At 61.0% G+C, this 47,553-nt stretch carries 40 protein-coding genes, 1 tRNA gene and 1 pseudogene; 16 read left to right on the top strand and 26 right to left on the bottom strand.

The window, feature by feature from the left end; translation table 11 throughout:
• The 4 genes from IT540_RS01510 to IT540_RS01495 form a co-directional block, all read right to left on the bottom strand.
• Positions 1-482, bottom strand: a 482-nt coding sequence (locus tag IT540_RS01510; protein ID WP_291172273.1) for a class I SAM-dependent methyltransferase, incomplete at its 3' end; no start/stop codon positions are given.
• Between the two features lie 89 nt (positions 483-571).
• Positions 572-1,264 carry a ribulose-phosphate 3-epimerase gene (rpe, locus tag IT540_RS01505; RefSeq protein ID WP_291172270.1) on the bottom strand — a complete coding sequence of 231 codons (693 nt, stop codon included), beginning with the start codon at positions 1,262-1,264 and terminating at the stop codon, positions 572-574.
• A gap of 144 nt (positions 1,265-1,408) precedes the next feature.
• Positions 1,409-1,903: a M23 family metallopeptidase gene (locus tag IT540_RS01500; RefSeq protein WP_291172268.1), complete on the bottom strand. Its 495-nt coding sequence runs from the start codon at positions 1,901-1,903 to the stop codon at positions 1,409-1,411.
• 167 nt (positions 1,904-2,070) lie between these two features.
• On the bottom strand, positions 2,071-3,105 hold the full coding sequence (locus IT540_RS01495; protein ID WP_291172265.1) for a glutamine synthetase beta-grasp domain-containing protein: 1,035 nt from the start codon (positions 3,103-3,105) through the stop codon (positions 2,071-2,073).
• Positions 3,106-3,545: 440 nt separating this feature from the next.
• Here IT540_RS01495 and IT540_RS01490 point away from each other — a divergent pair, with 440 nt between their 5' ends.
• Entirely contained in the window at positions 3,546-3,743 is a 198-nt protein-coding gene (locus IT540_RS01490; protein WP_291172263.1) for a DUF2735 domain-containing protein, read from the top strand.
• 45 nt (positions 3,744-3,788) lie between these two features.
• Here IT540_RS01490 and IT540_RS01485 read toward each other — a convergent pair whose 3' ends face one another.
• Positions 3,789-4,718 carry a glutaminase gene (locus IT540_RS01485; RefSeq protein ID WP_291172261.1) on the bottom strand — a complete coding sequence of 310 codons (930 nt, stop codon included), beginning with the start codon at positions 4,716-4,718 and terminating at the stop codon, positions 3,789-3,791.
• A gap of 159 nt (positions 4,719-4,877) precedes the next feature.
• On the opposite strand from IT540_RS01485, the gene IT540_RS01480 reads away from it, so the two are divergent.
• The 3 genes from IT540_RS01480 to IT540_RS01470 all read left to right on the top strand — a co-directional run bounded on the left by IT540_RS01480 (position 4,878) and on the right by IT540_RS01470 (position 8,361).
• A complete protein-coding gene (locus tag IT540_RS01480; RefSeq protein ID WP_291172259.1) occupies positions 4,878-6,791 on the top strand; it encodes an ABC transporter ATP-binding protein in 1,914 nt (637 codons plus the stop codon).
• 187 nt (positions 6,792-6,978) lie between these two features.
• Entirely contained in the window at positions 6,979-7,650 is a 672-nt protein-coding gene (locus tag IT540_RS01475) for a hypothetical protein (protein WP_291172257.1), read from the top strand.
• 129 nt (positions 7,651-7,779) lie between these two features.
• Complete coding sequence (locus IT540_RS01470) at positions 7,780-8,361, top strand: class I SAM-dependent methyltransferase (RefSeq protein WP_291172255.1); 582 nt, start codon at positions 7,780-7,782, stop codon at positions 8,359-8,361.
• 63 nt (positions 8,362-8,424) lie between these two features.
• Here the strand turns inward: IT540_RS01470 and IT540_RS01465 are convergent, their stop codons facing one another.
• On the bottom strand, positions 8,425-9,303 hold the full coding sequence (locus IT540_RS01465) for a phosphoribulokinase (protein WP_291172254.1): 879 nt from the start codon (positions 9,301-9,303) through the stop codon (positions 8,425-8,427).
• 53 nt (positions 9,304-9,356) lie between these two features.
• Positions 9,357-10,397 (bottom strand): class 1 fructose-bisphosphatase, encoded by a 1,041-nt coding sequence (locus tag IT540_RS01460; protein ID WP_291172252.1) that lies wholly within the window; start codon positions 10,395-10,397, stop codon positions 9,357-9,359.
• A 312-nt stretch (positions 10,398-10,709) separates the two neighbouring features.
• On the opposite strand from IT540_RS01460, the gene IT540_RS01455 reads away from it, so the two are divergent.
• The gene (locus IT540_RS01455; protein ID WP_291172249.1) at positions 10,710-11,588 is read left to right on the top strand and encodes a hypothetical protein; all 879 of its coding nucleotides are present in this window, start codon (positions 10,710-10,712) and stop codon (positions 11,586-11,588) included.
• Here the strand turns inward: IT540_RS01455 and IT540_RS01450 are convergent.
• From IT540_RS01450 to IT540_RS01430, 5 genes are all read right to left on the bottom strand, one after another.
• Positions 11,585-12,316 (bottom strand): proteasome-type protease, encoded by a 732-nt coding sequence (locus IT540_RS01450; protein ID WP_291172246.1) that lies wholly within the window; start codon positions 12,314-12,316, stop codon positions 11,585-11,587. The two genes, IT540_RS01455 and IT540_RS01450, sit on opposite strands and share 4 nt — an antisense overlap.
• 27 nt (positions 12,317-12,343) lie before the next feature.
• A complete protein-coding gene (locus tag IT540_RS01445; RefSeq protein ID WP_291172243.1) occupies positions 12,344-13,180 on the bottom strand; it encodes a transglutaminase family protein in 837 nt (278 codons plus the stop codon).
• A gap of 7 nt (positions 13,181-13,187) precedes the next feature.
• The gene (locus IT540_RS01440; protein ID WP_291172241.1) at positions 13,188-14,135 is read right to left on the bottom strand and encodes an alpha-E domain-containing protein; all 948 of its coding nucleotides are present in this window, start codon (positions 14,133-14,135) and stop codon (positions 13,188-13,190) included.
• 60 nt (positions 14,136-14,195) lie between these two features.
• Positions 14,196-15,590, bottom strand: a complete 1,395-nt coding sequence (locus tag IT540_RS01435; RefSeq protein WP_291172277.1) for a circularly permuted type 2 ATP-grasp protein — start codon at positions 15,588-15,590, stop codon at positions 14,196-14,198.
• 291 nt (positions 15,591-15,881) lie between these two features.
• The gene (locus IT540_RS01430) at positions 15,882-16,436 is read right to left on the bottom strand and encodes a fasciclin domain-containing protein (protein WP_291172239.1); all 555 of its coding nucleotides are present in this window, start codon (positions 16,434-16,436) and stop codon (positions 15,882-15,884) included.
• Between the two features lie 243 nt (positions 16,437-16,679).
• Here IT540_RS01430 and IT540_RS01425 point away from each other — a divergent pair, with 243 nt between their 5' ends.
• On the top strand, positions 16,680-17,267 hold the full coding sequence (locus IT540_RS01425; RefSeq protein ID WP_291172236.1) for a MarR family transcriptional regulator: 588 nt from the start codon (positions 16,680-16,682) through the stop codon (positions 17,265-17,267).
• Positions 17,268-17,306: 39 nt separating this feature from the next.
• A complete protein-coding gene (locus IT540_RS01420; protein WP_291172233.1) occupies positions 17,307-17,990 on the top strand; it encodes a DUF4166 domain-containing protein in 684 nt (227 codons plus the stop codon).
• Between the two features lie 6 nt (positions 17,991-17,996).
• On the opposite strand, the gene IT540_RS01415 is transcribed toward IT540_RS01420, so the two are convergent.
• Complete coding sequence (locus IT540_RS01415) at positions 17,997-18,326, bottom strand: Kazal-type serine protease inhibitor domain-containing protein (protein ID WP_291172230.1); 330 nt, start codon at positions 18,324-18,326, stop codon at positions 17,997-17,999.
• A gap of 283 nt (positions 18,327-18,609) precedes the next feature.
• Here IT540_RS01415 and IT540_RS01410 point away from each other — a divergent pair, with 283 nt between their 5' ends.
• The 3 genes and pseudogenes from IT540_RS01410 to IT540_RS01400 form a co-directional block, all read left to right on the top strand.
• On the top strand, positions 18,610-19,080 hold the full coding sequence (locus tag IT540_RS01410) for a hypothetical protein (protein ID WP_291172228.1): 471 nt from the start codon (positions 18,610-18,612) through the stop codon (positions 19,078-19,080).
• A 170-nt stretch (positions 19,081-19,250) separates the two neighbouring features.
• Positions 19,251-19,340: transfer RNA gene (locus tag IT540_RS01405), tRNA-Ser, on the top strand.
• Between the two features lie 282 nt (positions 19,341-19,622).
• Positions 19,623-19,775: pseudogene (locus IT540_RS01400) on the top strand (alpha/beta hydrolase); the annotation flags it as partial.
• Between the two features lie 254 nt (positions 19,776-20,029).
• On the opposite strand, the gene IT540_RS01395 reads toward IT540_RS01400, so the two are convergent.
• From IT540_RS01395 to IT540_RS01350, 10 genes are all read right to left on the bottom strand, one after another.
• Positions 20,030-21,244 (bottom strand): S8 family serine peptidase, encoded by a 1,215-nt coding sequence (locus IT540_RS01395; protein ID WP_291172225.1) that lies wholly within the window; start codon positions 21,242-21,244, stop codon positions 20,030-20,032.
• On the bottom strand, positions 21,241-22,383 hold the full coding sequence (locus tag IT540_RS01390) for a trypsin-like serine protease (RefSeq protein ID WP_291172222.1): 1,143 nt from the start codon (positions 22,381-22,383) through the stop codon (positions 21,241-21,243). Before IT540_RS01390 ends, IT540_RS01395 begins: the two co-directional genes overlap by 4 nt.
• Positions 22,384-22,394: 11 nt before the next feature.
• On the bottom strand, positions 22,395-23,705 hold the full coding sequence (locus IT540_RS01385; RefSeq protein WP_291172219.1) for a hypothetical protein: 1,311 nt from the start codon (positions 23,703-23,705) through the stop codon (positions 22,395-22,397).
• Positions 23,705-25,087, bottom strand: a complete 1,383-nt coding sequence (locus IT540_RS01380; RefSeq protein ID WP_291172217.1) for a hypothetical protein — start codon at positions 25,085-25,087, stop codon at positions 23,705-23,707. The genes IT540_RS01385 and IT540_RS01380 overlap by 1 nt, the downstream gene beginning before the upstream one ends.
• Positions 25,084-26,433, bottom strand: a complete 1,350-nt coding sequence (locus tag IT540_RS01375; protein ID WP_291172214.1) for a hypothetical protein — start codon at positions 26,431-26,433, stop codon at positions 25,084-25,086. Before IT540_RS01375 ends, IT540_RS01380 begins: the two co-directional genes overlap by 4 nt.
• A gap of 313 nt (positions 26,434-26,746) precedes the next feature.
• Positions 26,747-28,711, bottom strand: a complete 1,965-nt coding sequence (locus IT540_RS01370; RefSeq protein WP_291172212.1) for a sigma-54-dependent Fis family transcriptional regulator — start codon at positions 28,709-28,711, stop codon at positions 26,747-26,749.
• 320 nt (positions 28,712-29,031) lie between these two features.
• Entirely contained in the window at positions 29,032-29,763 is a 732-nt protein-coding gene (locus tag IT540_RS01365; protein WP_291172209.1) for a TetR/AcrR family transcriptional regulator, read from the bottom strand.
• A gap of 97 nt (positions 29,764-29,860) precedes the next feature.
• A complete protein-coding gene (gene meaB, locus IT540_RS01360) occupies positions 29,861-30,841 on the bottom strand; it encodes a methylmalonyl Co-A mutase-associated GTPase MeaB (protein WP_291172207.1) in 981 nt (326 codons plus the stop codon).
• 89 nt (positions 30,842-30,930) lie between these two features.
• Positions 30,931-31,353, bottom strand: a complete 423-nt coding sequence (locus IT540_RS01355; RefSeq protein ID WP_291172205.1) for a cobalamin-dependent protein — start codon at positions 31,351-31,353, stop codon at positions 30,931-30,933.
• 12 nt (positions 31,354-31,365) lie between these two features.
• On the bottom strand, positions 31,366-32,979 hold the full coding sequence (locus tag IT540_RS01350) for a methylmalonyl-CoA mutase family protein (RefSeq protein WP_291172202.1): 1,614 nt from the start codon (positions 32,977-32,979) through the stop codon (positions 31,366-31,368).
• A gap of 460 nt (positions 32,980-33,439) precedes the next feature.
• Here IT540_RS01350 and IT540_RS01345 point away from each other — a divergent pair, with 460 nt between their 5' ends.
• From IT540_RS01345 to IT540_RS01330, 4 genes are all read left to right on the top strand, one after another.
• Positions 33,440-35,125, top strand: a complete 1,686-nt coding sequence (locus tag IT540_RS01345) for an AMP-binding protein (protein WP_291172199.1) — start codon at positions 33,440-33,442, stop codon at positions 35,123-35,125.
• A 41-nt stretch (positions 35,126-35,166) separates the two neighbouring features.
• A complete protein-coding gene (locus tag IT540_RS01340) occupies positions 35,167-36,918 on the top strand; it encodes a thiamine pyrophosphate-binding protein (protein ID WP_291172197.1) in 1,752 nt (583 codons plus the stop codon).
• Entirely contained in the window at positions 36,878-37,672 is a 795-nt protein-coding gene (locus tag IT540_RS01335) for an SDR family NAD(P)-dependent oxidoreductase (RefSeq protein WP_291172194.1), read from the top strand. The genes IT540_RS01340 and IT540_RS01335 overlap by 41 nt, the downstream gene beginning before the upstream one ends.
• 79 nt (positions 37,673-37,751) lie before the next feature.
• On the top strand, positions 37,752-38,942 hold the full coding sequence (locus IT540_RS01330) for an acetyl-CoA C-acyltransferase (RefSeq protein WP_291172275.1): 1,191 nt from the start codon (positions 37,752-37,754) through the stop codon (positions 38,940-38,942).
• A 132-nt stretch (positions 38,943-39,074) separates the two neighbouring features.
• On the opposite strand, the gene IT540_RS01325 is transcribed toward IT540_RS01330, so the two are convergent.
• The 3 genes from IT540_RS01325 to IT540_RS01315 are packed head-to-tail and all read right to left on the bottom strand — an operon-like array spanning position 39,075 to position 44,410.
• Complete coding sequence (locus IT540_RS01325; protein WP_291172191.1) at positions 39,075-41,933, bottom strand: EAL domain-containing protein; 2,859 nt, start codon at positions 41,931-41,933, stop codon at positions 39,075-39,077.
• Positions 41,930-42,370, bottom strand: a complete 441-nt coding sequence (locus IT540_RS01320; RefSeq protein ID WP_291172188.1) for a response regulator — start codon at positions 42,368-42,370, stop codon at positions 41,930-41,932. The genes IT540_RS01325 and IT540_RS01320 overlap by 4 nt, the downstream gene beginning before the upstream one ends.
• Before the next feature lie 9 nt (positions 42,371-42,379).
• Positions 42,380-44,410, bottom strand: coding sequence for a sensor histidine kinase (locus IT540_RS01315; protein WP_291172185.1), 2,031 nt, complete (start codon positions 44,408-44,410; stop codon positions 42,380-42,382).
• Positions 44,411-44,736: 326 nt separating this feature from the next.
• Here IT540_RS01315 and IT540_RS01310 point away from each other — a divergent pair, with 326 nt between their 5' ends.
• Together IT540_RS01310 and IT540_RS01305 are read left to right on the top strand one after the other, a co-directional pair.
• Positions 44,737-46,122, top strand: coding sequence for a diguanylate cyclase (locus IT540_RS01310; protein WP_291172182.1), 1,386 nt, complete (start codon positions 44,737-44,739; stop codon positions 46,120-46,122).
• 245 nt (positions 46,123-46,367) lie between these two features.
• A complete protein-coding gene (locus IT540_RS01305; protein WP_291172179.1) occupies positions 46,368-47,237 on the top strand; it encodes an AraC family transcriptional regulator in 870 nt (289 codons plus the stop codon).
• Positions 47,238-47,553 lie beyond the last annotated feature (316 nt).

The raw sequence follows: 47,553 nt of genomic DNA, 5'->3' as shown, positions 1-47,553 counted from the left end.
TTGTTCTGCTGGGCCTCTTCAAGCGTGTCGTCGTCGGAGAGGAAGTAGGCGCAGGAGTACTGCATGCCCTTGTCGAGGAAGAGGCGGTAGAAATCGTTGCCGATGTCGTAGTGGTGGGCGACGTTGCGTTGCGCCTGACCCACGGGGTTGGCCTGCTGGAAGCGCTTCAGGCCTCGCGAGACCGTGCGCAGTGCCTTTTGCAGCGGATAGGAGCCGAGCGAGAGGCGATTGACTGAGAACAGGGTCAGGAAGTCGCGCAGCGTCGAGTTCTCGAAGCTCATGCGGCCGTCCATGTAGGCCTCGCCCGCGGCGAGTTCGGGATTCGTGAACAGCTTGCGATAGAGCGTCGGATCGGTGAGGCGCATGGTGACCTCGGGGCCTGGCGCGCGGCCGCCGAAGATGTGCGTGCGGCCCTCGGCGTCGATCACCTTCAGGGTGCCGAGGCGGACGAACGATTTCAGCATGTGCGAAAGCGGGAACATGGGGCCTCGCTGTTTCTCTGCGTGATCAGCACACCCGGCGCTGCACGCCACCCTCCCCGTCAAGGGGAGGGTGAAGGTTCGTTGGCGATCTAGGCGGCGTTCTTTCCGGCGCGGGCCTGCTCGGCCGCAGCGCGGATGGCCTTGATGTTGGCTGAGTAGCTGTCCTTCGTGCCGCCCTTGAAGACGGCCGAGCCAGCGACAAGAACGTTGGCGCCTGCCGCGGCGACCAGGCACGCCGTTTCCGGCGTCACGCCGCCGTCGACCTCGAGGTCGATGGGGCGGTCGCCGATCATCTCGCGGACACGGCGGATCTTGTCGAGCTGGGCGGGAATGAACGCCTGGCCGCCGAAGCCGGGGTTCACCGTCATCAGGAGAACGAGGTCGAGCCGGTCGAGCACGTGGGCAATGGCACTCTCATGCGTCGCGGGATTAAGCGAGACGCCGGCACGACAGCCCGCGGCGCGGATCGCCTGCAAGGAACGGTCGAGATGGGGGCCGGCCTCGGCGTGGACGGTGATGATCTCGGCGCCGGCCTTGGCGAAGGCGTCGATGTAGGGATCGGCAGGCGCGATCATCAGGTGGCAGTCGAAGGTCTTGCGCGAGGCGCCCCGGATGGCGGCAATCACCGGCGGGCCGAAGGTGATGTTGGGCACGAAATGCCCGTCCATGACGTCGAGGTGGATCCAGTCCGCGCCCGCGGCATCGACGGCCGCAACCTCCGCGCCGAGCTTGGAAAAGTCCGCCGACAGGATCGACGGCGCAATGATGAGCGGCCGGGGCATCGAGGGTGCGCCTTCCCGTTCGTGGTTTCGAGCCATCCCCCTACACGGCGCGGTGCGGCCCGGCAAGGGTGGAGCCGAAGCGATCCCACGGAGATGGTGAAAGAGCGGTGCTTTCCCGGTGGTCTTCCGGGGCCGCACCAGGGCTTACGGCGCTCGAGCGGCGAACCAATGTCCCGGATCCATCGCTCGGCCGTCCTTGCGCACCTCGAAGTGAAGGTGGGGGCCGGTGGTAAGCCCCGACGTTCCAGCGGCTCCTATCTCCGCGCCCGCCTCTACGCAGGTGCCTTGTGCAACCCCGATGCGACTCAAGTGGGCATAGGCGGTCTGCAGCCCGCCGCCGTGCTCGATAACGATCATGTTGCCGGACGGACCGTCGTAACCGGCCGCCGTCACGCGGCCCGACGCCGCTGCGCGGACGGGCGTACCTATCGACGTTCTGTAGTCCCAGCCCGGGTGGAGCTTGGCATAGCCGAGAATCGGATGGCGGCGGTAGCCGAAGCCCGCGGCCAGAGGGCCGTTGGTCGGCTTGGACAAGCGAAGCGTACCCGGGTTGGCGTCCAGGGAACATGCCCCTGCCGGCGGCGTCGAGGCCACGGCGAGGAGGATCGCGCTGGCGATGGCGAGCGGGCTGTTCTGCATCCGGCGACCTCCGTCGATGTGGTGGACGCAGAGTGCTTTCCAGTTTGCGCCGATTTCGCGGCCAGTGCAAAAACAATCCGCCCGAGACCGCGGATTGGGGACGCGTCCTCGGGCGGAAAGGGTCGTTGCGGGCGCTGTTGGTCAAACGGCGCGCGCTCTCAGTGTCGTCAGGCAGCCTTCGCGGCGGCTGTCGGAACCTCGGAGATCGTCTTCAGGACCTGCGAAGCGATGGCGTAGGGGTCGCCCTGCGAGTTCGGACGGCGATCCTCGAGGTAGCCCTTGTAGCCGTTCTTCACGAACGAGTGTGGGACGCGGATCGAGGCGCCGCGGTCGGCGATGCCATAGCTGAACTTGTTCCACGGCGCCGTCTCGTGCTTGCCGGTGAGACGCATGTGGTTGTCCGGGCCGTAGACAGCGATGTGGTCCTCGAGGTTCTTCTCGAACGCCTTCATCAGCGCCTCGAAGTAGTCCTTACCACCTACGGTGCGCATGTACTCTGTCGAGAAGTTGCAGTGCATGCCCGAGCCGTTCCAGTCCGTGTCGCCGAGCGGCTTGCAGTGGAACTCGATGTCGACGCCGTATTTCTCAGTGAGGCGGAGGAGCAGGTAGCGGGCCATCCACATTTGGTCGGCAGCTGTCTTAGAGCCCTTGCCGAAGACCTGGAACTCCCACTGGCCCTTGGCCACCTCGGCGTTGATACCCTCGTGGTTGATGCCGGCCGCGAGGCAGAGATCGAGATGCTCCTCGACGATGCTGCGGGCGACGTCGCCGACGTTCTTATAGCCGACGCCCGTGTAGTACGGACCCTGCGGGCCAGGATAACCGGAGTCGGGGAAGCCGAGCGGGCGGCCGTTCTTGTAGAAGAAGTATTCCTGCTCGAAGCCGAACCAGGCGCCGGGGTCGTCGAGAATGGTGGCGCGCTTGTTGGAGGCGTGTGGGGTGACGCCGTCCGGCATCATGACCTCGCACATCACGAGAACGCCATTGGTGCGAGCGGGATCGGGATAATGAGCAACCGGTTTCAGCACACAGTCGGAGCTGTGACCTTCGGCCTGCATGGTCGAGCTGCCGTCGAAGCCCCAGTACGGGAGATCGGCGAGATCCGGAAACGTGCTGTAGTCCTTGATCTGCGTCTTGCCGCGCAGGTTGGGGACGGGCGTGTAGCCGTCGAGCCAGATGTATTCAAGTCTGTACTTCGTCATCGATTGCTCCTCGTTTGAATCGAAGGTCGCGCGCCTTGCCACCGACGGCCCAGGCTCAAAGGCGTGTGTTGGATTCGCTCGCTGGGGCTGTCTCGCAGACGAGGTAGCGAATGCGCCGGGATCTGTTCCCGGCGGAAAGGCGGCGCACGTCATCTGGCGAACCGCCTGCACTCATCCGACTACTGTATTCCCCGAAGGAAATAGCGTTGTTTGGTAGCGAACAAAACACGCGCCTTGTGTGTTGAGTGGCTAGTGGAGAGGCAGAAAGAAGAAGGCCGCCTCGCAAAAAATGCTACCCAACTAAGCAAAAACAATCATGCCTATAGTTTATGCAAATCATGATTTTTAGCGAGCAATCTGTGCGAACTTCAGGCAAAATGCGCCCGATCGACGCTCTGATTTACACGCGTCACTAGACCCTGAACTAGAGAGACGAAACGATGACTACGATTACCAATCGCGAGACCGCGAAGATCTACCAGTTCCCTCCCGGCGGGCGAGCCGGAGTGCGTATCGGGCGCATGGTCGTGAAGCCGCTCGACGAGATGCAGGCCGCCGCTGCGACACGTGCCGTGATCGGCGGTAGCTGGTACCACGAGGAAGCCATCCGTGAAGCCGACCAGGTCGGGAAGCGGTAATGAAAGCCTACAGCAAAGTTTGAAGCGCGCAGGGAACTGCGCGCTTCAAACTCCGAAGATCGACCAGCCCATTCTCTTCGTTAAAGATTCGAGCGCGATCCTCCCGAGATGGGAATTGCCGTTCGAATCCAGCCCCGGCGACCACACGGCGATGGACGCCTTGCCGGGAGCAATGGCCAGAATGCCGCCGCCGACCCCGCTCTTGCCCGGCAGGCCGACCCGATAAGCAAACTCGCCCGAACCGTCGTAGTGACCGCAGGTCAGCATGACCGCGTTGATGCGGCGTGCGCGCTCGGGGTGGACCACGGACATGCCGGTGGTGGGATTGCGGCCGAGGTGGGCGAGAAATCGCCCGGCGGTCGCGAGCTGCCGGCAGGTCATGGCGATGGCGCAATGGTGGTAGTAGACGCCGAGCGTGAACTCCACCGGGTTCTCGAGCACGCCGAAGGATTTCATGTAGTTGGCAAGCGCAGCATTGCGGAAGCCGGTACGCTGCTCCGAGGCCGCGACGGCTTCGTCGATGGCGATCGTCTGATCGTCGGCGAGAAAGCGCATGAAGTGCAGGATCTCCCCGAGCGCCTCGCGGGGCTGATGGCCCGACAGGATCAGGTCGGTGACGGCGATGGCGCCGGCATTGATGAAGGGGTTGCGCGGGATGCCGCGCTCGTACTCGAGCTGCACGATGGAATTGAAGGGGCTGCCGGACGGCTCGCGGCCGACACGGCGCCACAGCCGGTCCCCGACCTTGCCCAAGGCAAGGGTCAGCGTGAACACCTTCGAGATGCTCTGGATGGAGAACGGCGTGTCGCTGTCGCCTGCCGCGGCGACGTTGCCCTCGGCGTCGATCACGGCGAGGCCGAATGCATCCGGGTCCACGCGTGCAAGCTCGGGGATATAGGTCGCAACCTCGCCACGGTCCGTTCGCTGGCGGATCTCGTCGGCGATTTCCTTCACGATGGTATCGAGGCTGGACACGGCGCTGCTCGTCTTTCCGAAATTGCGATTCTCGACCGCGGAGCCTACTTGCTCCGGGCGGCGCGCGTCATGCTCCAATGAGTCGCGCGGGATCGCCTGCGGCGCCTGAATAGGCTAGCCTGCGTCTTCCGACACATCCACAGAACACGGGATCTCCAGATGCCGCGGCAGACTTTCGATAGCGGCAGAGCGCGCGCCGGGCCGCTCGGAGCCTTTCCCGAAGGACCCAGCCCGTCCGGCACGCGTTCGTTCAAGGAGCGTGTCGGCGCGCTCAAGAATCTCGGTCCCTTCATTGTCATGGTTTGGGAGACCAACCCGGGCCTGACGCTCGCGCTCATCGGCCTGCGGCTCGTTCGCGCGCTGCTGCCGGTGGTGACGCTCTACGTCGGCAAGCTGATCATCGACGAGGTGGTGCTGCTGGTGCAGGCGCCGGACAAGCCGCCCTCGCTCGCCGCGTGGCTGGACAGCGGACGCCTCTCGTGGCTCGGCGTGCTCATCGCGGCCGAGTTCGGCCTTGCCGTGCTAGCGGACGTCCTGGGTCGCGTCGTGTCGCTCGTCGATAGCCTGCTGGCCGAGCGCGTCTCCAATGCGTCGAGTGTGCGCCTTATGGAGCATGCCGCAACGCTCGATCTCGAGGATTTCGAAGACGCCGAGTTTCAGGACCAGCTCGAGCGCGCGCGGCGCCAGACGAGCGGGCGCATGACGCTGATGGCGCAGATGTTCAGCCAGGCGCAGGATGTCGTAACTGTCGCCAGCTTCGCGGCGGGGCTGGTGCTCTATGCGCCGTGGCTTATCGTGCTGCTGGTGCTGGCGCTGTTGCCGGCGTTCCTCGGCGAAGCGCACTTCAACGCGCGCAGCTATTCGCTCGCCTACGTGCGCACGCCCGAGCGGCGCGAGCTCGACTACCGGCGGCAGACGGCGGCCAGCGTGGAGACGGCCAAGGAGGTCAAGATCTTCGGCCTCAACGGCTTCCTGATCGAGCGCTACCGGCGCCTGGCGTCGGACATGTACGCTGCCAACCGCAAGCTTGCGATCCGACGCGCGAGCTGGGGCGGGCTGTTCACGGCCATCGGCACCGTCGGCTACTACACGGCTTACGCGTATATCGTGGGTCGCACGCTGACGGGGGACTTCTCCATCGGCGACCTGACGTTTCTTGCGGGCTCGTTCCGGCGCTTGCGCAACCTTCTCGAGGGCCTGCTCGCTGGGTTCTCGACGACCGCCAGCCAGGCGCTCTATCTCGACGATTTGTTCAGCTTCTTCGAGATCCAACCGGAGATCCATTCGCCGGCGAAGCCGCTGCCGTTTCCAAGACCCATCCGCCAGGGGTTCCAGTTCGAGGATGTCGGCTTCATCTATCCCGGTGCCGACAAGTGGGCCGTGCGCAACCTGAGCTTCACACTCAAGGCCGGCGAGGTGCTGGCGCTGGTAGGCGAGAACGGCGCCGGCAAGACGACGCTGGTGAAGCTGCTCGCGCGCCTCTACGATCCGGACGAGGGCCGCATCCTGCTCGACGGCCGCGACCTCAAGGACTACGACCTCGATGCGCTGCGCGGGCACATGGGCGTCATCTTCCAGGACTTCGTGCGCTACAACTTCACGGCCGCCGACAATATCGCGGTGGGAAAGATCGAAGCGCGGGAGGATCGCGCGCGGATCGAGGCGGCGGCGAAACGCAGCCTGGCCGATGAGGTGATCGCGGGGCTTCCGGCCGGCTACGACCAGATGATCGGCAAGCGGTTCAAGAACGGCGTCGAGCTCTCGGGCGGCGAGTGGCAGAAGATCGCCATCGCGCGCGCCTACATGCGCGACGCCGACGTGCTGATCCTCGACGAGCCGACGGCGGCGCTCGACGCGCGCTCCGAGTTCGAGGTGTTCCAGCGCTTCAAGGAGCTCAGCCACGGCAAGACCGCCGTGCTCATCTCGCACCGCTTCTCGAGCGTGCGCATGGCAGACCGCGTCCTTGTGCTGGCAGGCGGCAGGGTCGAGGCGGCCGGGACGCACGAGGAGCTGATCGCACAGCGGGGGCGCTACTCCGAGCTGTTCGAGCTACAGGCCGCCGGCTACCGGTGAGGCGGAAATACTCTGTCCCGTGCGCATGTTAGTTCTCTCAAATCGGCAGTGAGCATGGGCGCTCTCATGCGAAGGAACTGCGCCGTCGTCACAAGACCGCGCGTAGGCTATTGTCGATATTTGCCGCATACGCATCACTGCGGCACTTTTCGTTCGCGGCTGGCATTGGCAGCACGGGGGCTTTTGTATGGAACGGACGACGCCGGGCGGCCTTCATCCTCTCTTATCTGTCGTGGCCGTCATCGGATTGGTGGGTGGTGGGCTCTTTGTGCTCCCCTATGCACTTGGCTTTGGATATGCATGGAGTGCGCTCCCTGTATACTGGACCGTCTGCAAGGACGGCTCGTTCAAGTCCGATATCAGTGCGGACGAGTACCGTATTTTCCTCTTGAACCGAGGGTGTGATCCCGAGGCTGCTGCGAGGCAGATCGCCGAGGAGGTGCTGAAGGATCCGCAAGCCGCCGACAGGGCGGTCCGGGTCTATCGCGGAGAGACGCCCGCAGTCACGGCGGAGGACCGCTTTGTTGACAGCATGGCTGATGGCAGCCTGATCCAAGGCATCATACATTTCCGGCTGCATCGCTTCAGGCCGTTCGACACTTACGATCCGAACTGTCCGCCGGAGTCGAACTGTCCCAAGCCGAGCTTTTTTTCCGACGACCTCATTGGAAACCTCATGTCCAACTATGTTGATTACCTTGACGGACCGATGCACGACAGCATCGCGGAAGGCTCCCGGCAGGTCGCGCAGATCTGGCGCCAGGGACCGCTGACCCGAGGCATTCTGCTGGTTGTCTACGCGGCGCTGGCGGGAATTGCCGTGAACGCGATCTATTCGCTTATCTTCAAGTCCGCCTAGCGTCGAGATTCATCGTGCTCCGGCGCTCGATGCCGGTGATCGCAGAATTTTTTAATGGATCCCGTGGGAACAAGAGCGGATGCGCGACGTTGGCGCCTCAACCGAGGCCTCAACTGCCGGAGCGTTCGCATGCCTCAACTCACCCATTCCCAGGCTTTCCGCTTTGTGCTCGTTGCCGTGGCACTCGCTGCCGCGATGTCCCGTGGAGCCTTTGCGCGTGATCTCGACGTGCCTTACGTGCCGACGCCGCAGGTTGTCGTCGACAAGATGCTCGAGATGGCCGAGATCAAGAGCGACGACGTGCTGATCGATCTCGGCTCGGGAGACGGGCGCATTCCGATCACGGCCGCGAAGAAATACGGCATTACCGCGTCCGGGGTCGATCTCAATCCGGTGCGGGTCAAGGAAGCCAAGGCGAACGCGGAGAAGGAGGGCGTCACCGACAAGGTGGAGTTCCACGAGCAGGACCTGTTTCAAACGGACCTCACCAAGGCCACGGTCATCACCATGTACCTGCTGACCGAAGTCAACATGAAGCTCAGGCCGAAGCTGATGAAGCTCAAGCCCGGCACGCGTATCGTCTCGCATGCCTTCCTGATGGGAGACTGGACGCCCGACAAGACCGCGACGGTAGATGGCCGTGACGTCTACATGTGGGTCGTGCGCGAGAACATGATCCGGGAGACCTCCGTCCGGAATCCCGCCGACTGATCCTGCAGCCGGTGGAGCGATCTGCGCCACATCTTTTCGGCTGCTCCCTTGTCAGGTGCAGTCCTAGAAGAACGTGCGGCGCTTACGCTCGATGAGCTGCAGGATCATCGGCGTCAGAATGAGCTGCATGGCGAGGTCCATGCTGCCGCCCGGAATGACGATCGAGTTGGCGCGCGACATGAAGCTGTCCTTGACCATCGACAGCAGATACGAGAAGTCGATGCCGCGCGGATTCTTGAAGCGGATGACGACCATGGATTCGTCGTTGGTCGGAATCCAGCGGGCGATGAACGGATTGGAGGTGTCCACGGTCGGGATGCGCTGGAAGTTGATGTCGGTCTCGGTGAACTGCGGACAGATGAATTTCACGTAGTCCGGCATGCGGTGGAGGATGACGTCGGTGATCGCCTCGGACGAGTAGCCGCGGGTCTCCTTGTCGCGATGGATCTTCTGAATCCATTCGAGGTTGATCACAGGCACCACGCCGATGCGCAGGTCCGCGTGGCGGGCGATGTTGACCTTGTTCGTGATCGCTGCCCCGTGCAGGCCCTCGTAGATCATGAGATCAGTGCCGTAAGGGACCTCCTCCCAAGGCGTGAACGTGCCGGGCGGCACGCCGTAGACCTCGGCTTCAGTCTGGTCGTGCACATAGTGGCGCGCGCGGCCGGTGCCAATCTCGCCATACGTCTTGAAGAGCAGCTCGAGCTCCTCGAGAAGGTTCGCGTCCTCGCCGAAGTGACTGAGATTGGGATTGCCGGCGGCGGCCGCTTCCGCCATGGCCGCCGTCATCTCGTTGCGATTGTAGCGGTGGAACGAGTCGCCCTCGATGAAGACGGCCGAGATCTTCTCGCGGCGAAAGATCTGCTCGAACGTGCGCCGTACGCTCGTGGTGCCGGCGCCCGAGGAGCCTGTGACGGAGATGATGGGATGCTTGGCGGACATTTTTCTTGTTATCTCGGGCGTGTGGATGCAACTCGGGTGTGTGCGCGTTTCGATCAGGTCCTGAACAATCCCCGGCGTCCGAACAGCGGCGAGCGCTCGCCCGCGCCATGCGGGTCCTGGTGAAGGCGCACAAGATACTCCACCTCCGTCCGCGATCCCCCCATGAAAGGCGTGCGTTGGTGAAGGGTGCTCGGGGTCAGGCCGAGGATGCGCTCGGAGCCGTTGGTCGCGGCGCCGCCCGCCTGCTCGATGATCCATGCCAGCGGATTGGCCTCGTAGACGAGGCGGAGGCGGCCCATGGTGTAGGTCTCGCGCATGTCGCCGGGATAGAGGAAGACGCCGCCGCGGATCAGCAGGCGGTAGATGTCGGCCACGGGCGAGGCAGTCCAGCGCATGTTGAAGTTCTTGCCGCGCGGCCCGTCGAAACCGCGCAGGCAGTCGTCGATGTAGGTGCGCATGGAGTCGCCCCAGTGGCGGTAGTTGGAGGCGTTGATGGCGTACTCCCGCGTGGTCGCCGGGATCGCGACATCGGCCATGGTGAGGATGAACTGCCCGGCGGTGCGCTGGAGCGTGAAGATGTGCGTGCCGCTGCCGACGGTGAGCACCAGCGACGTGTATGGTCCGTAGACCACGAAGCCGGCTGCAAGTTGGGCTTTTCCGGACTGCAGGAAGCTCGACGTGTCGACACCGTTGGCGCGGGCGGGAAGGACGGTGAAGATGGTGCCGACCGAGATGTTGGCATCGATATTGGACGAGCCGTCGATGGGATCCACAGCCACGGCGAGGGGCGCGCCCGGGTGGATGGGCAGCGCCCATTCCAGCTCCTCCGAGCCCAGCGTGGCGACCGGCGCCTCCTTGAGCGCGGAAACGATCAGGTCGTTGGCGCGGACGTCGACCTCCTTCTGCGGATCGGCGCCGCTCTGGCGGCCGGTCTCGGAGCCAAGGGCGCCCGCCAGCGGCCCGAGGTTCACGAGGCTGCCGATGCGGCAGCAGGCCTCAGACAGGCGGATGACGGTGATGGCCACATCGGCCCGTGCGGGATCCTTCTCCGCCCAGCGGTCCAGAAACGATCCCAGGTCGATCTGGTCTGTCATTACGCCCGTTGTCCTCCCTGGCGCCATTTGGTGCCGCGCGCGGCCCTGCCGAGCGAAGCGAATTTTTTCTTTCCTCATTCGAGGGTCAGTCGGCGCTTTCCGCAAGCTCGGCTTCATACGGGGCCGACCGAGATTCCTTTTTGATGATTATTTCTTAGGACTCCATCGCATATCTTTCAGCGTGTAGATATATTATATTACACGCTATAGGTGCATAGAATGGCGGCGGGGGGTGGCATCGAGGCTGGCCGGGAGCGTTGGTTTCGCGCGCGGCCCCTGGTTCTCGACGGCGCCCGTGGCTCAGCGTGCCGCGTGTGGGGTTTCCTCGTCGGTGTGCTGGCGCTCTCGGGTCTGCTGGCTGTGCTTCAGCTCGCAACGTCGTTGTACATGCTTGCGGTTTACGACCAAGTGGTGCCCGAACGCAGCGGGGCAGCGTTGGCTGCGCTGACCGGCCTCGTGGTCGCGCTGCACGTCGTCGCTGCGGTGCTCGATGTGATGCGGGCCCGTATCGTGTGCCAGGCCGGCCTCAGCGTTGCGGAGCGTCTCGACGGTCGCGTGCTCGTGGCGCCGGCTGCCGCAGCGGACGCCCGAGGCTTCGCGATGCTCGACGATGTGGAGCGGGTGCGGCGCTTTCTGACCAGTGGTGGTCCGTGCGCCGCTTTCGACGTGTTGTGGCTGCCAGTCTTTATCGGGGCCGTTTTCCTGTTGCATCCCGTGCTTGGGCTTTTCGCCCTGACCGGTGCGGGTCTGCTCGCTGGCCTCGCCGTGCTGGGTGAGGCCTCAGAGCGGCGGACGGGATACCGGATCGCGGAGGCGCGGCGCGACCGTTATGTGCTGCTCGGCGACTTGCGTATGGCGCGATGGCGATCCGGGGATGATGTGCGGCTGCACTGGCAGAGGCTGTCGCGCTCCTATTCCGAGGCGACGCTTGCCGCGCAGGCGCGTCTCCTCTCCGTCGCCGCGGTCGGGAAGGGCGTGCGTCTCACCCTGCAGTCCGGGGGCTTCGGGCTCGGTGCCCTGCTCGCGATCGAGGGCATGCTCAGCCCCGGGGGGCTCGTTGCATCGTCGCTGATGCTTATGCGGGTGTTCGCCTGTCTCGACGGGGCGCTGACGCACTGGAGCGGGGCCATGGCGGCGGGCGAGAGCTATGGACGGCTCGTCGAGGCCGCGGGACCGGGCCGCGGGAGCTAGATCTTGAACTCCTCGATGTCGCGGAAGGCGGCGCGGAGGGCGTCCGACCATGCGTTGGAGAGCTTCTTGAAATACTCGTCGTTCTGCTCGATGCGCTTTTCGCGCCGCACGTCGAGGCTGTCGCGCTCGTAGAGCAGAATGTCGATCGGCATGCCCACCGACAGGTTTGAGCGCAGCGTCGAGTCGAACGAGAGCAAGATGAGCTTGGCCGCCTCGCCGAGGCTCATCTCCGGCCGCGCGACGCGGTCCAGGATCGGCTTGCCGTACTTGTGCTCGCCGATCTGCAGGAACGGCGTGTCGTCGGTCGCCTCGATGAAGTTGCCCTCGGCGTAGATCTGATAGAGGCGCGGGCGCTCGCTGCCGATCTGCCCGCCGAGGATGAAGGAGGCGGAGAAGCCGCCCTTGCTGGCCTCGAGCGCGGCGCCGTCCTGGCGTCGCACCTCGCGCACGGCGTCTCCGACAAGGCGGGCCGCGCGGTACATGGAAGGCACGGTGAAGAGCGTGGGATGCGGCGTCTCGGGCGTCGCCAGCGCCTCGTTGAGGTTGCTTACGACCGACTGCGTGACGGCCAGGTTGCCGGCTGACAGGAGCACGATCACGCGGTCTCCCGGCTGGCGCCAGAAGTGGAGCTTGCGGTACTGCGCGACGTTGTCGACGCCGGCGTTGGTGCGCGTGTCGGCGGCGAAGACGATGCCGCGGCTGAGCCTCATCGCGACGCAATAGGTCATCGCGAGCGTTCCTTTGCCGTTGGGCAGCTATTGCTGCTGTTGCTGCTGCTGACCGCCTTGCTGCTCAACTTCGACCTTGACGTCAAGGGCTTCGTTCTCGCCACCCCTCTGGGTGCCGCGGATCGGCGAGGCGGAGCCGGCGTCAAAGCCGCATGCGAGGCGGACATAGCGCTCGGTGGGGCACATGCCGTTGGCGGGGTCGAAGCCCACCCAGCCGAGGCCGTCGATCCAGACCTCCGCCCAGGCGTGGGCGGCCTCGGAGGGCGCGAGGGTGCCCGACAGGAAGTAGCCGTTAACGTAACGGGCGGGGATGCCGATAAGGCGGGCGGCGGAGATGAAGACGTGGGCGTGGTCCTGGCAGACGCCCTTGCCGTCGGCGAGTGCTTCCGCGGCGGTCGTGTGCTCGTGGGTGGCGCCTATCTCGTAATCGACGGCATCTTGCACGGTGCGCATCAGCGCATGCATGCAGTCGAGGACATCCTTCGGCACCTTGCCGTTGCTCACGGAGCGGGCGAGATCGCGGATGCCCTTGTCCGGCGCGGTCCTCTCCGTCTCGCGCAGAAAGACGCGGCGCGGGGCCACCTCCGTCAGTCCGCGCACGATGCCGCTGCGATCCTCCGTCTCGACGATGCCCGACGCCTCGATGGTGATGCCGTCGTGCAGGCCGCTCATCGTGCTGAGGTGGACGATGTTGCCGAAGCCGTCGCGATACTCGATATGCTTCTCAAAGCCAGGCGCCGAGATTGTCCAGGCGAGGACGTCCTGGCCGTCGAAGGATGGCGGCGTCAGGCGCAGGCTTTGGATCGAGTAGCGCGCCGGCGTCCCGTAGCGGTAGGTCGTGACATGGCGAATCTCGATCAGCATCCGCCCCTCAGGAATTGAAGTGGTACGCCTCGGAGACCTCGTGCGCGACGCGATTGTTGCGCCCGATGAACTCGAGCAGGAACTCGTGGAGGCCGGACTGGAAGATGGTGTCGATGTCGCCCTTCTCGAGCAGCGCGAGGGTCGATTTGGCGGTCTCAAGGCAGGGCTTCTCCTCGCCGTAGAGCGCGGAGAGATCATCGAGGGCGTTGTCGATCTCGCTATAGCAGGCGCGCAGCGAGCGCGGCATGGCGCGGTTCAGGATCAGGTAGTCGGCAATGCGCCAGGAGCGGTAGCTGTCCTTGTAGACCCAGCGGTAGCTTCTGTGCGCCGAGACCGATCGCAGGATGGCTTCCCACTGGGCGTTGTCGACACCGGAGCCGATCATGCTCGTCGAGGGCAGGAGCACGTAATACTTCACGTCGAGGATGCGCGCCGTGTTGTCGGCCCGCTCGAGGAAGGTGCCGAGCTGGCTGAAGTAGTAGGTGTCGTTGCGAAGGATCGTGTTGAGGAGCGCGCCGCGATAGGCTGCCGAGCGTTCCTTGATCCAGTCGAGGATGCGCGGCAGGGCGTCGGGACGCAGCGTTTCGGGCCGGATGGACTGGAACTCGAGCCACGAGCCGTTGAGCGATTCCCACATCTCGCGGGTCAGCGCCGTGCGTTGGGCACGGGCGTTGCGCCGGGCGGTGGCGAGGCAGGCGTGGATGCTCGACGAATTGGTGATGTCGAAGAGAAGAAAATCGACCACGTTGCGAGTGCTCAGCGTGCCGTGCTTGGCGTAGTACTGCTCGGCGCAGCCGGCACTTTCGAGGGTCGAGGCCCATTCCTGCTTGCCGTCTTCGCCGACGCGAGGCAAGAGCGCGATACGGTAGCCGGCCTCGATCAGGCGGGCCATGTTCTCGGCGCGCTCGACATAGCGGGAGAGCCAGAAAAGATCGTTTGCGGTGCGCCCTAGCATCGTGTTGTGCGCCCTTACCCTATGGCGTTTCTTGGTCGTTGTATGGACCTTGTCGAAGGCTCAGTCCTGGAGCACCCACGTATCTTTCGTGCCGCCTCCCTGACTCGAGTTGACGACGAGCGAGCCCTTGCGCAGCGCAACGCGCGTCAGCCCGCCAGGAACGAGGCGCACCTCGTCGCCGATCAGTACGAAGGGCCGCAAGTCGAGATGGCGGGGAGCGATGCCGTCCTCGACCAGCGTAGGGCAGGTCGACAGCGACAGTGTGGGCTGGGCAATGTAGTTGTCCGGCTTGGCCTTGACGCGGGCACGGAACGCCTCGATCTCCTCCTTGGTCGCGGTGGGGCCGACGAGCATGCCGTAGCCGCCCGAGCCGTGCACCTCCTTGACGACAAGATCGGCCATGTTCTCGAGCACGTACTTCAGCGCGTCGGCCTTGCGGCAATTGTAGGTCGGCACGTTCTTCAGGATGGGCGGACGGCCCATGTAGAACTCAATGATCTCAGGAATGTAGCTGTAGATGGCCTTGTCGTCGGCGATGCCGGCACCGGGCGCGTTGACGATGGTGACGTTGCCGGCGCGGTAGACGTCGAAGAGGCCGGGCACGCCGAGGACCGATTCAGGGTTGAAGGTCAGCGGATCTAGGAAGGCGTCGTCGACGCGCCGATAGAGCACGTCGACGCGGCAGAGGCCCTGCGTCGTCTTCATGTTGAGCACCCCGTCCTCGACGACGAGGTCGGGAGCCTCCACCAACTCGACGCCCATCTGGTCGGCGAGGAACGCGTGCTCGAAGTAGGCGCTATTATAGAGGCCCGGCGTCAGCACGGCGATGACGGGATCGTCGTCGAGCCTCTCAGGGGCTACGCTTTCGAGGGTCTTGCGCAGGTTGTCGGGATAGGTCTCGATGGGAGCGACGCGGTTCTCGGCGAACAGATTCGGGAACATGTGCATCATCGTCTCGCGATTCTCCAGCATATAGGAGACGCCGGACGGCGTGCGCGTGTTATCCTCGAGGACGTAGAACTCGTTCTCGCCGGTGCGTACGATGTCGATGCCGATGATGTGCGAATAGATGCCGAGCGCCGGCTCGACGCCGATCATCTCGGGGACGAAGGCGCTGTTCTGGATCACCAGCTCGGCCGGGATGCGCCCCGCCTTGATGATCTCCTGGCGGTGGTAGATGTCGTACATGAAGGCGTTGAGTGCCTTGACGCGCTGCTCGATGCCGGCCGTCATGCGGCGCCATTCGGCGGCGGCGATGATGCGCGGGATCATGTCGAACGGGATCAGGCGCTCGGCCGCCTCGGTATCGCCGTAGACAGCGAAGGTGATGCCGGTGCGGCGGAACAGCAGCTCGGCCTCCGCGCTCTTCTTACGGAGATCCTCGACGCGCAAGGATTTCAGCCATTCGGCGACAGCAGCGTATGGCTCCCGGACGCCCTGTCCGAAGCCGTTCATCTCGTCAAAGGCTGGCTTCAACTCCGCGACCCTGATCTGCTCCATGTTCTACTTATGGCAAGAGCCGGGCCAATCTTCGCGCATGAGGAAAATCCAGCGTTTCCGGGGACCGGACTGGTCTCTGATGCCTATTGCATTACCATGTGCTCGTAGAGTGTGCACCCCTGATCCGCCGGAAGATGAAGAACTGGGCAGGTCTGGGCGGCCGCCCGCGGAGTAGCGCACAGCGCGACGGGCCCGGCGATCCGGTCGCCGTGCCCGCTTTCGTACGATCGGTCAGGGCTGAATCTTCTACGACCTTGGCATCAGAACTTTGTCGATGGCGTGAATGACGCCGTTCGACTGCATCACGTCGTAGATCGTGATGTTGGCCCAGCCGCCGTTCTCGTCCTTCAGCATGATATTGCTCGGACCGTTCATCGACGCCCACAGCTTGCCGCCGGCGACGGTCTTGAGCTCGGCCGTGCCGCGACCCTTCTTGATCCATGCCTTGAGGTCATCGACGGTCAGGCGACCGGCAACGACGTGGTAGGTCAAGACGCCGGTGAGCTGATCCTTGTTCTCGGGCTTCAGCAGCGTGTCGACGGTGCCGGCGGGGAGCGCGGCGAAGGCGGCATTGACCGGGGCGAATACCGTGAATGGGCCTTTGCCCGAGAGGGTGTCGACGAGGCCGGCGGCTTTGACCGCGGTAACAAGCGTCGTGTGGTCGGCGGACTTCACGGCATTCTCGACGATGGTCTTGGTCGGAAACATCTCCTCGCCGCCGACCATGACGGTGTTGGCGAAGGCGGGGGCAGCCAATGCAAGCACGCCGGCCAGCACGAAAGACTTGAGAAACTTCGACATGACGGTTCTCCTTGATTGCGTTCTCGATCGCGAGGCGAATGGAGCGCTATGGCTCCTTCGCTTCGTGATGGGCTCAGCTACGACCGGCGCGGCGCCGGCGTTTCAGAATTCGCGGCAACAATATTTTTCGCGCGTCGGTGATCCGCGCGGGCGCGTCCTACGTCCGCTCGGACCGGTTGCTCGTCACGGCCGGCTGCAATGTGGGCCTTGACGCCGCCCAAGTTTCGTTCTTTAATTTCTGTCATGACAGAAATAACAGTACAAACAGCCGCGCTACCGCCTGCCGTCGAGCGGTTCGTGGTTGCCTGGGGCGAGATGGGCGCCGTATGGGGCGTCAACCGCTCCGTCTCGCAGATCCATGCACTGCTCTACGTCTCGGACCGGCCACTCGCGGCCGAGGAGATTGCCGAGCGGCTCCACCTCGCGCGCTCGAACGTTTCCACCTCGCTCAGGGAGCTCCTGGCCTGGTCGCTGATCCGGCGCGCCTCGGTGCTCGGCGATCGGCGCGATTTCTACGAGGCGGAAGCGGACGTTTTCGAGATGGTCCGGCGCATCGCGGCCGGCCGCAAGACGCGGGAGATCGATCCCGCGATCCTGGCCTTGCGCCAATGCCTCGCGGCGGCCGAGGACGACCCGCGGGTCTCGGGCGAGGTGCGCCGCCGGTTCCGCACCATGCTCGACTTCACGGAGGGCGTGGCGCGCAGCTTCGACGAGGTGCTGCAACTGCCGACGCCGGTGCTGGCCAAGCTCATCAAGATGGGAGGCGCCGTGGCCCGCTTCGCGGGGTTGACCAGGGGTGGGCGCGCCAAGCGCACCCGGGGAGACACGTAGAGGGCTCTGACCGGACAATCGATGGGAAGGAATCCGCCAATGATCGCCTTGCCTGCCGACGACGCGCCTCAGACCGTTCCACTCTCCGAGGAGCGTCCGCATCTCGAGCTCGGTGATGGCGTGGTCGATCTGCGCTTCCGCGCCCTGGTCGGAGAGGTGGGATGGGCGCGGCTGCCGGTCGCGGTGCAGCGGCGCTTCTCGAAGCGACTCGTGTCCGGCGACGTCGTACTTTATGCCGGTGAGGTGCTGGAGACGCGTCTTTCGCGCGTTGGGTGGCTACTATCCTTCCTCGCGCGCGCCATCGGGGCGCCGTTGCCGCTCGACGACGGCATGACGGGTCCCACAACCGTCGCGGTGATGGAGAACGCCGGGCTCGGCGGGCAGAGTTGGACGCGCACGTACGCGCGTGCCGGAAGGTTCCCCCAGGTGATCCATTCGGCCAAGTGCTTCTCCGGGCCTACCGGTCTCGAGGAGCATGTCGGATGCGGGGTCGGCATGTCGCTCGCGGTGGCCGAGGAGGAGGGGGCGCTGGTGTTCCGTTCGGTGCGGTACTTCCTCACCATCGGGCGCTTGCGCGTGCTCGTTCCTCGGCTCATCGAGCCAGGCACCGTGGAGGTCGTGCATCGTGACAAGGGCGGCGGCGCGTTCCAGTTCACGCTCGCACTCCGCCATCGTCGTCTCGGGGTTCTCATCGCGCAGACGGCGCGATTCCGGGATTTGTGAAAGAGGTCAGTCTCGGCACTCGCCGTCGTGGCTCTTGCGGGCGGCGGCCGCGATGCGCATGCAATCGTTGGCGTAGGTCTTCCCGTCGCAGCCGCAGACCGGCTGGTAGATCTTCGTGCAGGCTTCGGTGCGGACCACGCAGGTGCCCGTCGGGTCGTCGTCCTTGCATTTGCCCGGCTCGACCTCGCAGAAGAGGCCGACCGAGCAGTTCGGCCCAGCCGGTCCGCCGCAGGACTGCCCGACGCCGGACTGCGCTGCGGCCGCTGCGCTCATGCCTACCGCGGCGATGGCGATGGCGGCCGTGCGTCGTATTGCGAGTCGGAGCCAAGTGGACACTGTCGACCTCCAAGGATGTCGTGATCGTGTTTCGGCCTGGAGCGTGATTGGCCTGGATCGGATCGCAATCACACCGCAGGTCTTTGGCGAGACCTGTGATTCGCGCTTCGGACCGATAGGTCTGAGGCGATCATGGTCTAGCACCAACGCTCGAAAACCCTATCGGTTCTTCGGAGTTTTCCGCGCGGTAGCGTGGCCCCTTCACCGCCTTGATTTGATTGTAGGGCCGGATCCGCGAATGTCGCGCTCGTGCGACGTTCGTCGCGAAGACGGGGGCGAACCCATGATCGGGTCGGCTAAGGAGTGGGCATCGCTTTTGGGATTCGACCGCGATGCGGACGAACGGACCATGGCAGCGCGCACGCGCGTGCTGGCGCGGACGCTTGCCTATCTTGAGGACCATTTCTCGGATCCCGACGGTGCGCGTCCGACGGAGGCGCTCATCGTGGAGCTCGGGCAATTCCTGGTGCTGGCCGAGGCCATGGAGTCCAAGGGTCGCGGTGCGAAATTCAAGGAGCTGTACGAGACGGTCGTCGAGCTGCATCTCAATTGGGACGAGACCGACCGCGAGGAGGCGTTCCAGACCCTCGCCAAGAAGGCGGCGCTGTTCAAGGGCATACTCGCGTTCTCGGATGCCTGGCTTGGGACCGAGACGTCTATCCCGCGCCACCGGCCCGCGGCCGAGGCCACGCCCTTGTTCGACGAGGCGGACGTCAAGACGCGGATCGTCAACCCCTCCTATTTGCGGCCTTAACGCGGGAAGACGGGCCTCGGCCGGTGCCGCAGGCGAGGCTCATTTGTGCAACGACGGCACAGCGGGTCTCGCTGCTCTTGCGCGGCGGGCGCTCACCCGCTATTCAGCAGCGCTCGGCTCGCAGGCGCTCGGTGATCGACCACGTCATCGCGCGCGATCCGGGCCCGGCCGGAGAGGTGGCAGAGTGGTCGATCGCGCCGCACTCGAAATGCGGAGTACTCGCAAGGGTACCGGGGGTTCGAATCCCTCCCTCTCCGCCATAACTTATTGATATTGATGCATAAAATGTGAGTCTCTGCTATGGCCGGGATTTTCTCGGGCGCTGTCCGCGACTTAACGGCGGACGTCCGTCGGCAAGCGACCGGAGAGACGCATATGGTGCCGAGTCCACCGACCTCTAGCGCCGAAAGTCTCCTATCGACTTTGAGGTGGTACCGGTGTGCCTTCGATTGGCTCGGTCCTATTTGAACCCGAGCTGACGCTGCTGGTCCGGCCAACTGGCGCTCAGGGCGTGCACCTGCTTGAGCTTGTGAGTCCCGAAAATCAATGCTGTGGCCGATGACCGCCGCAGCCATGGCCGCTCCGACCAGACTTGGGACGGCCACAACATGGACCCGTACGCGGACGACCTGGCGGAACTGATCGAGGCGCTGGATCTGCGTGATCTATTCCTCGTTGACCATTCGACGGGCGGGAAGCGTGATCTCCACCAACGCCGATGCGACGGCGTTCAACCGGTTATCGGAAGTACCCTCCGTCATGCGACAGTGCTGACGTTCCCAGAAGCAGAAGTGGGCGACCATTGATCAACCTGTGCGGTGGCTCGAGGTAAATGGTCCGCTTTGGCGAGAAGTGCGGATACCGAAGGTATGCAGGGATGCAAATCGTCGTTTACTCACGTCTGCTCTCGCGTAGTCGCTGAAAAATGAGACTCGTTGGCATTTGTAGCTTACGGCGTGCTGGCTTGAGCTACTTGATTCAATGCGCCGAATGCATCGAGGCGACAGAACGTTGCGCCGGTGTTGTTCACGTTCACATGCCCACCCGGCGCATCGACGACCTTCTTGGCACCTTGCATGATCCAATTTTCGATTTCCCGACATTCGGCTCGGGTGCCTCGCGTCCGTATGTTGAGCTGCTGCATGAGGGCAATGACACCCGCAACCAGCGGAGCAGCAAGGCTGGTGCCGCTTTCGCTGGTAAACCTCCCATCGGCGTGGGTTACCAAAACTGGCGCGCCCGGGGCGATGAGGCGCGTAAAAGCTTGATTACTGGTTTGCGGCAGGCGCTGCGAGAACGGCGCCATGGCGTCCAAGTGCGATTGGAACGTTTTGGCATTTCCGAACGAGTAAGTGGTGTTCGTCACCGATGCACTGGAATGTACCGCTCCGACGCTGACGATTTCAGGTATCACCGCCGGATAGCACATCCCAACGGACGAAGCATGCATTGCGTAGGCGTTGCCGGCTGCGGCGACGATCGGGATCCTGGCCTGGCGCAATGCCGTGATCGCAGTGGAAATGCGGTGGTGGGAAGAGGTGAGCTCCGCCGGGAGACTGGCCAGGCTCGAGTAATTTTCGTCGTTGCCAAGCGAGATGTTGACGGCAACGAGATTTGGTTGGCCGACAAGCCATTCTAGCGCAGCGGCAATTCTGTCCATCAAGTTGGTCGTATCGCGATTATCTCGGATGACTTTGATGGGGAGGATCTTGGCCTTTGGCGCCACGCCCAGGTTAGCGTTGCCGGCAATCAACCCTGCGACGCTGGTGCCGTGACCGTAGCTGTCCGACGTATCCGTGCTGCTCTGTCCGCCGAGGAACGCGACGCCCGGAAGGACTCGTCCCCTGAGGTTGGGATGATCTGCCCAACAACCGGAATCGATGACGGCGACGATGGCGTCCTCGCCGCGCACATTGAATTGGGACGCCGCCTCCAAGGCCCGGATATGGAGCAAGGCAGGCGAGAAAGCGCTCGCCATCGGCGCTTGCTTGGTGGTCCAGCTGCCCTTGATGCTCTTCCAGAATCGCGTGAGGATGGATTCGGAATCTTCTGCAAAGGGGTTCTCTGGGTCGGACTCGAAGCCAATAGTTGGCAGCTCGTCGGGTTTATCCGCATTGAAGTCGGGCAGCGACCCGAGATCCAAAGGTGACTTCGGCTCAGTCATTGCGCCATCCCTTCGGTCGTATCGAGGACATTGAAGACAGGGATGCCAAATGTGCGCAGCCACGCGATGACTTCGGGATGCCCAACCGACGTATAGATTCCGCCACCGCCGCATCGCGTCCTCGTGCGATGTCTCACACCGCTCAACGCGCGCGACGTAATTCCGACGAGCGTAACGGTCTTCATGCTGCCGCCGGAGACCGGGTCAGGAGGCATGTAGAATATGGGCGATCCGCTATCGCCCACGCACGAGTCCGAGGTACGAGCAGAGAGGCCGAGCGGTCCATCCGCAAGAACGAACTCGCGAAAGCTGCTGCATACGCTATCGGCAAATCGTCCTGCGCCACAGTACAGCGACGCAATCGGTATGGCCGCGACGTGAAGTTCCTCGGGCAATCCGCCGTCGTCGGTTTCTCCGTAACCCGCACCCACGAGAAGCTTGGTTTCGTCGTTGTCCTGAAAGATCTGCCCTGTCGTTGCGACGCTCAATCCAAGGTACGCCACACGTTCGGGGGAAAAATCGGGTTGGGGATTACCGCCGACCCTCTTCCCGGCATCGGAGCGCTTTTCGATGCTTAGGATGGCCAGGTCGCGGCCAGCCTGCAGTTCCGGGGACAGCTGGCACGAAAACCCCTGGAACAGATCCGGGGCGCGGGCCAGGACGAATTCGTTACTTGCACCCGTAGGGTCGGCATTATTGGTCTCGTTGAGACGGTGGTAGCGAATGGTGTAGCTGTCGAGCTTTCCGCACGTGCAGTGGGCCGCAGTGAGGACGAGGTTGATCGCGATCAGAACACCTGTGCATCGGCTTGGCTCGTCTAGGATGTTGTCGAAGTCGATGCGCACGAGGTCGCCGAACACGCAGTTGCCTGTCCGCGTGCCACCTAGATACTTTGGAGTGACGTCCGTAGGCGACGAAAGCGGATCGGCACTCGGCTCACCGGTCGTCCTGGCGACGCATGGGTCGACGACCTCGTGAATATCGAGCTCGCCGCTTTGGAGGCTGCGCCAGGGCAGCTCATAGGACCGATCCTTGTCCTCGCCATCCTCGATGGCTCGGACGGTCGCCTGTGCGCAGGCGGGCTCTGTCGACGCCATTGCTCCGAGGATCGCCAGTAGCGCGGCAATCCAATTCGGCATGCATCGGCGCATCAAAGGTTCCTCTGCAGGATCTCTCGGCAGGTGGCCGCGGGATTGGGGACGTTGCGGTGAGCCGGATCATTCAAGCAGGTAGACATGGCATCCGGCTCGGCGGCCGAGCGCACCACCGGCGCGTACCCCTGCAAGATCATGTCGTTCGTGTCCAGTGTCAGCGCGCGGTTGGCGACATTGATGCCCCGCGCGTGGTTGTATTCCTGCATTGTGTTAATGAGCTGCTCATTGGCGGCGATAAGTGCGAGCTCGTTATCAACGCTGTTGCTGACGACTGCGAGCGTGACAGTCGGAATTTTTTGAACGACCTGCACCACCTCGACGGCGAAGTCGCTCAAGGCGTACAGCTCACTCTTCTTGTCGACAGCAACGCTTTGCATGACCCCGCTCTTGAATTTTACATCCGTTTCGGCGTCCACGAATACGGAGCGTTCAACGCGCAGCAGGAAGGGAGGCGCACCGTTCGGCATGGTAAGGCGCATGCTGCCAGCGCGATACCAAGGGGCCTCTTCGAGGCCCGGCTGGTCCTGCTTCATGATGACGAGGAGATGCGTGAGCTCGGGACGATAAAAAATGCCTTCTTCCCGCAATTCATCCGATATGGGCCGCCTGTCGACGATGTCGGCATAGTCGGGTGCGGTCATGTCGGCATTGCCTCCCTTGAGCGCATTCCATTCGCCGCCGCCATCGCATGCGTGTTGCGACCAGGCCGGAACAAGGGCATCGACACTATGATCGAGGTAGATGCAATAGCCGAACTGGCGCAACGCACCGTTGACCTTTCTCAGGTCGGCCATGACGAAAGGATCAAAGTCGAATTTTCGCAGTGTATTTTGGCCCGCAACGCCCGATCCTATCGTAGCGTCTCGGCCGTATTTTTTAGCCTGCCCGAAAGCTATCGCATCGGCGCCAGCCTCGATGAGCTTCTTGGCGTTCTCGAGCGTCTTGTCGATCGACTTGGTGTAGACTCTTTCGAGTAGCAGGCTGTTGGTGTTGTTGCGCTTCACGCCCACACGTTCATCGGCTACGCTCGATGCAAGAAAATCGAGACAATAAACCTGTTTCGGATCGGCCACATAGTCGCCTTCGTCGACCTCGAGTCCGTAGTTTTCCACGTCGCTAGTTTCGGTCTTGATGCTCACGGAGATGAGTTTGCGCGGCAGGCTGTAGGCGCCAAGATCGCTTCGGCATGCGAGCCCCGCGCGGGAGCCGGAGAAATCGAAATCCTTACTGGCCGTCATGCTCACGCAGCCCGCGACGGACATGAGCGAAACGCACATCACGACATCACGCACGAAATCCAGTCGCATCAGTAATTCTCCGATGCTGCTGTGCCGCTCTGAAGCGTGCCGGTGAATTTGGCCGTGGTTACCGCGTTGAGCTTGGCGCAGATCTCGTTGAGTGGATCGCTGGTTTCGGTAATCTTTCCTGCATTCTGTACCTCTTCGGTTACTCCGCCACTTTCCGTATCGTGGTTTTCGTTGAGGTTCAGAAGGACACCGTTTTTGGGTTGGGTGATGCCCGTGGCAGTCCCCTGGTCCAGGAACGCAATGTATTTCTGTTGGGCGGTGTAGAGCTCATTCCTCTTTGCGATCAGCTGTTGTCTTGTCGTGGTGTCGTCGATCACCGCCTGTATCGTTGCCGATGGAAGATTTATGACGCCATAGACGACGTCCAGAACGATGTTCGTCGCCCCCGTGATGCGGTTACCCTTGGAGATGCAGACGTCGACCAGTTCACCATCGTTGAAGATCAGACCGGTGCGTCGCTCTGCGAAGACCTCCCTATCGATGTTGACGGAAACGATTGGCATTATGTTTTCCATGAGTGCCGTCTTCTTGAGCGACAGCTCCCAGTCGCCCTTGTCGTCGGGCGCATGCTTTGTGTAGACCTCGACGCTATAGGGAGCACGTGGACGGTAGAAGATCCCCGCCGTCGGCTCCGGTACGAGCCATCGCATCGATTTGATGGCCGCAGCGCTGGGTGGGACGTGGCTCGGCGCTTCGCTTCGAGGCGCGTTGCAGTAGGACGATGCACTGAGCGTGCGTTCGTTGAACGTGTAGCCTGCCAGAACGATGCAGAACCCGAACCGCCGAATGGAATGATTGAGCTCGGCCATTTCGAAATGGTTGAACGGGTCCACCTGATGGTTGGCGACGACGCGCCCGGCGCCGTCCAGTGCAGTTGCCGCGCGCCCGGGAAAATTGGGATTGTTCGACAGGCCGATGAAAATGGCTCTTATGATATTGCGAATGATGCCAGCCGTGTGATCGACGGATTTCGATGCAACGAGCTGCAGAAAAGGCGTTCTCTCGAGCTCGCTATTGCCGACCGCAAATCTGTTGTTGTTTTCGACAATCCTATCCTTGTACATTCGGATCGAGTCATCGGCGTATGGGCTATTGTTGTGTTCCAGGCAATAGTTGTGCGCATTGTCCGGAACAGCTTTGGTGTTCAGGGTGTCCAGAATAAAATCATCGTTGCTCGACGAAATCCTGATCTCGAGCATTTGACGGGGTAACGCATAGGAGCCGAGACGCGACGAGCAACCAAGGAAGCTCTTGCCCGACACATCCAGAATCGGCGCGGACGTCATAACCGAACATCCGGCAAGGGCGAGCATGGTCGCGGTGCTGGCACCGGCAAGGCCCGGAACGGAGCGAAGCGACCTGAAGTTCGATCTGGCTTTCATTTCACGGCCTGTGTGACAGGGAATTCGCAGCTCAATTGCATCGCCGAACTGCGCAGAACCGTCCTGACGGTGTTCGTTTCGTCATAGGGGGCTCCGTCGTCCGGACGAACAAGCGGATCGCTGTATAATTTCGCCCAGAAATCCGCGTCGCCCTTTTCGCAGCTGTATTCGACCACCAAGCCGCGTGCACGGCCGCGCGCAGTCGGGGCCGGATCGAACCCGCAAAGCTTGATGGGATCCAGTAGGGCGCTTCCCGACCGGCCTTCCGCGGCGCAGCTCGTTTGGCGTTCGCATCTGGTCTTTATTGCGTTGGTCGCCTCCGCGAAGCATCGGCTCGTCGCCGGCTGTCTTCGGCCCAGGTGACCGTACCAGGCCTGGACAATATGGATCCTGGGTTTGGGAAGCTCGGTGAGCTTTTCAATTTGATCGCCCAACTTGGCGAGTTTCGTGGTCACATCGGTGCGTGCGATGGCTTTCCTTACGGCCAACGCCTCGAGTTTTCTTTCTTCTGTGGCGTTGGGAGCTTCGATGGCCGTATCCAGCACCTTGCTGAGCGCTGTGGCGCGGCGCACGATAAGGGGTGCCGGTCGCTGGCTCTTTTCCTCGATGCCCTCTATGCGCGGGACGAGTCCGGTCCCGTCGCCAAACAGTGTCAGAATCAAAACGTCGTTGTCGGTTTTGACGGCTTTGTTCTTGTCGATAAACCCGCTGAGTGCACGAGCAGCTTTTTCAAGCGTGCCCGTAGCATTCTCCTTGCCTTTATCCAGCGATGTGACAACGAGGTCTTCAAATTCGGCAGGAAGTCCGTTGCCGAACGCCAAGGCGACGGCGTTTGCAGCGTCCGGGGACGTGAGGTAGCCGTTCAAAGCGGCGGCATATTTGGTGACCGAAACCGATTGGCTCCCCGTCGTCCACACGAAAAGCTTTATGATGAGATCTTTGATCTTTTCGTCGACCGCGGTCGCATCTGCTTGATTGCCGAGTTGTTCGCGAGGGTAGGCAGACGCGGCGTCGACGAGACTCTCGATCTGTTGAATGATCCGGTCACGCGGAAACGCGCCCGTTTGGTCACGCAGGAGCAGCCTTTGGGCGTTGCGCACCAGCCCTTTGAGGGCCGCTATCTCTCCGGCGGTTGGCGGCGTGCCTTCGTCAAGTCGCTCAGCAACGCGCTTGGTTGTAGCCTTGAGCAGATTTTCAGAAGCGACCTCACACGGGGCTTCCTTATTGGCTTGTGTGCCGGGAACGTAGTTGCAAGTTTCCGCCGCGACCGCGGATATGCGGCTTTCGAAAAAAGTGAAAATTGCAAAGAAAATTATGGCGAAAGACCGAGGCCAACGCAAAAACATACCAAGGCCGCTTTCTGGCGAGGCGAACGCCAAAAATGATTTTGGACAAATCCTGCTGCCTATGTGGATAAGCAGTGAATATTTTGTGGATTATGCCCGTGAAGGTATGTGCACCGCAAGTGCCGAAGGAATGAATATCCTTCATGATGTTGCCGCTTCGCCACGCGTGACGAGGTGAATGATTTAATTTTCAGCTAGTACTATTCGGTAAAGCGATACCTTAAACTAGAAAACTATCGTGGCTAGTCAAACCACGTTCACTCAACACATAATTTGGCACGGGGGCAAATAGAACACTAACCCGAAGCACTCTCTAGAGGTGGGTCGGCGGGACGATCCCAAAGCGCTTCATCTGCCTGTAAACAGATGTGCGGCACAATCCCATCTCTGCTGCCACTGCGGTGATATTCCATTTGTTGCGCCGAAGGCAGGCCCTCAGCAGAGACGCAGGTTCATGCACGCTTGAGTTTGAGTTGCCATATCCCTCGGACATGACGAGGCAGGGGCTTTGGCCGAAGGGCGTGACGCTTCCTCCGGTGATCACCGGAGGAAGATGCTCGACGGCGATGCCGTCGTCCGACACGGCCAGGGCGAAACGGATCGCGTTCCTCAGCTCGCGAACGTTGCCGGGCCACCGATAGCGAAGAAGCAGTTCCATGGCCTTTTCATCGATCCAAGGCCGGCAGCCTAGCTGCAATGCTTCCTGGTGGAGGACGCGATAGATGATATAGATCTTGTCTTGTCGGTCTCGTAACGGAGGCAGGTAAAGGGTCGCGCCGCAGAGGCGATAGTAGAGATCTTCCCGGAACTTGTTTATTGAAACCAGCTCACCCAGATCCCGGTGTGAGGCGGATATGACCGTGAGGTTCACGGGGACATGCTTGTCCGATCCGAGCGGCTGGACCTCGTTCTCCGACAACACGCGCAGCAATCTAGTCTGGAGATGGAGCGGCATGTCACCGATCTCATCGAGAAACAGCGTGCCGCCGCTGGAGCGCTCGATAAGACCTTGCATGCCCTTGCTTCGCGCGCCGGTGAAGGCGCCCGCCATGTAACCGAATAACTCGCTTTCAATCAGCGATTCTGCGATAGCCGCGCAGTTGACTGCTACGAAGGTTTTTTGGGCGCGCGTGCTGGATTTGTGAAGAGCCCTCGCCAACACCTCCTTACCTGTGCCGGTCTCGCCCTGTAGGAGAATATGGACTTTCTTATTCACGAGACGCTGGGCTTGGTCCAGGACGCGCTTCATCTCGCCGTCATCACCGGCGAGCTGGGTGATCGCGGACCAATCGGGACGCCTGTTGGTAGTGCCTACCGGCTTGGATGGGGCGCAGCTAGGCGGTGTCGCCATAGCTACAAGCTCGATATTTTTCCGTGACTTGAGTATGGTGCGCTCGCCGGTGTTCTGTGGTCTCATCAAGAACCAAGTGTCGCCATAGCCGCATTGAAATACCGATGTCAGATGTTCATTGATCAGAGTGGCGCTGAGATCTGTACCCGTTCCGGTATGCGGTGCCCCCAGGAGGCGGCGAGCGTCGGAATTTGCACCGACAACCACTCCGTCGACGTCGACCGCCAGCAATGCGTCACTGGAGACATCCAGCAGCTCGTTTGCCGTATCCAGACGGATTACCCAGGAATTCTTGAAGTGCCTCACGAAGTAGGCGTTTTCGATCAACTTCGCGTATTGCCCGGCGCGATAGGGCGCCAGAGTAATGTTCTCTCGTGTCTGCGGCGTCGACTTCGCGGACACATTCAAAACACCGGTGAACGTTCCATCTGGAGCAAAGAGCGGCGCGCTGCTGCAGCTGAAACCGAGCTGAGACGTATGAAAATGGTCGTCGTGCCGACAACTAATTGAGGCGCGCTCGACGAGACACGTGCCGATCCCGTTTGTACCAACGTACTTTTCATTCCAGTTTGCACCGGGGAGAACGCTCGCATCGGCGCAAACACGCAGCCAAGAGCCGCAGTCCACAGTATCGACAATGACGCCGTCTGCATTTGTCAGAATAACGTAGCCGTAACCCGCTTCCGTCTTTGAAAGACGTTCGAGTCCTGAACGTGCGATCTGTAGGAACTCTCCGAGTTGCTCCTTAATCTGCTTCAAGCTTTCAGGCGACTCGATAAACGCTTGATGCTGCGCAGCTGGGTCAAGCTTATGCACATTGACGCACCGGTGCCACGAACGCTGGATTGCGCTCGAGCCATCCCCTATCGTAGATTTCACAGAGGCCTGCATCACTCGTTCAACGTGGTCGTCGAGGACTGATTTCACTATCAGGTCTCCTTCCCCTACGAGATGGATGGGACATCCCTCGTGATACAGAGGCGGTTAACAACGCCGATTTTGTTTCTTTGAGTCCCTTTTGTAACTGCCGATACAAAGCATCGATCTAGGATAAGGGAGATTGCGACTGCTCGATTGCGCTTTTTGAGGGCATCAAAGGCCGCAAATCAGCTGTGACACTGGACCAAGCGATAATCCTCACAAACATCGATTCATTTTGCGTTGGCAAAGCTGCTGACCGAACGTACAGCTATCGCGACGAGGGCTATCCAGCGCGTCGTTTCTGAAACGGGAGAAGTGGACGTCCGTCATGGCGTACTCCTCCTTCCTGTTCCTTTAGCTCCCCGGGGAGCGCTGCGGGAAGCCTTTGCTCTTGCGATGCTTCCGTCGTTCGAGCTGATAGTATGCAGCCTGCCAAGGAACGCTTCCTGTGGGTGACGAGCGATACCGCGTGTTACTATTTCAACGATAGCTTCGGCGATTTCGTCAGGCTTCCAAGGTCCATCCGCCCTATACCATTTAGCGGTCCAATTCAGGGCTCCAAGCAGCGCAAATACGGCAAGCTTGGCGTCTCCTGGCAGGATGCTCCCATCCGCTACGCCTTGACGATAGAATTGCCTGAGACGACCCTCATAGGCGTCCCGCATTCTCAGCACCATATCCATGCTTTTCGCGTCGAGGGAGTTTTCCTCCAAGAGCATCGTTGGAACACCAAGTGACTCAATCATGTCCTCAAGGTGCCGTTGAAGCGTCAATCTGATCTTGGTCCAACCGCTTCCGCCACTTCGTTCGGCGCTGTCGGCGGCCTTCATTGCGAGGCGTACCGCTTCCTGATGGCACGCAAGGAGAAGGTCGTTCTTGTTGTCTACGTAACGATAGAGTGCGGCCTTGCTGATGTTTAGTTGAGTAGCAACCTCTTCAAGGGTGGCGCCTTGGCTTCCGCGACGGTTGAATATGGTCGCAGCTTCACGAATGATCAGCTTGCGCTTTCGTTCTTTCTGTTTCTCGGCGCTCAGCTCAGTGCCGGCCCATTTCGTCACCCTGTTCTCCTTGTCATTCTCGGACGCTACTCCTTCGAACACGATAAATTTTCGACAGTGCTTTTCGAAGCCCGACACGGTTCTGGGGCCGTGCTTCCTACATGCGTGTCGGATCCCGGAACCGGTCAAGAAATGCCGCCGAAGCACGGGTCGTCAGATCATTCACAGTCCAGGCGCCAGAGGACTTGCTATGAAGCAAACGCAGGAATTCCTCGCCTGATAGCCAAGCATGCAAGTCCCGAAAGATCTTCTTTTTGACTTGGTCCGATATTTCCTGACGCTGTCCGACCAAGCGCCGCGCCGACAGGACACCGCTTGCCACTTGCCTTTCAAAATGTGAACGGACGATTTTCCACAATTCGTCCACTCCGTCGCCGTTCGTGGCCTGGGTCATAGTCACCGTAGTCATCTCGCCCTCCTTATGGCCAATCATAAGGGCCTGCTCGAGCTCGGCCTTTGTCCGCTTGGCTTCCGGCCGGTCGCTCTGGTTTACTACGAATGCATCGGCGATTTCCAGAATCCCAGCCTTGCTCATCTGAACTGCGTCGCCCAGACCAGGCACTACGACAACAATGACCGTATCGGCAACGTGCATGATTTCGAGTTCGGCTTGGCCAACTCCGACTGTCTCGAGAATGACGACATCCACGCCGTTCTCCGCGAGCAAACGTACCGCGCTGCGTGTAGCGGCAGCAAGACCGCCCAGATTCGTGCGACTCCCCATCGAGCGAATGAAGACATTGGGGTCAGCCGCATGTCCGCCCATCCGAACGCGATCGCCGAGGATCGCCCCACCGGAAAAGGGACTTGAAGGATCTATTGCCAATACCCCTACCTTCAATCCCTGAGCGCGCGCGCAGGCGATCAATTTATCAGCGAGCGTACTTTTTCCCGCGCCGGGAGGACCAGTCACGCCTATGATTTGTGTTTTAGTCGGCAGAGTTGTCCAAAGGGACTCGTCCAGGCTCTCGCCTGTGTCATCAGCACGTTCCGCTCTGGAGATGGCTTTTCCCATATCGCGGTCGCTGAGTTTTGTCTGCGCTGCCCAGTCGGATTTTTCGGTTACACTGCCGTCCATACACTGTGCTCCCCTGCGGATCGATTGGGTACCCCTCGACGAGGTTCACGTGTGCGAGGCCTAGAGTTCCGTCATGGTGGCTGAAGCACTCAAGACGCCCCAGCCTGAGGCACCCTAGTCTGCGGCACGTTCAAGTTGATGAACTCAACGATCTTTTCGATTGGCGTCCCTGGTGGGAAAGCCCCGAGAATGCCCATTTCCCTGAGCTGATCGATATCTTCCTTCAGAAGGATCCCGCCGACGATCACGAGGATCTCTTCCGCACCCGCTTCGGCGAGCTGGCGTTTCATCTCGGCGGCCATGGAGACATGCTGACCTGAGGCATTGGCAATGCCAATGACCTGTGCATCCTCCTGCAATGCAGTTCGCACAGCTTCGGCAATTTCGACGCGCAGCCCGGTATAGATTACCTCCATTCCTGCGTCTCGAAGCCCGCGGGCCACGATCTTGACACCGACATCGTGCCCGTCGATTCCTGGCTTCGTCAGTACAACGCGTATAGGTTGCGCCATTCTCTACCCCCCTTAAACGATTGCCGAAGCTTTGTGACGCCCGACGACATCGGCGAGGGCATTGATGATCTCACCTTCGGTTGCCATCACTTTCACCGCCGAAATAACATCCTCAAGGATGTTCGCGCCGCTGGCCGCAGTTCGGCGAAGCCCATCTAACCGCTCTTCCACAAGTGCCCGGTCGCGGCTCTCCTTGACCTTTGCCAGGCGGCGCAGTTGCTCGCGTTCCGAATCTTCGCCTACGCGGAAGGTTTGGACATCGTAGTCCTCATTCTCCATTTGATACTCATTGACACCGACCACGATCCGCTCTTTGGACGCTATTTCCATCTGATACTGGTGCGCGTAGTCGGAGACATTCTGTTCGAGCCATCCGCTCTCGACACAAGCCAAGGCTCCGCCGCGGCCGTCGATCTGACGCATCCAGTCGTCTATTTCTTCCTCGATCTGATTGGTGAGCGTCTCAACGTAGTATGACCCCGCCAGCGGGTCGACGGTGTTGCAGACACCGCTTTCATGGATGATGACCTGCTGCGTGCGCAGAGAAAGCCGATGGGCCTTCTCCGAGGGAATCGACAGCGCCTCGTCAAAGCCCGCAACGGCCATGGACTGAACACCTCCGCAAGCTCCGGCGAGAGCCTGAATTGTTCCCCGCACAATGTTCACTTCTGGCTGCTGGTAGGTCATCGTGCTGCCGGCCGTCTGCACATGCATTCTCATGCGCCAGGATTTCGGATCCTTAGCCCCAAATCGCTCCTTGAGCATGCGCGCCCAATAGCGCCGGCCGGCGCGAAACTTGGCGATCTCCTCAAAGAAATCATTGTTGATCTGGAAGATGAACGAGAAGCGCGGAGCCACGTCATCGATGCTAAGTCCGCGTGCGAGCAGGTCTTCGAAATAGGTCACAGCCTGTGCGAAGGCATAGGCCATTTCCTGAGGAGCAGTCGCTCCGGTTTCGCGGATGTTGTATCCATTGATGTTGATGCCGTTCCAGCGCGGCATGTTTTTCGAGCAATACTCGACAACATCGCACGTAAATCTCACCTGCGGCTTCGGCGGAAAGACAAACGTCTTCTGCGCGTAGAATTCCTTGAGCGCGTCGTTCTGAGACGTGCCCGCCATGTTCTCAAGCTTGTAGCCCCGCTCCTGAGCGGTTGCGACGAACATGCCCAAGAGGATCGGCGCGGGGGGGTTGATTGTCTGTGAAACGCTGATCTTGTTCAGGTCGATCCCGTCAAGCAGATCGCGCATATCCTGCAGCGTATCAATCGCGACACCCATCCGGCCGACTTCACCCTTGGCGAGAGGGTCATCCGAATCCAGTCCGATCAGTGTCGGAACGTCGTAGTCATTTGAAATACCGGTTGGCCCGTTCGCGATCACATAGCGGTTTCGCTCGTTGCTCTCCAGAGCCGTGCCGAAGCCTACGACCTGCCGCCGTGTCCACGTACGAGTACGGTACATCTCGGGATGGACACCACGAGTGAACGGATATTCACCGGGCACGCCCACCTTTTCGTTGAAATCCCAGTCCTTCAGGTCCTCTGGCCCATAGACGGCCTTCACCGGCCTGCCCGATCCCGTCTTGAAAACCTTTTCCTTTTCAATCTTGTCGATCTTGTTCACTTAAAGACTCCTCATCTCTGGCATCCAAGGGCCCGCGCCCGACATCACAAGAGACGCGATAGTTAGACACGTGACTTTTCGGTCATGCCTCGACGACTTGTCAAGCATCATTCTCCACGATTGGCTCCAGCCCCTTAGCGCTGGTGCTCACCTCAGATTTTCTGATCAACACGAGATACCAGTAATTACTATACTATTTCGACGATCATGGCATCGGAGAGCGTAAGAGAACGTCACGCACTGAGCGCTCCCCGCGCTGGACCCGCACCCGCTCCACGAAGAAAATTTGCGGCCGCTGCCGAAAGCAGACTTTACAATAAGTGACTTATGAGTCACTAAAACGTCCACGTCGTCCCGGATGAGACGCGACTGCCGTTTGTCCGGACGTTGAGATCGCGGAAACACGCGGCGGCCGCCACGCACTGAAGGTGGGGCTTGTTTCTTGTGGGAGGTCAGAGGGATGGCGACGCATGGGGCCACCGGCCAGATAGCAACATCGGCAAATCTGGATTGCGTCTCTGCGCCGCTTCAAGAAATCCTTAGCCGGCAGGACGACTGGACACTTCCCAAAACGCTCCGCGCCCAGGCCGCGAAGCGTCCGAGTGCGCCTGCGCTGCAGTTCGAGAACGGCGCCACGCTTTCTTATGCTGAGCTACTTCAACGCGTCGAAGCATTTTCAGCCAACTTGCTGTCGATGGGAGTGGCTCGCGGCGATCGGGTTGCCCTTGTCATGGAGAACTCGATCGAGATGGTGGTCGCGTGGTGCGCCATCAACCTCATCGCTGCAGTCGAAGTCCCCGTCAATCATGCGCTTCGCGGCCGTTTTTTGACACATGTACTCGAGAACAGCGCCGCAGAAATCGTGATCATCGACGGCGGACTCATCGGGCCGCTGGTGGATATCAAGGATGACGTCACGTGTGTGAAGCACCTTGTAGTGAATGGCGCTCCAAAGCTCCCGCTTCCTTGGCCGGTTTCGGATTTCGATACGCTGATCGCGGGCTGTGATGATGCTGGTCTGGAGAGGGTTCGCGCTATCGATGTTGCCCCCGATGAACCAGCAGCGATCATTTACACGTCCGGCACCACCGGCCCAGCAAAAGGCGTGCTTCTTCCGCATGGGCAGATGTGGGCCTGGGCGTATCATATGTGTGATGCACTGCGGATAACGCATGAGGACGTATACCTTGTCGTGCTGCCGCTCTTCCATGGCAACGCGCAGATCATGCAGGTCTATGCCGCCATGATGGCCGGCGCGAAGGTCGCCCTCTACAAGCGATTCTCGACATCGCGATGGGTAGACCAAGCAATCGAGTCGAAAGCGACTGTGTCCAGCCTTTTGGGCGTCATGGCGCAATTTATCTTCGACCAGAAACCGTGTGACAAAGACGCTCACGTTCCAATCAGCAGGATGGTCACCATACCGATGCCCGCTGCAATTGGAGAGCGTTTCCGAAGGCGCTTCAACGTGGCCTGCATTGAGGCGTATGGCATGACGGAAATCTGCCTCCCGATCATGCAACGGCTCAACGAAGAGCCTAGGCCGGGTAGCTGCGGGCGCGTCATTGAGGATTGGTTCGAGGTCGCGATCGTCGATCCTGAAACCGACCGCGACCTGCCGCCCAACACTGTCGGAGAAATCGTCGTCCGGCCAAAACATCCCTGCACGATGATGCTCGACTATTTCCGTATGCCGGAGCGAACTCTCAAGGCTTGGCGAAACCTTTGGTTTCATACCGGCGACAGCGGGAAGTACGATGAGGATGGATATTATTATTTTGTCGATCGCCTCCAGGACCGCATTCGGCGCCGCGGCGAGAATATCTCATCGTACGAGATCGAGGCGGTAGCGGCAGAGTTTGAAAATGTTCTTGAGGCCGCCGCCATCGCCGTTCCGGCGGCGGAAGGTGACGATGATATTGAACTGTGCGTCGTGACGCGGGACGGAACACTCGACTATCTCGTCTTCCTCGAACACTGCCGGAAGCGAATGGCCCATTTCGCCGTGCCACGGTATTTCCGCGTATTCAACGAGTTTCCGAAAACGCCGAACGGAAAAGTTTTGAAGCGTGAGCTGCGCCAGAGCAGCGCGCTGTCCACATGGGATCGCGTAGCAGCCGGAATACATATCGGCCGCGATTCGTGACGTTCATCAGCATCTCTCGGTCAGGCTCGAAAGGGACATTCATGGCACAAGACTCAACAGCGGTCGCCTCCGACCAAGCAGTTAAAATGACAGGGGCGCGCGTCATCGCGAAGTTGCTCCGCGCGCGAGGTGTGAAACGCGCCTATGGCCTCATAGGCGGGCACATCCAGCCAATCGTGGACGAGATGGTCAGGCACGGCATAGAGTTTGTCGACACGCGCCATGAATGTGCTGCCGTCTATATGGCCCATGCAGAGGCAGCACTTTCCGGTCGGCTGACAGTTGCGATGGCCACCGCGGGGCCGGGCATTACGAATGCGGTGACCGGACTCGCAAATGCAGACGTCGCGCGCATGCCGGTTCTGGTTATCTCCGGTCGCGTTCCACGACTTCAGGACGGTATGGGCGGAATGCAAGACGTTCCCCAGGCCGAGGTCGTCCGATCCATCTGCCGCAGGGTAGAGGTCGTCTGGTCCGCTGCGCACGTGGCGGCCAGGATGGATGCGGCCATCCGGGCCGCACTCGGCAGCGACGGAACTCCTGGACCCGCCTACATAGATTTCCCCACCGATATTCAGCGTGAGGAAATTCATGCAGCCGATATTGATGAAGCACTGTTCGCCGAGTGGGCGCCCACGCCGATCCCGGCATCGGCTGATGCCCTCGATCGTGCGGCAAAAGTCATCCGAGAAGCACGGCGTCCCTTGGTTCTCGCTGGGCAGAACGCACACGGCTGCCGGGCTCAGATCGAAGCGTTCTTGGAAAAAACAGGCGCGATATACCTCGACACATCGGAGAGTCGTGGCGCAATCCCCGGCGACAACCCGGCCAATGTACCTGCCATGCGCGCTAAGGCAATGCAGGGAGCGGATCTCGTACTGACACTCGGACGCAAGCTGGATTTCCAGGTCGCTTACGGTTCTCCGGCAATCTTCGAGGGCGGCGCACGTTTCATTCGAATTGGCCGCAACGATGAGTACATCAGCGGAAACCGACGGGCCGAGGTGGAACTGAAGGCCGATGTCGCATTGGCGCTCGATGGGCTGTTGGAAAGGGACATCCGGCCGATTGATCCCGACGCGGCCTGGCTGTCCGAGATCAAGTCGCAGAACGAGATACGTGAGCGAAAATTGCGGGAAACGATTCGAAGCATGCCCGCAGAAGGGCTCATGCACCCCTATTCCGTGATCGATGCGGTGAACGCCCATGTCGACAAGGACACGATCATGATCGCTGACGGTGGCGACATCCTGTCTTTCGCGCGCGTCGCATTGAAGGACTCGGCCCGTCTTCTGGATCCGGGCGCCTTAGGGTGCATTGGCGTCGGTGTTGCCTTTGCCAACGGAGCAGCGATCAGCAATCCGGGCAAACGCGTCATCGCGTTGATTGGTGACGGTTCCTTTGGCTTTGGAGCGATGGAAATACATACGGCTGTACGCAAAGGTGCAAAAGTCATCTTTGTCGTCGCGAACAACAAAGGCTGGAACATCGATCGCCACGATCAGATCGAGAACTATGATGGACATCTCATCGGTGTCGAGTTGGGCAATGTTGAGTACGACCTGCTGGCGCGCGCATTGGGCGCGTATGGCGAGCGGGTCGAACGGCGCGAGGATCTACCCGCAGCACTCGAGCGCGCGTTCGAAAACGCCCCGGCGGTTCTAAATGTCATGGTGGACCCCGAACCAAAATCCCCTGATTTCGCCAGCGGCATTGCTTTTGTTTACGATCGACAAGCCCTGCGGCGTTGGCATGAACTCGAAGATGAAAGGCGCGCCAGTGAGGCTGTCTGACGCTACTTTTATCGTCACTGGGGCCACCTCGGGACTTGGCGCAGCCGTTACCGACCGCCTGATCGCGGAGGGCGCATTCGTCGTCGGTGCCGACATCAATATCGCCTCCGCCGCCGAGGTGGAGGCCCGCCATCCCGGCAAGGTGAAATTCATCAAGACCGATGTGACATCGGAAGAGGACGCGCGAGCGACGATCGCGCTTGCGAAATCCGAATTTCGTGGTTTGCGCGGACTGGTCAACTGTGCAGGGATCGCCCCGGGCGAAAAACTCGTGGGTCGCAAGGGGGCTCACGCGTTGGAGAGCTTTATTCGTACCGTGTCAATCAACCTCGTCGGCACATTCAACATGATGCGTTTGGCCGCCGAGGCAATGCAGGAGGAAGAGCCGGACGAAACCGGTGATCGAGGCATCATTGTGAACACCGCCTCGATTGCCGCCTATGACGGCCAAATCGGGCAGGCTGCCTACGCCGCATCGAAGGGCGGAGTCGTCAGCCTGACCCTTCCCGCTGCACGCGAACTCGCCAAGTCCAAGATTCGTGTGATGACGATTGCGCCCGGCGTCTTTGAGACACCTATGATGGCAGGAATGGGCCAGCAGGTGCAGGACGCCCTTGGCGCCACTGTTCCACATCCAGCCCGCTTGGGTAGGCCTTCGGAGTTCGCCATTCTGGTCTGTGCTATTGCGCGTAACCAGTATTTGAACGGCGAGGTCATCCGCTTGGATGGCGCACTGCGGATGGCTGCAAGTTGATCTGATCGATGTCGGTCTGGATGCGGGCGACGACAGGCGTAGTCCGCACACCTCAACCGCTACTTCTCCGGAGACCTTCGTGGATAAACATGATCCAGTTGTGATTGTAAGTGCCGCGCGCACTCCCTTGGGTGGATTTCAGGGCAGTCTGAAGGAGCTCCAAGCGAGCGAACTCGGTGCGGCAGCTATCGCCGGCACGATCCAGAGAGCCGGTATTTCGGGGGATGATGTCGATGAAGTCATCTTTGGCTGCGTGCTTGCCGCTGGCCAGGGACAAGCTCCGGCGCGGCAGGCATCGATCCGCGCGGGATTGCCTCTTAAGACCGGCGCCACAACGATAAACAAAATGTGCGGCTCCGGAATGAAAACGACGATGTTGGCTCATGACCTCATCGTCGCAGGCAGTGCAAAGGTGATCGTGGCCGGCGGCATGGAGAGCATGAGCAACGCGCCTTACCTGCTGGATCGCGCGCGGGCAGGGTACCGCATGGGCCATGGGAAGGTCGTCGACCACATGTTTCTTGATGGCCTGGAAGACGCTTACGATAAAGGTCGTCTTATGGGCACATTTGCGGAGGATTGCGCAGAGGCTTATCAGTTCTCGCGTGAGGCGCAAGACGAGTTCGCGGTATCCTCGCTGACGCGCGCGCAAAAGGCGATAAGCGATGGATGTTTCGATTCGGAAATCGTAACGCTCCATGTCGGTTCAGGAAAATCGGAGCGACAAGTTGCGCAGGATGAGCAACCTCCAAAGGCCAGGCTGGACCGGATAGCTCTCCTGAAGCCCGCATTCCGCGAGGGGGGGACCGTCACCGCGGCCAATTCCAGCTCAATTTCAGATGGAGCAGCTGCGCTCGCGCTGATGCGGCGCTCGGAGGCCGAACGCCGAGGTTTGCTGCCGCTCGCGGAGATCAAGCAGCACGCTACCTATGGGGGGGCGCCTAATCTGTTTCCCACCGCGCCGATCTACGCGGTCCGAGAATTGTTTAATCGCACGGGCTGGCAGTCAAAGGATGTTGATCTGTTCGAGATCAATGAGGCCTTTGCCGTCGTTGCGATGGCTGCAATACGGGAGCTCGGTTTGTCTCGGGAGCAAGTCAACGTCCACGGAGGTGCTTGCGCGCTAGGACATCCCATCGGTGCGTCCGGTGCGCGAGTGATAGTAACACTGCTGGCCGCTCTTCAGCGATATGGTCAGAAGCGTGGGGTAGCGTCTGTTTGCATCGGCGGTGGAGAAGCGACAGCCATTGCACTCGAGCTTGTTCAATAGTTCGGCAAAAGAGCCGCAGCGCCGCCCCAGAGGCATCTCTGTCCATCGTCGGGATTTTTGGACACCTGAGCGTCTGAACCAAGCGAGGGGTCGGACAGCTTCTTCAATGTCATACTGCAACCGAAACCGTGGCTAGGCCGATGCCAGTGAGCCGGTGCGTAGCGTCTTTCCCGAACGCACCATGGCCTCGAACGCATCCGCAGATACGGGCACGCTGAAATAATAGCCCTGAATCTCATCGCAGGAGCTCTCACGCAGGAAGCGACATTGCTCCTCGGTTTCGACGCCTTCGGCGACCACGCGGCATTTGAGATTGTGGGCCAGCGCGATGGCTGCCCGCACGATGGTTGCGTCTTCCGGTTTTGCGAGCATGTTGCTGATGAAGGACCGGTCGATCTTCAACGTGTCGACGCGGAAGTGCTTCAAATAGCTCAGGCTCGAGTAGCCGGTACCGAAGTCGTCAATGGAGAGCTTCACGCCGAGTGCTCTGAGCTGGCTGAAGGTGGCCGTCACCTTTTCAGCATCGTGCGCAATCAGACTTTCGGTGAGCTCGATGTCCAGAAGCTCCGGCGGCAGGCCCGTTTCCTTGAGTGTACGCATGACCCAGGCGAGCACGTCCTGCTGCAGGAACTGGCGAACCGAGAGGTTCACCGCGATGCAAACTGGCGGCAGACCGGAGTCCAGCCACGCCCTGGCCTGAGAGCAGGCCACGCGCAGGGCCCAATCGCCAATCGGCACGATCAAGCCGGAATCCTCGGCTGCCGGAATGAAGCGGCTGGGCGGGATTGTGCCTAGCTCGGGGTCATGCCAGCGCAATAACGCCTCGCAGCCGATGATGCGGCCCGTCTCCAAGCTGACCTTCGGCTGGTAGGCGAGCTCGAGCTGCCCAGAAGTCACAGCAGCATGCAACCGAGCTTCGAGGTCGACGCGGGACTGCACCTCCTCGCGCATGCTGCTCGTGAACGCCTGATAGATGTTCCGGCCGCGTTCCTTGGCACGGTACATCGCCACGTCGGCATTGCCGATCAATGCATCGGCGGTGTTGCCATCCTGTGGGTACACGCTCACGCCGATGCTTCCGGACAGGTGAATCTCGCGCCCCTGTACGACAAGCGGAGTTGCGATGCTCTCGACAATCTTCTGGGCAACGCTATGGGCGTCGGTGGCATCGCGCAGACCGGTCAGCAGGATCAGGAACTCGTCGCCGTTCTGGCGAGCCACGGCATCATCCTCGCGCACCAGCGTGGAGAGCCGCTCCGCAGCAGCTTTCAGAACAGCGTCGCCGAACGGATGCCCGTGGCCATCATTGATCATTTTGAAACGGTCCAGATCGAGATAGAGCAAGGCGATGTGGTGGCCGGCCTGGTCCGCCTTCGCGATCGCTTGCCTGATGAGATCGTGGATCAGGTTTCGGTTCGGGAGTCCTGTCAGATCGTCATGCGTGGCGAGGTAGCGGATGCGTCGCTCCGCCTCCCTGCGCTCTGTGATGTCGTGGTGAATCCAGGTGCGCCAGTAGCAGCGTCCGTCCGCATCTAACACGGGAGCCGAGTAGCGGTCCAAGATCCTGCCGTCGACAAGCTCGATCTCGTCGCGGCCGATCTCATTCGGGTGATCGAAGAGCCAAGTCACTCTCGCGACGAACTGCGAAGGCGCCGTTGTCCGCGATGCGGCGAATTCGAGCTGCGGAGGGAGCGTGGGATCGCTGGCGGTGTCGGCGGGAATATCCCACATCTCATTCAGCCGGCGATTCTGGATGATCTTGTTCCCTTTCGGGTCCGTGACAAGGATACCTGCGGCCGAACTCTCGACCTGAGCCGCGAACAGCGCGTTCTTCTCCCGAAGCGCTTCCTCCAACTGCTTGCGCTCGGTGATGTCACGGCTGACGCCCAGAAGCCCCAGCAACTCGCCGTTCGGACCATGAAAGAGGGTCTTGATCGTGTCGAAGGTCCGAACGCTTCCGTCGCCTGCAGGAATCTGCTCCTCGGTGCGCTGTGCCTGTCCGGAGGCAAAGAGCTTCTCATCCTCGGTGCGGTAGTACTTCGCCCACGTCTCAGGCAAGAGATCGAAGTCGTTCTTCCCGATCAGCCAGCTTTCCTGAACGCCCAGATATTTTTCGGTGGCGCGATTGCAGCCGCGAAACTGAAAGCTCCGATCCTTGAAGAAAATCAGATCGGGAATGCTGTCGATAAGAGCGCGCAGAAGGGCGCGCTCACGGCGAATGTCGTCCTCGATGCGCCGCAGCGCTTCGTCCTTCAGCCGACGCTCGGTAACGTCATGGCCAACACCGACGACGATTCCATCCGTCTTGGACAGCGCAGCAGACCACAGCAGATGCACGACCTTGCCTGATCTGTGGATGCAGCGCTTCTCGAAGTTGCGGGATTGTCCTCCTCTCAGGACGGCCTGGAATTCTTCCTTGATGCGATCCAAGTCGTCAGGGTGTGCAATCGTCTCGAAATGAGCCCCCTTCAACTCAGTGGGCTCGTAGCCGAGCATGTCTCTAGATGCTGAGCTAACCTCGAGGAAACGCCCTTCGCCATCGAAGGAGCAGATCAGATCGGGAGAGTTCTCCAGAATAATCGTCTTCATGTGCTCGAGCTGGCGGCGCTGACGCCGGTTCTCGGCCACATCGAGGGCGTGTTGCACCGCGGGAACCAGGCGCGTGAGATTCTGCTTGAGCAGGTAATCCACGGCGCCGAGCTTGAGCGTCTCGACGGCGACGTCCTCGCCAACGGTGCCGGAAATGACGATGACCGGAAGGTCGAGGCCACTTTCCCTAACCGTTTCAAGCGTGTCCTTGGCGCTTGAGGACGGCAAACTGTAGTCGGCGAAAACGACGTCCCATTGCCCGTCGCGGAGCGCCTGGCGAAGGGCATCGCCAGTGTCGACCCGCAACGCCGACACATCGTACCCGCCGTGCTTCAGGGCTTCCTGAAGGAGGATCGCATCGTCTTCAGAATCTTCGACCAACAGGGCATGCAGGCGGGTCATCGGGCGGCAGGGAGCTCGGGCGTCTTGTTCAAGAGAAGCCAGTAGAGACCAAGTTGGCGCACAGTCTCGAGGAACTCGGCGAAATTGACGGGCTTGCGCACATAGCTATTGCAGCCAAGGCTGTACCCGTCAATCAAGTCCTGCTCTTCTTGCGACGAGGTCAAAACAACAACGGGCAAAAGCTTCGTGCGTGCATCGCCGCGAATGCGGCGCAGCACATCGAGTCCGCTCACCTTGGGCAGATTGAGGTCGAGTAGGACCAGGGTCGGTGAAATGCTTCCTCCCTTGTCGTCGGGGCCGAAGAGAAGATCGAGCGCCTCGGCGCCGTCACGTGCCACCGTGATGGCGTTGCAGATCTTGTTCTGCTGGAAAGCGAGCAGGGTCAGCTCTTCGTCGTCCGGGTTGTCTTCAACGAGAAGGATGGTCTTGTTGGACATGGGCTTGGCTCAGAGAGAGAAACGGAATGTGGCACCCTTGCCGGGCTCGGCTTCCGCGGAGATGACGCCACCATGGCGGCCGACGATGCGCTGGACGGTCGCAAGGCCGATTCCGGTGCCGGAAAACTCCGTCGTGCGGTGCAGGCGCTGGAACGGAGCGAAAAGTTTGTCCGCATAGCGCATATCGAAACCAGCGCCGTTGTCGCTGACAACGAACGTTGTCGCCCCGCTCTCGTTGACGGCGGTGAAGGCGATGCGGGCATCTGGCGTCTTGGAGGTGAATTTCCAGGCGTTGCCGAGAAGATTCTCCAGCAAGATGCGCAGCAGACGGACATCGCCCTCGGCAATGAGCCCGTCAGCTACGCCGGTCTGCACCTGGCGGTCCGGCTCATCTTGACGAAGCTGAGCGAGAATTTCATGAGCCATGAGGCTCAGGTCGACCGTCTCGCGGCGCATTTCGGCGCGTGACACGCGCGAGAGCTTGAGCAGATCATCGATCAGCTCTCCCATCCGATGCGTGGCTGCCTGCACGCGATTGAGATAGTCTCGCGCTTTGCCATCAAGGGCATCCGCATAGCTCCTGGTCAGGATCTCGGAGAAGCCTGCTATGCTGCGCAAGGGCGCACGTAGATCGTGCGAGACCGAGTAGGAGAAACTGTCCAGCTCCTCGTTGACGATCTGAAGCTCGCGGGTGCGATGGGCGACGCGTTCCTCGAGTTCGGCGTTGAAGGCTTCCAGTCGCGCCTGTGCCTGCCTGCGCTCGGTGGCAAAGCGATCCAGGGCCTCGCCCAGCAGACGGGTTTCCCTGAAGCCGCCGGCGACGGACGCAGCGCTCGCCACGGGCACCTCTCTCTCGTCGTGCCCGGTGCTGGCGATGCGCTGTTCCAACTCCGTGAGCGGCTGACCAAAGCGGCGCGCCATCCAGACTGAGACCAACAGCAGTCCCGCCACCATCACCAGACCCATGCCGACCACCTGATACAACTGGAGACGCAAGGGAGCCTGGATGAAGGGATCTTTGCGCGAGGCGACCACCAGCCACGAAAGACCCCCCTTGAGCTCCATTCGTCGGGCGGCCACCCAGCGGTGCTCTCCGTCCAGCTCCATTCGGCTTACGAACGGGCCGCCGGACGCGGACAGCTCGATCAAGGGAGCGAGGTCATCGGGAAGAGGCAACGGAGCGCGCTCGACTGCGTTGTCTCCGATCAGGCGCGGCACGGCGGCCAGTTCCACGATCTGGATCTCGGAACGATATTCCGAGACGAGGGACTGAAGGAATCCGTTCAAAGCCGGCATGTCGAAATCGGTGTCGAGAACGCCGACCAGGCGGCCTTCGCCACTTCGCAGAGCCTTGACGAAGCTGAAGCCCCAGAGGTCTGGGCTATCCGGTTCATGGACGATCCACTTGTACCCAGGAATCCATTTGCCCTCAGGGGAACCGTCAAGCGCTGCCTGGTAGAAGGGCCGCTTGCGCGGATCATAGCCGTCCGTGGGGCGCTCGTCTCGGAGGACGAAACCCTGGTCCGTCAGGACGTAGGTGCGCGTCACCGGATCATGGGGCCGCGTGCCGGGAAAAAGCCAGAGCAGGATCTCGCCGGAGGCGGTGCGCTCCAGATTTCCGTATTCGCCTGTATCAGGCAGCACGATGCCAAGATAGCTCAGCTCCGGTCGCTGCTCGAAGGCGGCCAATGAGCGCTCAAGAGTGGAACGCAATGTGCCGCTCGTCACTTCGGGCCAGCGAGCCGCGCGCTCCGCGGACTCCGCCGTCATCTCCGCCGAACGGACAAGTAGCCCCAGGCGCTCCACGGTTCGATTGAGCGTTTCGCTGATCTCCTGACGCGCCGCCTCCTCGGTGCTGGAGATGCCTTGCCAGATCATTGCGATCACCAAGGCAAGCCCGAGGGCCGTCACCAGTCCTACGACACTGGTGACCAGGGCCTGCGTAAACGACGGCGGCTGGCTGAAGCCAGTTGCTTTCGGATGCGGCTCCGAAGTCTGGGCCTCATGGGTGAGGGCGGGCTGATCGTCCAGGGTTCGCACCGGGATTCTCGGAGACCTGACAAATAATAACTCCGCACAGGCATCGGCACCAGACCGAGCACAACGAGATCAAGCATCGGCCTACGGGTCGAGGTCAAGTCAACCCACAACGACTTGATAATTTTAACATTCCTTTGTTGCGACTTGGAGCACCTATTCGGCGGCGTACCCCCGCCGAATGTGGCGCATCTCGGTATGTTGCGGATGGCTCTCTCGCGTCTTTACCAGTGGTTAGTCGCACTATTCGAGACATCTGGCATTGAAGCGCGCCCCGTCTGTATTGGTCTCCCCTGGACACGGCGCCAGTAGGAGATCCGGCGAAGCAGATGACGAACTTGGCTCTCGCATTCAGCCGGAAGACGGTGGCCGTCATCCTGGCCGCTGTGCTTTTGGCTTATGTGCTCTCCATCCTGTTTCTGGTCGGTATCGCCCGCATCCAAGATCAGAAGTCCCTGGCGCAAACCACACAGTTCGTCCGCCTCCTCCTCCAGGAAAAGGAAAGCTGGATCGAGAAGACCGTCAGCGATTACGCGGACTGGGGCGCGGCCTACAAACATCTGCACAACAATGTCGATGTGTCCTGGGCCTATGAGAGGCGCAATGTGGGGGCCAACCTTCTGGATGACCTCAGCATCGAATACGCGGCCGTGTTCGATGCCGCCGGCAGGGAGGTTTATAGCATCGTCGACGGGCAGCTCATGAAAGAGCCGGCTGTCGGCGCTATCCGCGGCGTCAAGGATCTCGTCGATCGGGCACGGACCATGGGAGCTGGCAATGCCGCCAACGGAATCCTGGTTGCCCACGGCGATCCGGTCTTCGCCGCAGCGCGCGTCATTTCGACGGGTGCCGATCCCTCCGTGGTGCCCGACGGCGCCGGCGTGTCCGTCTTGCTGTTCGGGGACCGCCTGACCCATGGCGAGCTGGAACAACTACGCAAGAACCTCGGCCTGGAGCAGCTGCAGCTGGTGGAGGCGGATCGGGATTCGGCCCCCTCGGACGGAAACGTTCTGCGTTCGAGCGCCGGCGATGCCGCATTCCTGATCGAGGTGATGGCTCCGCGACCTGGTCGCGAGATGCTGCACGCCATCATACCCTCTTTCGCGGTGATCGCGGCGATGTTCGGCGGAATGCTGTGGTGGCTTGGACGGCAGGGCACGCGCGACGCATACATGTTCCAGGAACATCATCGCTCGCTTCGGAAAACGGCGCACTTCGATGCGGTCACTGGCCTGCCCAACCGCAATCTGTTCACGCAGCGTCTTCGGGACATCCTGAGCCGGCCCGACACCCCTGTGAGCGTTCTCTTTCTCGATCTCGATCGCTTCAAGCCGATCAACGATACGTTTGGTCACGAAGCCGGCGACTTTGTCCTTGCTGAGATCGGAAGGCGCCTGGAGGCAACCACCAAAGCAGGAGACTTTTGCGCGCGCCTTGGAGGCGATGAATTCGTCATCGTGACCTTGGAGCGGGATGAATCGTCCCTCCACAGGCTATGCAAGACTATCATTCAGGAAGTTTCAGCCGACATCACCTATGACGCTCACGAGCTCATCGTAGGCGTTTCCATCGGCATTGCGTTGGCGCAACCGAACGATGCCTTGGAGGACGTGCTGCGCCGTGCCGACAAGGCACTCTACGATGCCAAGACAAGCGGTCGATCGCGGTATCGATGGTATTCCGAGCCCAAGCCGCCGGAGCGGGCATTGGCATAAGCCGGGATGTCTGCCGGAGCCCCTGCGGCTCGCAGGCGCGGACCGTCCTCAATTAGGAGTCTCTACGGCCGAAAATCGAGCGGCTATGGATTGTTACCGTTCGGCCACTCATGGTCTCCAAACTGGCACTAAAACTTGACAAAAATAGTAATCTATACATCATGACGCTCGACCCTTTCGGCGATGGGTGAAGAGCTTGGTCATGAGAAGATCGCGCACGTAGCGGATCCAGCGCTGTGTGTCTGATGCAGAACGGCATAGTCGATAACTCGATCTCACCTGAGCGGGTGTTCGTTGGCGCCCTCGAAGGGCGGAGCTGTTGCTCGGGCCTAGAGGACCTCGAGGTGAGCCCGAAGCTCATCATCAACTTCTACCTGAGCGGCGGCCAGTCGTTCGTCATCGACGGCGTGCACTTCTCGGAGAGCGCGGAAGTAGGCAGTCCGCGTGTCTCGATGATCAATGTCAGGCACGAGTCCAGGATTCACTTCAATCACGTTGATGCGGGACGTCTCCGCAAGGTCAAGTTGTCGATTCCGTTGAACTGGATCGAGCGTGAGATTGGAGCGATCTCGACTTGCTCGCCTGTGTTGCGTCGCTTCCTGTCAACGCACCTCAGTCATTTTGCCTTCGAGCCTACGCCGGATCTCGTCGAGCTTGCCGAGCAGATCAGCCGTCCTCCGCCCAATCTCAAGGGCGAGCTGCTGACCCTCTATCGCACGGCGCGCGGCATCGAACTGATGCGTCTCTCGTGCGCGCTGCTTGTTGCCCAAGCCGAGGAGATCGACCACAAGCCCTCGTTGATGAGCGCGCGTCAAAGCGAGCGTGTGCGGAATTTCATCCTTGCAAATCTGTCCAAGACTTTGACGATCGAAACCATCGCACGGGAAAGTGGCGCAAGCGTTTCCTCAGTGCAGCGTCATTTCAAGCAGCAATTCGGAATAACGGTTTTCGAGTTCATACGTCGCAAGCGCCTGGAGGCGGCACGCGATGCGCTCGAGGTGCGCGGCGTGACCGTCGCAGAGGCCGCGTGGATCGCTGGATACACAAGCCCATCCGGCTTCATCACGGCATTCAAGAAGACCTACGGCACCTGTCCAGGGGACATTCGCGCCTGATGCGCGGCCGCTGCGCTGAGCACTCTGGCTGAAAGAGCCGCTCTCTCTGCATGAGCTGCGTGCTCTCTCTTTCTCATTTTCTTGGCACTTCGTCTCAAGTCTCGATGGCCGATCGATGCCGCAGAAAAGAGACGTATACTGAAAGTAGAGGGCAATAATTAGAATAAGCTGAAACTAAATGCCGCCATCCGTTCGAGAAAACGTCAGACTCATTCTCGGGAACGTCAATGGGCTTGTCGGCGCTTTATTTCCCGAGTCCACCGCGTAAGTGTTACCGCGGGGTTTCAGAGGCGCGCATGCAGTCTGCGCGTCTCGC

It is taken from the genome of Hyphomicrobium sp. (genome assembly GCF_020852195.1).
In the GTDB taxonomy this organism is placed as follows: Bacteria; Pseudomonadota; Alphaproteobacteria; order Rhizobiales; family Hyphomicrobiaceae; genus Hyphomicrobium_C.
Note: the sequence above shows the minus strand (reverse complement) of the source record. Positions and strands in the feature narration are given on the sequence as shown.

Coding starts and splice junctions, on each gene's coding strand:
- IT540_RS01465 (WP_291172254.1), bottom strand. CDS start 9,303: ATGTCCGCCAAGCATCCCATCATCTCCGTCACAGGCTCCTCGGGCGCC.
- IT540_RS01375 (WP_291172214.1), bottom strand. CDS start 26,433: ATGTTTTTGCGTTGGCCTCGGTCTTTCGCCATAATTTTCTTTGCAATT.
- IT540_RS01310 (WP_291172182.1), top strand. CDS start 44,737: ATGACGAACTTGGCTCTCGCATTCAGCCGGAAGACGGTGGCCGTCATC.
- IT540_RS01470 (WP_291172255.1), top strand. CDS start 7,780: ATGCCTCAACTCACCCATTCCCAGGCTTTCCGCTTTGTGCTCGTTGCC.
- IT540_RS01355 (WP_291172205.1), bottom strand. CDS start 31,353: ATGGCGCAACCTATACGCGTTGTACTGACGAAGCCAGGAATCGACGGG.
- IT540_RS01385 (WP_291172219.1), bottom strand. CDS start 23,705: ATGCGACTGGATTTCGTGCGTGATGTCGTGATGTGCGTTTCGCTCATG.
- IT540_RS01500 (WP_291172268.1), bottom strand. CDS start 1,903: ATGCAGAACAGCCCGCTCGCCATCGCCAGCGCGATCCTCCTCGCCGTG.
- IT540_RS01425 (WP_291172236.1), top strand. CDS start 16,680: ATGACAGAAATAACAGTACAAACAGCCGCGCTACCGCCTGCCGTCGAG.
- meaB (WP_291172207.1), bottom strand. CDS start 30,841: ATGGACGGCAGTGTAACCGAAAAATCCGACTGGGCAGCGCAGACAAAA.
- rpe (WP_291172270.1), bottom strand. CDS start 1,264: ATGCCCCGGCCGCTCATCATTGCGCCGTCGATCCTGTCGGCGGACTTT.
- IT540_RS01445 (WP_291172243.1), bottom strand. CDS start 13,180: ATGCTGATCGAGATTCGCCATGTCACGACCTACCGCTACGGGACGCCG.
- IT540_RS01340 (WP_291172197.1), top strand. CDS start 35,167: ATGGCACAAGACTCAACAGCGGTCGCCTCCGACCAAGCAGTTAAAATG.
- IT540_RS01430 (WP_291172239.1), bottom strand. CDS start 16,436: ATGTCGAAGTTTCTCAAGTCTTTCGTGCTGGCCGGCGTGCTTGCATTG.
- IT540_RS01420 (WP_291172233.1), top strand. CDS start 17,307: ATGATCGCCTTGCCTGCCGACGACGCGCCTCAGACCGTTCCACTCTCC.
- IT540_RS01335 (WP_291172194.1), top strand. CDS start 36,878: ATGAACTCGAAGATGAAAGGCGCGCCAGTGAGGCTGTCTGACGCTACT.
- IT540_RS01325 (WP_291172191.1), bottom strand. CDS start 41,933: ATGACCCGCCTGCATGCCCTGTTGGTCGAAGATTCTGAAGACGATGCG.
- IT540_RS01320 (WP_291172188.1), bottom strand. CDS start 42,370: ATGTCCAACAAGACCATCCTTCTCGTTGAAGACAACCCGGACGACGAA.
- IT540_RS01345 (WP_291172199.1), top strand. CDS start 33,440: ATGGCGACGCATGGGGCCACCGGCCAGATAGCAACATCGGCAAATCTG.
- IT540_RS01395 (WP_291172225.1), bottom strand. CDS start 21,244: ATGACTGAGCCGAAGTCACCTTTGGATCTCGGGTCGCTGCCCGACTTC.
- IT540_RS01460 (WP_291172252.1), bottom strand. CDS start 10,397: ATGACAGACCAGATCGACCTGGGATCGTTTCTGGACCGCTGGGCGGAG.
- IT540_RS01450 (WP_291172246.1), bottom strand. CDS start 12,316: ATGACCTATTGCGTCGCGATGAGGCTCAGCCGCGGCATCGTCTTCGCC.
- IT540_RS01390 (WP_291172222.1), bottom strand. CDS start 22,383: ATGCCGAATTGGATTGCCGCGCTACTGGCGATCCTCGGAGCAATGGCG.
- IT540_RS01380 (WP_291172217.1), bottom strand. CDS start 25,087: ATGAAAGCCAGATCGAACTTCAGGTCGCTTCGCTCCGTTCCGGGCCTT.
- IT540_RS01495 (WP_291172265.1), bottom strand. CDS start 3,105: ATGACGAAGTACAGACTTGAATACATCTGGCTCGACGGCTACACGCCC.
- IT540_RS01435 (WP_291172277.1), bottom strand. CDS start 15,590: ATGAACGGCTTCGGACAGGGCGTCCGGGAGCCATACGCTGCTGTCGCC.
- IT540_RS01490 (WP_291172263.1), top strand. CDS start 3,546: ATGACTACGATTACCAATCGCGAGACCGCGAAGATCTACCAGTTCCCT.
- IT540_RS01440 (WP_291172241.1), bottom strand. CDS start 14,135: ATGCTAGGGCGCACCGCAAACGATCTTTTCTGGCTCTCCCGCTATGTC.
- IT540_RS01475 (WP_291172257.1), top strand. CDS start 6,979: ATGGAACGGACGACGCCGGGCGGCCTTCATCCTCTCTTATCTGTCGTG.
- IT540_RS01480 (WP_291172259.1), top strand. CDS start 4,878: ATGCCGCGGCAGACTTTCGATAGCGGCAGAGCGCGCGCCGGGCCGCTC.
- IT540_RS01410 (WP_291172228.1), top strand. CDS start 18,610: ATGATCGGGTCGGCTAAGGAGTGGGCATCGCTTTTGGGATTCGACCGC.
- IT540_RS01305 (WP_291172179.1), top strand. CDS start 46,368: ATGCAGAACGGCATAGTCGATAACTCGATCTCACCTGAGCGGGTGTTC.